Below are 57,671 nucleotides of genomic sequence, written 5' to 3'. Positions count from 1 at the left end.
AATTATGATAATTCTAATTATTTGAGTTCTGTTAATATTAAGCATTATAATATCTTTATAATTATTAATATTTTTATACTAAAATGGGATGATGATAATTAAGACGAAACAAAAAAGCCCCCGTAAACTTTCCTTTATGTCAATTTACTTTCTAGGAATTAACGGTGTTGTTGGTTCAGGAGCCTTCTTACTCCCGCAAGAGATTTATAGAGATATGAACTTAGCGGGAGTTGGGGTAATGCTATTTGCAGCAATAACAGTAAGTTTGATTGCACTTTGCTATGCTGACTTGGCTAGTCGATTTAGTGATTCTGGAGCTGCATGGATCTATTCCTATAATGCCTTTGGTCGCTTTTGGGGGTACGAAGTAGGGATCTTTGTGTGGTTTTTAGGATGCTGCACAATGGCAGCCGAAATTGTTGCTTTTTTGACTACTTTGAAAAGTTTTATTCCAGCGTTTAATAATGATTGGCTATATTATTCGAGTGTATTCGGGATGATTATTTTCTTCTCAATTATCAACTTCTTTGGTCGAACGATTGTTAAAGCGCTCAACAATATTTCCTCAGCAGCCAAAATGTTAACAATTATTATCTTTATTGTTGTCGGGATATTCTTTATTCACTTTGCCCATTTTTCTCCAGTAATTCCCAAAGCGGCAACTACGGGAGCAATGCCATTAATTGAACACTTTGGAGCAGCTTTTAGTGTTACTTTTTACATGTTTTGTGGCTTTTCATTTATTCCAATTGCGGCTGAACAAATGAATAATCCAGAAAGAAATATTCCACGAGTTTTAGTTGCCGTAATGTTAAGTGTAACGATTCTTTATTCTGCAATGATGGTTGTTGCAATTGGGATATTAGGTTCTACAACATCCAAGTACACCACACCAATTGCTCAAGCGTTTAAGAATGGAGTTGGTGAGTGGGGATATGTGGTAATTATTGTAGGGATGCTGATTAGTATGTTTGGAGTCGCTTTTGCGTTTTCTTTTGATACACCAACTTTAATAGCTTCATTAGCGGGCGAGCACCAAATGTTGCCTAAGTGGATAGATAAGAAAAATCGGTATGACGCACCGTGGGTTGCAATTATTTTAACTGCAATTGTTGCTGGATTTCTTGTTACCCAATCATATTTGTTTTTGGTATCTTGTATTGTATTAGCTAGCTTTGTACAGTACGTCCCATCAATCCTTTCAGTAATCAAATTTAAATATACTGGAGAGTTTCCTAACAAGGGGTTTAAGCTTCCCGGAAAATATTTCATTCCGGTTGCTGCTTTAATAATTTCAGCCTATATGATTACTAACTTTACCTTAAAAACAATATTAGTTGCTGTGGTTGTTGCTGTTTTAGCGGCTATTTCGTACTTCTTCATGAACCGTTACAATAAAGAGAAAAAAGTAAATTAATGTCGTCGTTATGAAACGATTAAAAGGCAAGATCTTGTGAATTGCTTTCACAGTTTCTTGCCTTTTAAGTTTGTTTTAGGATTTTCGTATCATTAAAAAGCCTTTGAAAAGATTGTTATAATGGAAGATGTTTAGGGTATTAAAAATAATAAGGAGTGTTGATCAATGTCGATCTATGGCCCTTACGAAGAAACGTTAAATAATATTCTTTTCGATGTGGAGAAACGAATTCGGCAATTAAACCAACAAGAAATTGACAAACATCAGCCAAAATTATATGAACACTTAATTGGCCGGGTAAAGACGCCGACGAGTATGGAAGAAAAATGCCAAAGAAAGAATTACCCTTTAACGGTTGAATCTGCCTTGCGTAAGTGTCGGGATGCTGTCGGGATCCGGATAGTTTGTAATTTTATTAGTGATATTGATCGTTGCCTAGCAATTTTACGGAACGTTGATTGGTGTTCGGTCATTAAAGAAAAGGATTATATTTCAAATGCGAAGCCAAATGGTTACAGGAGCTACCATTTAATTCTGGATGTGATTGAGGATTATCGGGATGTGGATGGTCACCTGCCAGGTCATTTTTATGTAGAAATCCAGTTACGAACAATTGCGATGGACTCTTGGGCTAGTTTAGAGCATGAAATAAAGTATAAGCATCATGTCAAAAATCCAGAACGGATCGAGAAGGAATTAAAGCGCTGCGCAGATCAACTTGCTTCCTGCGACGTTCAAATGGAAACCATTCGGCAGTTAGTTAGAGAGAACGAGGATTAATTAGGTGGGAGTTAGAAATGAGAATTTTACTTGCTGAAGATGAAGGACAGTTAGCCAAAGTTATAAAAATGGCGATGAATCAAGCAGGTTATCAAGTTGATACCACTAATAATGGACAGCAGGCAGTTAATCTTTCAGCAGAGAACGCCTATGATGTCATCATTTTAGATATTATGATGCCGGGAAAAAACGGGATTGAAGCACTGAAGGAAATTCGTTCACGAGGTGATAAGACCTACATTATGATGCTGACCGCAATGGCGGAAGAGGATGATCGAGTCAATGGCCTTGATTCCGGAGCTGATGATTATCTAACAAAACCATTTTCATTAAAAGAACTGCTTGCCCGGCTTCGTTCGCTAGAACGACGGACAATGGAATATAATGATAATGATTTGAAATTTGTTGATTTGCACTTGGATAGTAATGAACAGGTTCTTGAAAGTAATAATTCAATTAGTCTTTCTCGGGAAGAAACACAGATGTTGGAATATTTTATCCTTAATTCAGGAAAAAAGTTAGAAAGTGAAGATATCATTGGCCATGTTTGGAGTGCCGGAACTGATGAGGCCGATCCAGAAGAAGTCTGGATAAACATTTGTTATTTGCGGCAGAAATTACAGTCGATTCAATCAAAAGTAAAGATTATCGGTGAAAAAGGCGGCCCATACGCCTTGGAAGGGTAAGAAAAATGATTCGGCATTTTCGAAAACAATTCATTATCTTTTCAACGTGCGCATTACTCTTGGTTATCATTACAATCGTTGGGAGTATCAGCTCGGTTACCTACTTCCGTGCTCATCAGGAAGTAAATGCCGTTTTAACGATTCTTAGTAATAATGATGGTGAAATGCCTGCGCGAATGTCTCCTGACCCACTTCAAGCTTTTACTCAGCCTAACATTACTCGGGAAAGTTTGTCTCAGTACCGTTATTTTAGTGGGACGCTCAATAAGCAAAATAATCAGATAAAGGTTGAAGATGACCATATCTTATCCGTTTCACCAGCAGAAATTCAAAAACTAACGCAACGGGTACTTAGGGGCCACCGACTTCAGGGACGTGTATTTTATAAGCAAACAGTTTATGCTTACCGGGTAAAGGATAGTAGTAAACAGACCAATGTTGTCTTTCTGGATGAAACTTTAATGCTATCGAAAGCGTTAGAGGTAACATACCTAGGAATTCTTCTCGGGATAGTTAGTCTTTTACTATATGCGACTGTCCTTGTCCTTTTTTCGAAGTCTGCTATTCGGCCAATCGTTCAGGCAGAACAACGACAAAAGGAGTTTATTACAAATGCCGGACATGAACTTAAGACACCATTAAGTGTTATTTCAGCAAATACCGAAATGCAGGAATTAATGAACGGTGAAAATGACTTGACTCGGAGTACGAAAGAACAGGTCGACCGACTCACAAAATTGATTAACCAGTTTGTTTCTTTAGCTCGACTTCAAGAACAACCGAGAATGACATTATCCGTGATTAATGCGAGTCGAGTTACTAATCAGGTTGCCGATAGTTTTAAGAGTGTCGTTGTTCAAGACGGTAAGAAATTTAAGGCGTTCGTGACACCGAAATTAATGATTAAGGCGGATGAGCATTACTTTTATGAATTAATTAGTATTCTTCTGGATAACGCAAATAAGTACTGTGATCCAGAAGGGGACGTTTATCTGAAACTAAGACTGGGAAAAAGAAGAAAAAACGTCATTTTATCCGTAACTAATTCATTTGCAGCAGGAAAGGAGATTGACTATCAGCGGTTCTTTGAACGTTTCTACCGTGAGGATAAAGCTCGAACAATTAACGAAAAAAAGTCGGGCTACGGGATTGGCTTATCAATGGCCCAAAACATCGTCAAAAACTTTGGCGGTCAGATTAAGATTAGTTACTCAAACGGCAAAATTTCGATGATTATAACTATCAAGAAAGCCAATCATAAGTTAAATGGTAAACAGGAGGAAAAGTAGTGAAATTAACAGAAGCAATTAATTTTCGTCACTCAACCCGGAGATTTACTGACCGGCCAGTTGAACAAGATGTCATTAAGAAAATTGTTCAGTTAGCCCAGCGTGCACCATCATGGGTTAACTCGCAGCCATGGCAGGTGTACTGTGCGATGGGTGATTCTTTAGCACAGATAAAAACTGCCTATCATAAGGAAGAACTTGCTGGAAATCATGGCCATCCAGACTTGGCAGTAATGTCACGAGATGACTGGAGTCCAGAAACACAGGAAAATATGAAGAAGTGGCGTCACGGAATAGTGCATCACTTTGAGACATTTGATGAAGCTCATGATCAAATGACGACCGCCAGTAATACCCTTTATAATTCGCCCGTAATCCTTTATATTACGATTCCGCTGGCATCTCCGGACTGGTCAATTTTTGATGCCGGTGCCTTTGCAGAAAATATAATGTTAGTGGCAACGGATCAAGGCTTAAATTCGATTCCAACTTACAATAGTGTTCGTTTTCCTGAGATTCTTCACCGACTTCTGAATGTTCCAGAAGATGAACGTTTTATTGTAGGAATTTCACTCGGTTATGAGGATAAGTCAAAGATTAATAGTTACCGCTCTGAACGCCGTCCGTTAGGTGAGATATTGCATTTTTGCGATTTAAAAATAACCCAAGACTAGTTTAGAGTAGTATGAATTACTCTGAATAAGTCTTGGGTTATTTATGTGTGATATGTAGTAGGAAGTGTTGTCTTACGGGACTTCTATGCCTGTTCGCACTCTATTTTTAGTAATCCCCATTCATGATTGAATTCTTGACGATGACGTAATCAACGTGACGAATGGATTCAAGGTCACGACCACCGGCATATGAAATTGAAGATTGGAGATCTTCTTGCATTTCACGAAGGGTGTCCTTGATTGAACCACGGTAAGGAACAAGCATCTGTTTTCCTTCAACATTTCGGTAAGCACCCTTTTGAACTTCGGAAGCGGAGCCCCAGTATTGCTTATACCGTTTACCGTCGATCGTGATTACGTGGCCTGGTGATTCAAGGTGCCCAGCAAGCATTGAACCGATCATTACCATTGAAGCACCAAAACGAACTGACTTAGCGATATCGCCATTATGACGAATTCCGCCGTCAGCGATGATTGGCTTTTGGGCAGCCTTTGCACAAAGGCGGATTGCAGCAAGTTGCCAGCCACCGGTTCCAAAACCAGTCTTTAGCTTGGTAATGCAAGCTTTTCCTGGACCAACACCAACTTTAGTGGCATCTGCACCTGCATTTTCTAGGTCACGCACAGCTTCTGGGGTCGCAACGTTTCCGGCAATTACAAAGGCGTTTGGTAAGTTCTTCTTGATGTATTGGATCATCTTGATAACAAAATCAGAATGACCATGAGCAACATCGATCGTAACGTATTCTGGATTTAAATGTTCGGCTTTTAGTTGATCGATAAAGCCGTATTCAGAATCCTTAATTCCAACTGAAATGGATGCGAAGAGCTTGCGATCGTGCATTCGTTTGGTGAATCCGATACGTTCTTCCGGCTCAAAACGATGCATCACATAGAAATAGTCATTTTGTGCAAGCCAAACAGCAAGGTCTTCGTTAATAACACTTTCCATGTTAGCTGGTACTACAGGAATCTTGAATGTCTTTGGACCGAACTTAACACTAGTATCGGCCTCTTTTCGACTCTTGATAATACACTTGTTAGGGACTAATTGGATGTCATCGTAATCAAATGTTTGCACGAGAACAGCTCCTTTACTTTCTTGAAAATTCCGTATGCTATTATGCACTGTTTATTAATTGTCGTCAACTAAAAAATCGGACAATTGTAAAAATGCTCAGAAAAAACGTTCGTTATCTTCTTGACGATTAATCGGAAGTTCGGTAGTATGATGAAGTAAAAACGTCTTTTACAAATTAATACTTTGAGGTGAAAAAGATAATGTCATCAGTTGTAATTGTTGGTAGTCAATGGGGAGACGAAGGGAAAGGTAAGATGACTGATTACCTTAGTCAAGAAGCGGATGTTGTTGTCCGCTCCCAAGGGGGAAACAATGCCGGACATACAATTGCGTTCGATGGCAAGAAGTTTGCTTTGCGGCTTGTGCCATCAGGGATCTTTGGTAAGGATAAGTTAGCAGTGATTGGTAATGGTGTTGTTATTAACCCGCCTGCACTATTGAAGGAGCTGCACTACCTTCAAGATAACGGTATTGACATTTCCGGATTACGGATTTCGAGTCGTTCCCACGTTACGTTCCCTTACCACATTCTCTTGGACAAGTGTCAAGAAGCAGCTAAGGGTGATCACAAGGTTGGGACAACCAAGAATGGGATTGGACCTACATACATGGATAAGGTTTCTCGTGTTGGTATCCGGATGTGTGATTTGTTAGAAAAGGATACCTTTGAAACTAAATTACGGCGGAACTTAGCTGAAAAGAACGAATTATTCACCAAGTTGTATCATGTTGACCCAATTAACTTTGATGATATTTTCGAAAGCTACTATGAATATGGTCAAGAATTAAAGAAGTACGTTACTGATACTTCACGGATCGTTAATGACGCATTAGATAGTGGAAAGAAGGTTCTTTTTGAAGGTGCGCAAGGGGTAATGCTTGATGTTGATCAAGGAACTTACCCATACGTTACTGCTTCAAATCCAATTGCTGGTGGGGTATGTACTGGTGTTGGAGTTGGTCCTAACAAGATTAATACCGTAGTTGGAATTTGTAAGGCTTACTCTACTCGGGTAGGTGCTGGTCCATTCCCAACAGAATTAACCGATGAAATTGGTGATCGGATTCGTGAAACTGGTCATGAATACGGAACAGTTACTGGTCGACCACGTCGGGTTGGCTGGTTTGATAGTGTCGCAATGCGCCATGCACGTCGGGTTTCCGGTTTATCTTGTCTAAGTTTGAACCTTTTGGATGTCTTAACAGGTTTGAAGACCATTAAGATTTGTAAAGCTTACAAGCTTGATGGGAAGGAAATCGATTACTATCCAGCTAGCTTGAAGGAACTCGATCGTTGTGAACCGGTTTACGATGAACTTCCGGGATGGGATGAAGACATTACTGGTGTAAAGAAGTTCGAAGACTTACCAGTAAATGCTCAAAACTACCTTAAACGGGTTAGTGAGTTATCGGAAACACCATTAGCAACTATTTCTGTTGGTGCTGACCGGATCCAAACCATCATTGTTAAAGATCCATGGGAACTTTAAATTAAAATTAAATAAGAAAAAGCGAGAGGCCGAGAAAAAATATTTTTCTCGGCCTCAATTCTGTTACTAATAGCCGCCGGACTTATAGATCCTTATCTTGGGAATCCTAGTCGGTTAGCCAACCAGCCTTTTGGGGAGGGTAAATTTACACTTCCTTTTTGATTAACACTGATTATCAATCGAATCATTTTAAAAATATAGTTATATATTTGTACAATAGAAAGGAAGAAAGTTGTTTTTATTGTTTGATTATAAGGAAGTGTTTAATAATGAAATTTGTATCTTGGAATGTTGGTGGCTTTAAGGCAATCTTGAGACATGGTTTTCGTGAAACGGTGACTGATCTAAATGCCGATATCTTTTGTGTTCAACGGACGCGGTTGCAACCAGGTGAAATCGAATTTGAACTACCGGGTTACCATCAATATTGGAACTATGCTGAAAGAAAAGGGAGTGCGGGAACGGCAGTCTTTGCCAAGGAGAAACCACAGAAAGTAACTACAGGAATTAATAATCCAGAGTTTGATCGGGAAAGAAGAACGATCACCCTTGAGTATCCTAACTTTTACTTTGTGACTACTTATGTACCTTTTTCGGGTGAGAAACTACAAAAATTAGCAGAACGGCAAAAGTGGGATCAAGCATTCTTAGACTACGTAAGGGATCTTAACAGTAAAAAGGAAGTCATTATTGGAGGTAGCATGGGAGTTGCCTATCAGCCAATTGACCTTGCTGAACCAGCTGAAAATCACCACCATGCTGGCTTTACAACAGAGGAACGGGACGATTTTGGTAAGTTGCTAGATGTGGGTTTTACTGATACTTTCCGCTACCAGCATCCGAATAAGAAGGGAGCCTATACTTGGTGGAGCTACCGTTATGATGCACGGGCACGAAATATTGGTTGGCGGCTGGATTACTTCTTGGTTTCAAATTCTCTTGATAGTGAGATTAGGGATTCCAGCATCCTGACAAACATTACTGGTTCTGAACACTGTCCGATCGAGTTGGTGGCAAGTGTAAATCCTGATTAGGACTACACAGGAGCTCATATTCCTCATGTGCTATAATGCAGACAAACTAATGAGGATAACATGGAGGATTTTTATGGCAAAACCAGTTTTAAAAATTCAGCGACATAACCTGGATTGGCTTTTAGGAAAACCACTTGATAGTAATGAACTGATTGCTCGTTACGGCATCTCCGCTATAGATAACGGCAAAGATATTACGAATAAGGTGACCTTTAATGCGACTCAAGTTGATCTTGAACACCAGGGGGAATACCCGATTGCGGTTACGGTAATGAATAGTGAGGGGGAAACTGAATCTGCCCGAATAATGATTAATATTAAGAGCCGGGAAGAACTTGATCAGATTCCTGGTGGTAGTCAACAGACAAACCCACCGAGGAAGCGTTATCGTGCATGGATCGTTGCGATCGCTGTGGTGATTGCACTTGTCATTATTTGGTGGGCACTCGCAGCAATCCACGACCATAATGCAGATCAGCAGGTAAACAATGCTGAACAAAGTAGTCAGATTAGTAATAACTCAAGCAGTATTAATAAGTTGAGTTCAGATAATCAAAAACTTGCCGAACAAGTTGCGGCTCTTCGCGGTGCTGCACGACAATACGAACGGGACCATAACCAACAGGAACTTCAGAACCAGCTTAACAATATTGCAAACCAGAATCAGCGAATTGAAGGTCAATTAAGTAGTAATTCTGCCAAGCAAAAGTTGAATGATGTTGATCAAGTTATTAACCAGTTGCAACAGGATCCTTCTAATGCCAGTTCAACGGTTAATGCCTTAAAAAATAAGGATGGTTTTGGTGAAATCTGGAATAGCATTACCTCGCTAATGCAATCCTGGGTAAATGATCATACTGGTAATAATTCCTCCAGTAACGCTAACCAATGATTTTATTGACAGGCTTAGGTGAGACGCTTAAAATACTTGTAATAAGAGAAATATCGCCTTTAACCTGATTCCGTGAAATCAAGAAGGAACAAATAAGTACCTAGACCCTTCCTCACAGATTCAGTGGAGAAGGGTTTTATAGAATAAATTGATTAAGGGGAAGTGACCAGGATGGCCCATGAAATTGTTGATGGATCAAGTATGCAACGAGCATTAACACGAATTACTTACGAAATTATTGAACAGAATAAAGGGGTCGAAAACCTTGTCTTTGTTGGTATTAAGACCCGGGGAGTTTACCTTGCTGAACGTCTTGCTAAGCGATTAAATCAGCTAGAAAATGTTGATATTCCAGTTGGGGCGTTAGATATTACCTTATATCGGGATGATCGTCATATTCCTGATCACCATAAGGAACCAACTGTGAAAACATCTTCATTAGGGATCGATATTAACGATAAGCATGTTATCCTGGTTGATGACGTGCTCTTTACGGGACGAACAGTTCGAGCAGCCTTAGATGCTCTGATGGATATGGGACGTCCACAAGAAATTTCACTAGCTGTCTTGGTTGATCGAGGTCACCGTGAATTGCCAATTCGGCCTGACTTTGTTGGGAAGAATATTCCAACCGCAATGAATGAGACTGTTCATGTGGCGGTTGAAGAATACGATGGTCACGAAGATATTACAATTGAACACCATGAATAATAAATTACAATAGCCATTTAATCTGCTCCAGAGAGGGCAAAACGGTGTTGAAACAGGAAGCACCAGGACTCTCTCTGTAGAGGACTGGTGCTTTTTTAGGGAGGAAAAATTATGGAGCATTTTGAACCAATTGTTGCAATCGATGTCCCAGATAAACGTAGAGCAGTTCAACTCTTTGATAAACTTTCTAACGATACAGAACATATGCCAATTATTAAGATTGGGATGGAACTTTTCTATGCTTTTGGTCCTGGTATTGTGAAGCAAGCAAAGGAGCGAGGCTGCCGAGTATTTCTTGATCTTAAGGCGCATGATATTCCGAACACGGTTGAACGGGCGATGGCTCAACTTGGCCGGTTAGGAGTTTCTTTTGTTACTGTTCATGCTGCTGGTGGAAGTGAAATGATGAAAGCTGGTCTTCGTGGGTTAAAACAGGGAGCTGCCGAAGCCGGAAATTCTGTTCCCAAGATGTTGGCGATTACCCAGTTGACATCTATTGATGAGATAATCCTTCATAATGAGCAGCGAGTGTCTGGTACGGTTATGGACTCAGTGCAAAATTATGCCCGCTTAGCTGATGAAAGTGGCTTGGCAGGGGTGGTTTGTTCTGCTAAGGAAATCGCGGCAATTCGTGAAGTTACTAATCCAGACTTTCTGTGTATCACTCCTGGTATTCGGCCTGATTCAAATAGTCATGATGATCAAAAACGTGTTGTTACTCCTCGCCAAGCTGCTGAAATGGGGAGCAACGGTATTGTGGTTGGCCGGCCAATTACTCAAAGCGCTGATCCAGTAGCCGCATACAAGCAGATCCGTTATGATTTTTTCGGCGATAAATAATTAAAGGGTGGGAAAATAGAATATTTTCCCACCCCTTGCTATATCTATATTATTTGTAAACCTCTAAATTACACAGTCTAATTGCGAAATTCTGATAAGCTAGCTTTGCGTTGTAACCGGATCCTAAGCGTCGGAATAGCCAACCAGGCTCTCCAAAAACTTCCAACTTATTTTTTTAAATAATGGAACCTTTCAAGAAGCTCGCGAGAACGCTGATCGGCAGGACGATAACCAATCTTAAAAGAGTGCTTAAAGTACATCATGTTGTAAAGAAGGGCGAAAGCGATTGAAGTCCACGGGAATTGCATTAACCAGTTCAAACCGAAAAATAATGCTACTAATGCATAGTCGAGATCAAGAACGATCATTAAGAAAAAGTTGTAGTAATCACCACGGAAGAGTGCTGGCAAAGGACCAAACCAGAGTGTTGTCCATGAAATTCCCACTTTGGCAATCCTAATCTGCCCCTGATCATTAACAATCTTGGCATAGTTCGGTGGCAATGGGAGATTATTAAGATCAAATGGATTTTGGTTATGGTTATTGTTGTTACCAAATGGGTTTTGCATTGGTCTTCTCCTTCTTTCTTATTATAAATATAAATTTTAACACAAACTCCCGACAAGTCCTAATTTCACTGCTTTCAGTATGTTACACTTAACTTGTTAACGTAGAAAAGGAGAAAAAGCAATGTTATTCTTTCTGAACGATAATATTCAGCATAACAAGTCAGGAATCGAACATGCGCAAATTAAGCGATTGCACCTGTTTGAAATGTTCAATGAATCCGCTAAGATTGTTACCCGAAAGTACTCAAACGAGCTTCACATGGTAACCGAAGAGGCGGGAATTGCTGATGAAGACTTTGTAAACTTATTTGATTATTTCCAAGATGCCCGGATCTTTCCTCAGAAAGACGTCACCATTAAGGATCTAGATATTGATCCTACTTGGGACCGGAAAGCCGATGGGATTAACTATAATTATTACCGCAACGGCAACCGGATCATGTATATTCGACGGCGAAATGATAAGGAAAAACACATTATCAACCTTCAATATTTTGATCATTATGGCAAGCTCTTGAAGGTTAGTTGGTATGATAATCGTGGCTTTGTTTCGGTTGAACAAGTTTATGATTGGGATGGTAACATTGCAACTGAAAACTACATGAAACCGGACGGGACGATCGCAATTCAATTAGAACACCAGAAGAACAAACAGGATAAAGTGATCGATACTTACCACCTCTTTAATTACAAGGGGCATGATTACCAGTTTGCTAATCTCAATGAATTAACCCGGTTCTTCTATGACGAACTAGTGACAGATTCAGAATTGACGAATAGCGAACCGGTGGGCCTGGTTGTTGACCGATCATATGAAGTTGGTTGGTCGGTGCTTCACATGAAACATCGGGTATTTCGGGCAATGCAATTGCACAACGATCACGTTAATGATAATAACGACATGTTGCATTCAACCTTGAATTATAACTATACCTGGGGCTTGAACCATATTAAAGATTGGGATGGAATTATTACCCTTACTCCCCAACAACAAAAAGATGTTAAGGACCGCTTTGAAAAATATGGTACCAAGATTTACCGCATCCCAGGACCGATCGTTCCGAAAGCAGTCTTGGAAGCTGATCATGTCCCATTTGAAAAGCGGACGAAGAACCAAGTGGTTATGGTTGCTCGTCTGTCGCCGGAAAAGCAACAGGATCACCTACTTAAGGCTTGGCCACAGATCTTGGCGAAGGTTCCGGAAGCAAAGCTCGACTTTTGGGGGTACGCTAACGATAACTTTGATAAAACATTGAAGAAGATCGTGAAAGACGAAAAGCTGGAAAGTTCTGTTACTTTCCATGGCTATACCAATGATCCCAATAAGGTTTATAATGACGCCCAATTATTAATTTTGCCAAGTCGGGCAGAAGGATTGCCACTATCATTAGTTGAGGCTCAATCACATGGCTTGCCGATCGTTGCTAATGATATTAAGTATGGCCCTGCTGATGTTGTAATTGATGGTCAAGATGGCCTATTAACAACAAATGGTGATATTGATGGGCTGGCAAAGGCAATTACTATCCTGCTGACTGATCAGGAAAAACTGGCTAAGTTTAGCGAAAATGCCTACGAGGATAGCGAACGTTACTCAGAAGCAAATGTAATGAAGTTATGGAACGAATTGGTCGATGATATGAAAGCAAAGGAGGCCGCTAACTAATGTTCTTTTTCGTTAACCAATACCTATTAAGTAACGACTCGAGTATTGAACACGCTGAAATGAAGCGGCTGAAGCTCTTTAAGGATCATCATGTTGAAGCTAAGTTGGTTACCCGAACCTACGATCAAATTATTCATGCCACTTTGAAGCGATTTGGCTTAACTGATGACCAACTGGTTAATATGTACGATTTCTTCGCGGGAACTACTACCTACCAAGGCCACGATCTGCACGTCAGCGCTCTGAACCTCCCAATTGAATATCAAGTGGGGACCGGGAACAACTATCAGGAGGTTAAAGATGGTGACCGTCTAATCTGTATTGTCTACTTTACTGGAGGAACAGTGGGTCTTGTTAATCACATTGACTGGTTCGACGTCGCCGGAAACATTACTCTTCGCCAGCAGTATGATCTTCGGGGCTTTAAATCGGTTGACCAGTTTTTTGGTGAAGACGGTCAGATTAGTTTTGAACGTTACTACCGTCCAGATCTATCACTTTACATGGAACGTTACTATGTTAAGTCGGTGCAAAATACACCAATTAATTCCTTGAATGTTTTGAAAAATTATAACGGAAAGGACCGCTTTTTTGACAGTGAGGAAGATCTTTTTGCCTTCTTCCTCGATGAGTTAAATAAAGCAAATGGCGAAAATAACATCTTTATCGCAGATCGGCCAGCAATGGCAATTCAGCCAGTGATGAATATGCAGACGGCGGCTAAGAAATACTTGTGGATGGCGATGAACCATGTTAATGACGGTGATAACCTGAAGAACGGTCCACTAAACGTCATGCTGCAAGCACCGTTAACCACTGAGTTGAATAGGTGGGACGGCATCATTACGATGACAGAATCGCAAGCTGAGATGCTCCGGAAACGTATTGGTAATAAGAAGCCTGTTTATGCAATTAATGGAATCCCAGTGAAGACTGATCTTCAACGAATTGACATGAAGTACCGGATTGCTGGGCAAATGATCTATGTTGGTCGATTAGGTGAGGATAAACAAACTGGTAAGTTAATTGATATTTTTATCCGAGTCCACAAGCAGGTGCCAAATGCTAAGCTCACTTTTTATGGCTACGGTAGTCCGGATGATGTTAACAAGTACAAGAAGCAGGTTAATGACGCTGGCTTAACCGGAGTAGTTGTTTTTGCGGGTTACCAAGTTAATCTGGAATCTGCTTATAATACTGCGCAATTATTCGTTGATACTAGTCGGATTGATGCTCAGCCATTAGCGATGGGGGAAGCTTTGAGCCACGGAGTTCCAGTTGTTAGTTATGACTACCTCTATGGTCCAAATGAACTGATCGAAAGTGGTGTTAACGGGGAATTAATTCCGCTAAATAATGCCAAAAAGTTCGAAAAGGCAGTTATTAAGATCTTGAGTGATCCACAACTTCTTCAAAGCTTAAGCGTGGGCGCATATGATCGCCTTGATGGGATTAGTAATCTTAACACGTGGAGACAATGGGCTAAGTTACAAAGTAAATAAAGTTAATTATTTGAAAAAACGGTGTAGTTTTTCTGTTAGAGAAAAGCTACACCGTTTTTACTTTACTTTCTTAATGATAACTTAACGACCGCTTCGCAACGGGTAGTTTGTGGCATCATATCAATTGGTTGAATGTAGTCGACATGATAAACGCTGGTTAAGCGACGAAGGTTCCGGGCAAGAGATGCCATGTTACAAGAAATGTAGGCAAACTTGGTTGGGCGTTCTTTAATGATCTGTTCGATTAATTGATCATCCAATCCTGTCCGCGGTGGATCAACAACAAGGGCGTCAAAGTGCCGTCCTTCTTTCTGCCAGCGAGGGAGGACCTCTTCGGCTGTCCCTGCTTCATAGTGGGTATTTGTGATCCCGTTTAACGTTGCATTTTGCTTAGCATCCTCTACGGCTTCGGGGATTGTTTCCATCCCCCAAACTCGCTTCACCTGGTTAGCGAAAGAAAGACCAATCGTCCCGATTCCGGCATAGGCGTCAACGAGTTGATCGTCAGAAGTTAATTCCAGAGCCTTAGCAGCTTCTTCGTAAAGAGTTTCTGTTTGTTCAGGGTTTAATTGCAAGAATGAACGCGCGGAAAGCTTGAAATCTAGTCCCATCAAACTTTCCGTAATGTATTCTTCTCCCGCTAAATGAATCATTTGGTCACCCCAAACTAATGGGGTATCACCAGGATTAACGTTTTGCATCACGGAAACAACTTCAGGTAATTGCTCAGCAATGGCATCTAGTAACTGGTGCTTGTGGGGTAATTTTGCGGTGTTTGTAATCAGAGTTAGTTGTAACTCGCCGGTAGCTCGTGATTCTCGAACGACTAATGTCTTGATAATTCCGCTGTTGTGTTTTTCTTCATAGACTGGGATGGCGAGTTCTTCAATTAACTTAACCATAGTTCGGATGACCTTCATCGTTGCAGGCATCTGGACAGCACATTCAGCCATATCAACCAAATCGTGGCTTTGTGCTTTGTATAACCCAGCGGCAACGTGTCCGTCAACCATTCGTATCTGGAAAGTGGCCTTATTCCGATAACCGTACTCGTGTGGTGCAGCGATAGTTGGACGGACGTTATAGGCCCGGTAGCCATATGGTTGGAACTTTTCAAGACTATCCAAGACTACCTGCCGCTTAAACCGGAGCTGAGCAGGGTAAGCCAACTTTTCTAGTTCAAAACCACCAGCGATGTTTGCATAATCATCCCGTGGCACAACCCGATCACGACTTGGTTTACGGAGCCGATGGATTTTAGCCTCTAGGAAGCGGGGATGAACCGCGGTGACTTCCACAACAACTACTTCCTGGGGAAGAGCCCCGGGGACAAAGCAGACCTTGTGTTTAAAGTAACCGATCCCTTGACCATTAACTCCAAGGCGCCGGATAGTAAGGGGGAAGCGATCCCCTACTTTAACGTTAATATCTTGGTGGCGACGATGTGAACGTGATTGTACCATAATTTTATCCGTTCCTTTCCAAAGATTGCTGTTCTATTCTAGCATATTTAACAAATTAGTGGATTCTGTAACTATAACTAAATCTTTTAGCTTTACCATTGTTTTTCTACATCTAGTTATAGTAGAATGATTGTGAAATGATAATCAATGATTAAAATATGAGGAAGTGACAAAATTTGAAAATTGCTGCAATTGCCGGGTCAAACGCTAATCATTCTTATAATCGAATGTTGTTAGAGTTTATGGCTCAACACTTTAAAGATCAAGATGAGATTGATGTGATTGATATTCGTCCCGTACCAATGTTTAGTGAAAACTTCAAAGGGGATGCTCCAGAAGTAATCAAGGATATCGATCGGCGAATTAAGGCTGCGGATGCCGTCATCATTGCTAGTCCAGAGTACAACCACTCAATCACGTCAGCATTAAAGAGTGTCGTTGAATGGTTATCCTACAATGTCCACCCACTTGCTGGTAAACCAGTAATGACAATTGGTGCGTCCAAACTTGACCAGGGTGCTTCACGGTCACAAGTGCAATTGCGTGATATCCTGATCTCGCCAGGAATCAATGCCCTTGTATACCAAGGTGACGAATTCTTCATGAGTAACGTTACTGATTTGATGGACAAAGAAGGGAACATCACGGATCAAGGAACGATTGGCTTTCTTGAAAAGTGCATGGCTGGATTCCGCTACTATGCTAAAGCAATCAACCAAATGGAAAAGGAGATGGCTGAATAATGATGAAGATTCTTGCCTTTGCCGGAACCGACGCCGATTTTTCATATAACCGACTATTGCTCCGCTTCATGAAGAAGCACTTTAAACAAATGGCTGATATCGAGATTTATGAAGTTGGTAAGTTACCACCATTTAGTGTTGATACTCCATTATCAGAACAAACTGAGGTCTGGAAACTAAAACAAAAAGTTAAGGAAGCTGATGGGCTTGTCTTTGCTACTCCAGAATACGATCATGGAATTCCTGCGGTTCTAAAGTCAGCAATGGAATGGCTCTCTTACCGGACAAAGGTCTTATCTGGTAAGCCAGCGATGATTGTTGGGGTTGCTTATGGTCGTCAAGCATCCGCTCGTTCTCAAGTTCAAATGCGACAGATCTTAATTTCGCCTGACTGTAATACTAACCTCTTGCCAGGAAATGAAGTCTTGATTGGGAATGTCCGCAATACCTTTGCCAAGGACGGTCGTTTGATTGATCAAAAGGCAATCGAGCGATTGGAAAAGAGCTTTGAACACTTTATCGAATATATCCAAATCTTTAAGAACGTAGAAAAGGAGGGGCTTAACATGGCCGTTAAACAACCCACGATCAGTGATGCATACATTAATTTCCCTACTGGTCGTTTAACATTAAAGGAAGTTCAACAGATTTTTAGTACGATCCCATTTGAAATTGACCTGATTGATAGTACTGACCACTTCGCATGGTACTCAGATAAGCCAAATCGGGAACATGTTCGGAATACTGCTTCTCTTGGCGAAACTGTTCAAGAATGTCATCCACCGATGGCTGTACCAGCAGTCATGAGCATCATTAATAGCTTCCGTGAAGGGAAGAAGGATGTTGTAACTCGGCCATTATGGATGAATGGTCACCGTTCATTAATCCAATACTATGCATTACGGGACGTTAATGGTCACTACTTAGGGACAATTGAATTTACTGGTAACGTTGAATATATCTTGAACCTCTTTGAAAACGGTGCTTGGAGTAAAGATGCTACTACTGGCGCGTCAAAGCATGATGACAATGAAGAAACCGCAGAAGAAATGACCGTTGATGCCTCAACTGGTGCTTCTGAAAGTGGCAATGAAGAAGCAAGTCAGTCATCAGCAAGTGATACTGAAGAAGCGAATGAAGATGTAGACGCATCAACTGGCGCTTCTGAAACTGGTAGTGTTGATGCCGAGGATGAAACTGCTGATGCCTCAACTGGAGCTTCAGAAGCTAATGACTAATAATTTAAACCAACAACGCCATTCGTTGGTCCATCACGCGTTAGGAACAAAGATCGTCCTAACGCTTTTTGGCGATCGCTTCTACCCGTTGTTATCGCGATCGATGCGCCTGATTGACGAATATGAGGACCGGTTAACTGTTAACCGTCCTCAGTCAGAAGTGATGGATGTTAACTATGCTGCAGGGCGGAAAGTGAAGATGGTATCGCCGTCGACTTACGAATTGATTAAATTAGCCGTAAAGTATAGTCGGGAAAATTTTGGTTTTAACGCCTTGATCGGCCCGCTGGTGAAACTATGGAAGATTGGTTTCCGAGGAGCAAATATACCAAGTGATAAGGAGATTAAAGAACGCTTGGTATTAATCGATCCTTATAAGGCTATCTTAGATGATGACTACCGGACTGTTTTTCTGGAAGAGCCAGGGATGGAACTCGATCTCGGTGGGATTGCTAAGGGTTACATCGCTGATCGGATCCGAGACTTCTGGCTCGAACAGGGCGTTGAAGCCGGGATTATTGACCTCGGGGGGAATCTCTTGTTTGTTGGTGAGTCACCTCGTCGTGCAGATGGACAGTGGGTTATTGGTGTTCAGGATCCCCGGTTGAGTCGGGGTGAAGATCTTGAAATTGTAAGGAAACCAGCGTGTTCGGCAGTGACTTCAGGAATTTATGAACGCTACCTGGAAGTAAATGGTAAAAAGTATCATCACCTATTGGATCCGCGGACTGGGTATCCAGTAAAAACTGACCTCTCCAGTGTAACTGTGTTTACCGAACAATCAGTAATGGGTGAAATCGAAGCTAAACGCTTATTCTTCAATGGTCAACCGATCCCAGACTGGGAACGGAAATCAGGAAACTTGGGAGCAGTGTTTGTTAAACGTGATGAACAGGTCATTAATGTAAATAATGATTAATAAAAAGATAAAGAGGATGAGAAAAAACATTTTTTCCTCGAGTATCCGTCAACTGTGATTGATAGATATCGTTGCCACTCACAGAAATGTGGGTGGTATTTTTAGAGAAATAATATTTGTGATAGTACAAAGATAATTAAAATTTATATTTCGATAAGTGAGTTTTGACAACTAACCTTTACGGTATTACAATAAAACTAATGAATTGAGTTATTAGGATAATTAAACAGTAGTTATTGTTTGATAAATTAATTGTAAAGTGAGGCTAGTTGGCAAATGGTTATTGGGAAACAACAATTAACGGCACAATCGACTCGGACGATTATTCTGGTTCATGTTGATGGTACGCAGCAAGTAATTAAGCAGACCGTTCGTTTTCAGCGAAGTAAAGTTCCTGTTGCAGATGGTCGGATAACCTATAGCCAATGGATCTGTCAGCCAGGATCACCAAAAGAATGGGCAGAGTTTGATGCTCCAGAGATCGAGGGGTGTGCACCTGATCGGGCTTTCTTGCCGAGTGAAGAAGTTCAAGCATGGACGCCTGATTCCAAAGTGGTGATTGTCTACAACCGTTTTGATAATGAACGGTTGGACGATCGCTACACGAAAACTCAATCACGCCCACCGTTGATTCATCGTCCAGTTGAGGAGAAAAAGTCAGGGATTCCTCATGGTCTTGGACTACGGATTGCTGGTTTAACCTCATTATTTGGTTTGCGGCGTGCTAATTAAATCTAAATTAGCAATTGCTAAATAACGCCAGATGTAATATGATAATGGCGAAGATAAAACACGATTGCATTTCAAGTAGATCATTTAGAGAAGCGGTGGCTGGTGAAAGCCGTTGATCGAAACTCCGGTGCAGATAAATGTGGGCGGGTAATGCCGCACGGTTGATGGCCGTTATCCATCGCGAGGGTGATGTTTAATAACGTCAAACTTGGGTGGTACCGCGGAACTGAGAGCCATTTCGTCCCAAAATATTTTGAGGATGGAATGGCTCTTTTTTGTTAGGAGATACTATGTTAGATATTAAGAAGATTCGTAAGGATCCTGAATTCTTTAAGCAAAAGTTAGCTACTCGTGGAATTAAGGCTGAGGAAATTGATGAAGTTCTTGAATTAGACCAAAAGCGACGGGAACTCTTACAAAAGACGGAAACCTTAAAGGCCCAACGGAACGAAGCATCAAAGAAGATTGGTGAGGCCAAGCGGAATGGTGAATCTGCTGACGAAGCCATTAAAGAAACCCGGGAGTTGGGCGACCAAATCAAGGAGCTTGATGAGCAAGTCGAAGCTAATGATGAAGTCTTCAACGATAAGATGTCCCGATTGCCAAACATCCCTCACGACGGTGTTCCAGTAAGTTTAACCGAAGACGGTGCCGTTGAATTACGGAAGGTTGGTCAAGTCCGTGACTTTGGGTTTGAACCTAAGCATCACTGGGATATTGGTGAAAAACTGGGAATTCTTGACTTTGACCGTGCTCGGAAAGTTTCTGGCGCGCGATTTGTCTACTATCTTGGCCTTGGTGCTCAACTTGAACGGGCGGTCTACAACTTCATGCTTGATGAACACATGAAAGATGGCTACACTGAGGTTTTACCCCCATACATCGTTAATGCCGCTTCGATGTATGGTACTGGGCAGTTCCCGAAGTTTAAAAAGGGGGTTTACCAAGTTAATGGTGAAGATATGACTTTGATCCCAACCGCCGAAGTTCCGTTGACAAACTACTACCGTGGCGAAGTTATTCCGGCTGAAGAACTTCCGGTCTACGTTACTGCCCTAACACCAAGTTTCCGTTCTGAAGCTGGTGCTGCTGGTCGTGATACTCGTGGTTTGATCCGGATGCACCAATTTAACAAGGTTGAAATGGTTAAGTATACTAAACCAGAAGATTCATGGGATGAATTGGAAAAGATGACTGCCAACGCAGAAAACATTTTGAAGAAGCTTGGCCTCCCATACCACGTCATCACACTAACCACTAGCGACATGAGTTTTACCGCGTCTGAAACTCATGACCTTGAATTGTGGATGCCAGCCCAAAATAAGTACCGTGAAGTATCATCCTGTTCCAACTGCTTAGACTTCCAAGCACGGCGGATGCACACTCAATACCGTGATGAAAACGGGAAGTTACAATACGTTCACACTTTAAATGGTTCTGGTCTGGCAGTTGGGCGGACTGTTGCTGCAATTCTGGAAAACTACCAAAATGAAGACGGCTCCGTAACAATTCCAGAAGTTCTTGTTCCTTACATGCACGGGGTAACAAAGATTACTAAGGAAAACGCGGTACCTTTCCGAAATAAGGTAAATAAGTAAGATTAATTATATGGTCGACTAGCCTTGTAAGAGTGAGGCTAGTCGGCTTTTTGATAATGATAATTTGATGATAAGAATAATAATCATAGTGGGCACTTAATTTAAATAATTAAATATACTGACTTGCCTTCTTTTTAATCTGTTTAAACCGCTAACATCTTGGATAAACACGGAACTAACTTAATTCCATTCACTTATTAATTTTCTAATGATAAGGTATTAGCAACGTCAAAATTTGATTGAAAAAAGGAGTCGGTATAGATGCGAAGTAAGCATTGGAGAAAAATAATTACTGCCTGCATTACAGTTCTGGGAATTGTAATTGGATGGCAATTTCTAGAACCTAAGCAGGTCTCTGCCAATGAACCTACTTACACCTTTGCGACGAATAACACCTTTGAACCTTTCGAAATCCAAGACAGTAAGGGTGGTTATTCCGGTAAGAATCCTGGAATTGAAATTGAAATCCTAAAGAAGATTGCTAAGCATGAACATTTTAAATACGAACTGAAGCCGATGACCTTTAACGGAGATTTGCAAGCACTTGAATCAGGTCAGGTTGATGCCGTGATTGCCGGAATGAGTGTGAATGACGAGCGGAAAGCCAAGTACGACTTCTCGACGCCGTACTATACTGACGGGGTTGTCATGGCGGTAAAAAAAGATAGCAACATTAAGTCAATGAAGCAGTTGCGCGGAAAGACAGTTTCTGCTAAGTCAGGAACTAGCGCGGCATTGTACCTGAAAAAGAATCAAAAGAAGTATGGCTACAAGATTCGTTACTTTGATTCCTCTAACACTATGTGGAACGATGTAAAGAATGGCGGAACGGCTGCCACCTTTGATGATGGTCCAGTTTTGGAATACGGGATTAAAACTGGGGTGCCACTTAAAATAGTTACTAAGAAGCCGATTGATGCTCAACCAATTGCTGTTGGTTTCCAAAAGGGCAAAAATCTTGCTTTACAGAAGAAAATTAATGACGGGATTAAGTGGTTGAAAGACACTGGTCAATTGGATGAGATTATTGCAAAGTATACTAAGGGCAATGGTGCCACAAAGACTACTGCAGCTGATCACACGATTTTAGGGTTGTTAAAGACAAACCGGGACGCGTTACTCCGTGGTTTGTGGATGACGATTGAATTAACGGTTGTTGGGATTATTTTTGCAATGATCTTTGGGGTATTTCTTGGAGTTTTAGGAATTGTTGAAAATAAGTTTGTAAACGCGATTTCCAGCACCCTGATTTACATTTTCCGAGGGATCCCAATGATTGTTTTGGCCTTCTTTATTTACATGGGAGTTCCAAATGTTATTGGACATAAGGTTCCGCTCTTTTTTGCGGGTATTCTGACATTGACCCTTGATGAAGGGGCCTATATTGGTGCCATCGTTAAGGGTGGCTTTGAATCAGTAAGCCAAGGTCAATGGGAGGCGGCTCGTAGCTTGGGCCTTCCTTATGGTAAGGCCTTGATTAAAGTGATTGCCCCACAAGGATTTAAATTGATGGTTCCATCACTTGTTAACCAATTCATCATTACCTTGAAGGATACTTCCATCCTTTCTGCAATTGGGGTAATGGAGTTGACTCAGACTGGGACAGTAATCATTTCGCAAAATATGGAAGGGTTTAGGATGTGGACAATCATTGCGGCAATTTACATTATCATCATTACCCTGTTGACATGGTTATCGAACTACGTACAGAAGAGGATGGCTTAAGATGGATAAAAGTTATAAAGTTCAAGTTAAGGACCTACACAAGAGTTATGGAAATAACGAAGTGTTAAAGGGAATTGACCTCAATGTTAAACCAAGTGAAGTGGTCTGTATGATTGGGCCGTCTGGTTCGGGAAAGAGTACCTTTTTACGGTGCATTAATAAACTGGAAGAACCGAATAGCGGTCACGTCTACGTTGATGGTTATGATATTGCCGATCCCCGGGTAGACATTAATAAGGTTCGCCAAAATATTGGAATGGTGTTCCAGCACTTTAACCTTTTTCCGAATATGAATGTTTTACAAAATATTATGTTGGCCCCAGTAGAACTAGGGAAGATGAGTAGGGACGAAGCAAAAAAAGCAGCGATACATTATCTTAAACTTGTCGGTCTTGAGGATAAGGCTGGTGCTAACCCGATGAAGCTCTCTGGGGGACAACAGCAACGGGTGGCAATTGCCCGAGCATTAGCAATGAAACCAGACGTGATGTTGTTTGATGAGCCAACAAGCGCCTTGGATCCAGAAATGGTAGGGGACGTGTTGGAAGTTATGAAACAGTTAGCTCAGGAAGGGATGACGATGATTGTTGTTACCCACGAAATGGGTTTTGCTAAGCAAGTGGCTGATCGGGTCGTTTTCTTCCACGATGGCGATATTCGTGAGCAAGGAACGCCGGACCAGATTTTCGAACACCCGCAACACCCAGATACCCAAAACTTTTTAAGAAAAGTGTTGAATGTTTAATGTTACTTTAAAATAGTAAGATGATTATTGGCACAAAGGGAATGGCGGGGCTTTCAAAAGCCGAAAGATTGAATAAAAATTAAGAAAAACGTTTGACATTAGCACTAAAATCATTATAATTATGAGTAATCTTTAATGTTAGCAGACAGAGATCCCGATAATCGCTGAAATTTGGGGCTAGCATCATGGCATGTACGTTTGAAATGGGTGGTTCCTTTATCAACTGAGAGGTAGTTCATTAAGTTGAACTATAAAGATGGGTGGAACCGCGTTAAAAGGACGTCCCTGGTGTAATGACCAGGGACGTCCTTTTTTTGAAAGCGATATATGCAAAAGATCTTTAATTTAAGGAGGCAGATTATGGACGAACAGCAACAAAAGCTCAAACGCTCGTTAAAGAGCCGACATGTAACGATGATTGCCATCGGGGGTGCGATCGGGACCGGACTTTTTCTTGGTTCGGGGAAAGCGATCCAACAAGCCGGCCCAGCGATCATTCTTTCGTACCTAATCGTCGGTGTCTTTTGCTTCTTTATGATGCGTGCGTTAGGGGAATTAATTCTCGCCGATACTTCGAAACACTCATTTATTGATTCTGTTAAGGAATACCTGGGTGATCGGATGGAATTCGTAGCCGGATGGATGTATTGGGCTTGCTGGCTAACGTTAGCAATGGCCGACTTGACCGCTACCGGGATCTACTTAAAGTACTGGTTCCCGAGTCTACCACAATGGGTCGGACCACTGGCAATTGTGGTGCTGCTAATGCTGGTCAACATGGTTAACGTTGGATTATTCGGTGAACTGGAAAGTTGGTTCTCGATGATTAAAGTAATTGCGATTCTGGTATTAATCGTCGTTGGTGCGGTAATGCTCTTGATGCATAGTCATATCGAAAACCGAACTGTTGAGTTAAGTAACTTAGTAAATCATGGGGGCTTTTTCCCAACCGGCCCCATGGGATTCTTAATGTCCTTCCAAATGGTTGTCTTTGCCTTTGTGGGGATTGAAATGGTTGGTTTGACTGCGGGTGAAACAAAGAACCCCCAAAAGGATATTCCAAAGGCAATCAATACCTTGCCAGTCCGGATTGGTTTGTTCTATATCGGTTCGATGATTGCGATGATGGTAATTTACCCATGGACACAGATTAAGACAACTTCTAGTCCATTTGTTCAAGTATTCGCCGCAATTGGGCTTCCTGGTGCTGCCGGGATCATCAACTTTGTGGTATTGACCGCAGCAATGTCTGCAACGAACAGTGCAATTTTCAGTACAAGCCGTTCACTTTATTCACTTTCGCGGAGTGGTAATGCACCAAAGCGATTTGGTGAATTAAGTGCTAAGGCCGTTCCTAATCGGGCCTTGACGTTCTCATCGGTTATCCTTTTTATTACCGTTATCTTGAACTACATAATGCCAGCTGGAATCTTCGATGTAATTGCCGGAATTTCCACGATTACCTTTATTTTTACTTGGATTATTATCTTATTTGCTCATATTAAGTACCGGCAAAAAAATCCAGAAGGGGTTAGTTACTTCATGATGCCAGGATACCCAATTACTAGTTGGTTGACGATTATCTTCTTCCTGGCTGTTCTTGTTATCCTACTCTTTATCGATTCTACCCGGATTCCACTCATCCTTTCCGTTATTATCTTCGTTGCTCTTGCATGGGGATACAGCTTGAAGAAGAATAAAGAATAGAAGAAGCCAAGAATTAACTTTTTCGTAATTAGACCTTGAAAATTTGAAAACTATTAGTTGTGGTTAAGAAAAACTCAGGAAATTTTTCCTGAGTTTTTATGATCCTGAAAGGTAAAAAATGGATTTTTATTTAAGATTATTAAGACGAATAATGTATAAATGTCCGGTTAGTGAAACCGCTTAGAATGCTGGTGTGACGCTGCTGACTTGATTTTACACTTTCTGAGATTATACTAAAGAAGTGAAGGGATATTAGGTAATTTCAACAAACATCTTCTCATAATAAACTACTTTGAAGTATGTAGATATTAATCTGCGAAAAGTTAACAAAGACACACCCCACTCCACATGAAAGCAATTTAGTTTCCCTGAAAAGCATGTTTTAAGCTAAGTATTTAATTAGGCCATACCTACAGAGCCCTTACGATAATAATCTCAGTTTAGTTCTTCCATTGAAGAACTGCAGAATACAATCTAATGGATCTTGATACAAAATACATTACCCAATTATCCCTTCAACGGAAGTACGGAGACTTGAAATAAGTCTCCGCCTTTTATTTTAAAAGTTTGGTAGCGCTTTTTAAATGGCTTATAAATATTTCAACATAATAATTAAAATTAAATTAGAAAATAATTAGAAAAAGATTGACCTTTAGTGATCCCTTTCGTAAAATAACAATCAATCATTATAAATAAAAAATTATTTAAGGAGGCGTTAATGATGGAAAGTCGAGTAAATACGACTAGTGAAGCACAAGCGACTTATGCTAACTCATCACGAGTTAAAGAGGTGGCTTACCGAATTTTTGCGGCGGTGGCTAATGCTATTTTAGTTGTTCTTGGAGGCGGATTATTAGTACAAACCGTGGGTAACTTGACAGGGATTCACGTTCTGACATTAGTCGGGGCAGAAGCTCAGGTCCTCTTGGCGCCTGCGATCGGGGTTGCAGTTGCGTCCCAAATGAACACTAATACCTTGGTTACCTTTGCTGCAATGATTTCTTCAACCGTGGGTGCTAATGCGGTCCATTTCACATCGGGTGCAGTTAATGGAGCAACTGCCACTGGGCAAGCAGCGGTATCTGCTGTTGGCTCACCGCTCTTTACAACCGGCCAACCAGTTTCTGCAGTTTTAGCGGCAGTAGTCGCGGTATTGGTTGGTAAGTATTTAACAGGAAAAACACCATTAGATATGGTGCTGGTACCATTTGGTGCATTAGCAGTCGGAATTGGATTTGGTTTGATGGTAGCGGCAGTCGTTACTCCGGCTTTATTGGCAGTTTCAGCCTACATCGCTAAAACAATGCAAGTTTCCCCGGTTCTGGGTTCAGTCGTAATTTCAGTGGTTTGGGCCCTATTTCTGATGACACCAGCATCCTCAGCAGCGTTGGCAGTGGCGTTAACGCTTGATCCAATTTCATCTGCAGCTGCTCTAATTGGAACAACAGCACAATTTGTGGCCTTTACTGCAATGTCTTGGCGACAAAATGATCTTGGCGCAAATATTGCTCAAGGCCTGGTCACGCCTAAAGTACAATTCCCTAACTTGTTGATCAATCCTTACCTACTTGTGCCGTCAGTTGTTTCTGCAGCGGTCTGCGCGCCACTTGCTACCGTGGTCTTCGGATTTCGCTCAACGTATACTCTCGGTGGCCTTGGCTTGAACTCACTGATTGCGCCAATTGCATACCTTTCACGAGGCTGGGCCCAGTTTGGTACTTATATGGCGTTTGGAGTTGTGGCCCCAGCTGTACTTTCAGTAATGGTTTACCTCTTCATGAAGCGTGCTGGCTTGATCGGTGATCGTCAATTGCACCTTGAACTTGTTTAAGTTAAAATTCTGCTTTAATGAAATACTCTATAAAAATGATCTCTTTTTAATAATAAGTCCAAAATAAGCTAGAAGAATCTTCAAGAATCTCTTGGAGACTCTTTTTGTTTCTGGAATAATGGTAGAATATACTAGAGGGTAGAAATCACCAGGAGGTCAATCGCTGTGAATAATAACGGTTCAGATAGTGACAACAAGAGCGTTAAGAAAAAGATTTCATTTGAGATTAATAGTACTAAGGTAGTGGGGAATACAAGTGCCGAAAGTTCTCCAGCAACAATGCCAGTCTTTTCTATAAAAAAGAAGCAAGCTGTTTCTGCAGTAACAGATGAGAAGTTAGTTGATGGCAGTCATGAACCAACTGGTGTTCAACCGGTTTTTGAAATTCATGGTAATACAAAGTTGCAAGAACCGGTTAAAACTGAAGTGCCAGCATCAGGTTCTACAAGGCCAAAAATTACAGTACAAAGTATAATTCCGCCTGTTGCTGATAGTGGTGTATCAGAATCACAAGAAAGTAATGTGAGCTCAAAGACTAGTAATATTCAAAGTTTCTCACTTGCAACCTCGACTTCTGTGGTAACGGAAACATCTGAAAGTTCAGGAATACAAGCAAATGTCGCGAGCCTAGCTGATTCTGTAGACGACATGACATCACTTAATATGGAAATTGAAAAGTTGCAACAAGAGTTGGATGCTAATTCGATTTCCTTGGCACCAGGGAGTGAATCAGAAACGCTAATCAGCGAGAAACAGTCACTTACCCATAGCAGTTCATTGGATGAAAAACTTAACGAGCAGTTTAAAACGAATGTTGCAGGGTCAGTAGAACGATCTCAAACGACTGTAGCGCAGCCACCGCATCCGCAAGAAGATGCGGCGGAAAAGGTTGAACCAATTTTTACAGAACCAGAAAATGACGAAACCGAAAGAAAACTACCGAAGGTTGAATGGAATGGTCCCAAGGTTCAACATGGAGAGCGAACTAAGCTGAAGGCTGAACAACACCGGTCCACGCAGGCCTATACAAAGAGTCGTCATTCTTCAAGGGTTAGTCGTGTTCACCGTAAACCGAAGAAACAATCAGGGGTTCTTGGAAAAAGTTTCTTAGCAATGCTTGGCTTGGGAAGTAAGAATGAATAAAAAAGCGGCAACGAATGGGTTCGTTGCCGTCTTTTTGCTAGCTAGTGATTTAAAATCCGGAAAATGTAGTAACTGATAACCGCATTGGTTCTTAGTCTAAGTTACCAATTTTAACAGATTCTACCATGACATGAGCCCTTTTAATACATTTACTGTGATTATTAGTTAGAAAAGTGATTAAGTAGCAGATTGATTGCATCAATTTAATAAAAATTATAGAATGATGATCCTTGGCAGGGGCGAGGGACTAGCGGTTGTCAGCTGGTCTCTTTCTTTGGTTTAAAGAGGATAACATAGTTGAAAAAAGTTCACTGTGACCGCGATCTCCGCCTAACTATCCCGTCCCTTAATTGTGAAACAATTATCGTCCGGACTTTCTTAGTGCTCGACTGTTAGTTCATCACGGCATACACTCTCTTTTAAAACCCCTTGAAAAACGTTGAGGATTAAGTTACAGTAGTAAAAGACGTGAAACAAAATTGTTTCACGAAAGGAGAAGCTAAAATGAATCCAGAACAATTTCGGCAGGCGCTTGTGGATCACGGAATAAACCTTAGTGAGTCACAAATGAAACAGTTTGCTGATTACTACGACTTGTTAGTCGCAACCAACGAGCATGTTAACTTAACGCGAATTACTGAAAAAAATGAAGTTTATCTTAAGCACTTCTTTGATTCCATTAGCGGGGCCTTTGCGGAACCAAAGTTGATGACTGACGAACTAACAGTTTGTGATATCGGTGCTGGGGCAGGTTTTCCTTCGATTCCCTTGAAGATTGCCTTTCCTCAATTAAAGATCACAATCGTTGATTCCCTAAATAAACGGATTACCTTCCTTCAAGAGTTAGTTGCTAACTTAGGATTGACAGATGTTATCCTTGTCCATGACCGGGCAGAAACGTTTAGTGATAAGAAGAGTGACTATCGTGAGCAATATGATATTGTGACAGCGCGCGCAGTTGCGCGGTTAGCGGTTCTCAGTGAATTATGTTTGCCAGTAGCGAAGATAGGCGGTGAATTTATTGCTTACAAGGCTAGTGCTGCTACTGAAGAAATACAACAGGGTGGTACCGCGATAAAAAAACTTGGCGGAAAAATCCGGAAAACCGTAAAACTTGAATTACCAGGAACTGATGAGGAACGAAATATTATTGTGATCGATAAAGTTGCACCGACGCCAAAAAAGTTCCCGCGGCGTCCAGGATTACCAAATAAGAAACCAATTCAATAAAAGTGAGGGAGAGAAAATGGCTTTTTCATTATTCGGTATCGGTAAAGATCATTCTGGCGATACGAAGAATAAGGTTGTTGAAATAAAGGTTGAACAAATTATTCCCAACCGTTATCAGCCACGGAAGGTGTTTGATCAAGATGGAATTCGTGAATTAGCACAAACGATTGATGAACATGGCTTGTTGCAACCAATCGTTGTCCGTGAATATGAATCAGCAAAGTATGAAATTATTGCAGGAGAGCGTCGTTACCGAGCTGTGAAATTATTGAACTGGGAAACGGTTCCGGCGATTGTTGAGAAGATGAGTGATAAGGAAACTGCTTCCTTAGCTTTGATTGAAAATCTTCAACGTTCCCAATTGAGTTCGATTGAAGAAGCTCAAGCTTATCGTCAATTAATGGACTTAAACCACTTGACCCAATCTGCCTTGGCAAAGGGAATGGGGAAGAGCCAGTCATTTGTTGCGAATAAGTTACGATTACTGAAATTAATTAAACCAGTTCAAACCGCAATCCTTGATCACCGTATTTCAGAACGGCATGGTCGGGCAATGTTGGACTTAGATGAAAAGCAACAACGCGAAATGTTAATGCGGGTTGTTAATGAACGATTAACTGTTCGTCAAACTGAAGATGAGGTTGCTAAGACTCTGGGACGACCGTTACCGTCTGAATTAGCTAAGCAACGGGCTGAAAAGAAGCGTCAAGAACTTGCTGATCTTGAGGGAACACCGACAGAAGAAATTGAAGTAGAGGAATCATTAAAGATCCCGAGCCAAGAAAAACCAAAGAAAAAGGTAAAGGCTAATAAACAGCATAAAAAAGCAAGTACAAGCAAACGATCAAGTAAGGCTAGTGATGGTCGCTTAGCTTTAAACACCATTAAGAAGTCAATTAAACTGGCTACTGATAACGGATTTACCATTACAACTCATGAAAAGGATAATGACGATACCTACCAATTAGTCATTGAAATTCCGAAGAAGCAGTAGGAGGGAGAAAAATGGGTTATGTTATTGCGTTAGCTAACCAAAAAGGTGGCGTTGGGAAGACTACGACGAGTGTGAACTTAGGGGCTTGTCTAGCGGATGCCGGCAAGAAAGTTCTCCTGATTGACTTAGACCCTCAAGGAAATGCAACGAGTGGTTTAGGAGTCGATAAAAAGGATATTGATGAAAGTGTTTATGATGTCTTAATCAATGATGTTGAATTAAAAGACGTGATTATGAAGTCAAGTCATGAGGGCTTAGATATTGTCCCAACAACAATTGCCCTTTCTGGTGCGGAAGTTGAATTAACAAACTTAATGGCCCGAGAAACCCGGTTAAAGGATGCTTTTGGGGATGTTCGGGATGAATATGACTATATTATAATTGACTGTCCGCCTTCACTTGGACTATTGACGATCAATGCCTTTACTGCCTGCGACTCAATTTTGATTCCGGTTCAGAGTGAATACTATGCCCTTGAAGGACTGAGTCAGCTGTTGAATACGATTAAGTTGGTTCGGAAGCACTTCAATTCTGATTTAAAGGTTGAGGGAGTCTTATTGACGATGTATGATAAGCGGACAAACCTGGGGCAACAAGTTAATGCAGAAGTGAAGAAGTACTTTGGTGACCAGGTTTACGAAACGATCATTCCACGTAACGTTCGTTTATCTGAAGCACCAAGTCATGGACAAGCAATTGTTGATTACGATAAGCGATCAACGGGGGCGAAAGTTTACCAACAATTAGCAAAGGAAGTGTTAGCACGCCATGGCGAAAAATAAGCAAAGCGGATTAGGACGGGGAATTGAGGCGCTCTTTGAAGAGAATGATTTAAACGAGATTAATGATAACGAAACCGTTCAGGATGTTAAGTTGTCCTTGATACGGCCCAATCCATATCAACCACGGCGGACCTTTGATCAAAAGGCACTCCGAGAATTAGCATCATCAATTCAGGAATCAGGTGTCTTCCAACCAATTATCATTCGTCAGCCGGATCCAAAGCTAAAACGCTATGAACTAATTGCTGGTGAACGGCGGTTCCGGGCCTCAAAATTAGCTCATCAAGAAACAATTCCGGCAATTATCCGACAAATGAGCGACGAAAAGATGATGGAAGTTGCCGTTCTAGAAAACCTTCAGCGAGAGGATTTAACTCCTTTAGAAGAGGCCCAAGCTTACCAAACACTAATGGATAGGCTTTCATTAACTCAAGCACAGGTTGCTGAGCGACTTGGGAAGAGCCGGCCATACATTGCTAATTATTTACGGTTATTAGGTTTACCAAATGAAATTAAGGAATTAGTTTCTGCTGGCAAGCTTTCAATGGGACAGGCACGGACATTATTAGGTTTGAAAGATCGTAAGCAATTAGTTAAACTTGCTAAGCAGGCGGTAGAAGAGAACTTGACTGTCCGTCAGCTTGAAGAATTAGTTGCACAGATGAATGGAACTGCTGAAAAGAAGCGGACTAAGCGTCGCCAACGTAAGCCAGCCTATGTTCGTGAAGCTGAGTCACAATTACAGAGTAAGTTTGGGACAAAGGTTGCGGTTGCGCCAAGTAGAAAGAAAAACGCGGGTAAAATTGAAATTCCGTATAGTTCTGCCGATGACTTTAACCGAATTTTAGAAGTTTTGAATATTTCATTAGATTAGGGAGGATAATCACTGATGGCTGCATATGATAAGGGCGATATTGTAATGATGAAGAAGCAACATCCGTGTGGTACCAATCGGTGGTTAATCACACGTGTCGGTGCTGATATTAAGATTCAATGCACTGGTTGTGGTCACATCGTAATGATGACGCGGCAAAAGTTCGATAAGGGTTTTAAAAAGGTCCTCGAAAAAGCCGCAAATTCGGAAGATTAATTACTAAAAATATTAAATAAAAAGGAAAGTGAACAACTTATGTCATTAACTGCAGGGATTGTTGGGTTACCAAACGTTGGTAAGTCAACCTTATTTAACGCAATTACTAAAGCTGGGGCTGAAATGGCCAACTACCCATTTGCAACAATTGATCCGAATGTGGGGATGGTTGAAGTTCCTGATAGTCGTCTTCAACGAATTGATGAAATCATTCCAGCAAAGAAGATTGTGCCAACAACATTTGAATTTACTGATATTGCCGGGATTGTAAAGGGTGCTAGTAAAGGTGAAGGACTTGGAAATAAGTTCTTGGAAAATATTCGTCAAACTGATGCGATTGTTCATGTTGTGCGCGCCTTTGATGATAATGACATCACAAGTGTTACTGGGAAAGTTGACCCAATCGAAGATATTGATACCATTAATTTGGAATTAGTAATGGCCGACTTAGATGCTGTTAACAAGCGTTTAGCTAAGGTTCAACGTGCAGCCAAGGGACGTGATAAAGAAGCATTGGCTGAATTAGACGTTTTAAACAAGATCAAGCCAGTTCTGGAAGATGGGAAGAGTGTTCGTTCAATTGATTTTAACGATGATGAAAAGAAAATCGTTAAAGGACTCTTTTTACTTACCAGTAAGCCAGTTCTTTATGTTGCCAACATCTCTGAAGATGACATGGCTGATCCTGACGCTAACAAGTACATGGACCAAATTAAGGAACACGTTAAAGATGATGGTGAAGTCATTGGTGTTGCCGCAGCTGCCGAAGAACAAATTGCTGAAATGGACGAAGCAGATAAGGCTGATTTCCTTGAAATGGAAGGAGTTAAGGAACCTGGTTTGAACCGGTTGATTCGGGCTGCTTATAAGCTCTTAGGTCTTGAAACCTTCTTTACTGCGGGTGGCCCTGAAACCCGGGCGTGGACATTCAAGAAGGGTACCAAGGCACCACAGGCAGCCGGAATCATTCACTCTGACTTTGAGCGTGGTTTTATTCGGGCCGAAGTAATGAGCTTTGATGATCTTGATAAGTTAGGATCTGAAGCTGCAGTTAAGGAAGCAGGTAAGCTTCGTCTTGAAGGTAAGGATTACGTCATGCAAGATGGCGACATTGTGGAATTTAGGTTTAACGTTTAATTAGAGTGCGAGTACGTTTCGACTGTATTGTGTAAAACTATCAGGCGAAGTGTAGCACTATTGCCCAATACCACATCACCACAATAAGAGAGGAGTTTCATCGTGAGCGAAAACCAACCACGAAATGCTCAAGCTGGTCAACGACAAAAAGAACACTTAAAAGAAGACCGGCGTGAAGCAGGAAATGAAATTAGTAAGCATAATTTAACAAGAAAAAACGAGGAGTTCGTTTTTCAATTAAATAAGCAACTTGAACGTCAAGGAGTTGCTAAAGAAAAACGTCCCGAAATTATTCAGGATACAATTACCCAACTTAAAGAAGGTCAAAAGGCTGGTAAAACTGCCAAGGCATTATTTGGAACACCAACCGAATATGTTAAGAATTTAAAGGATCCAAAGAAGAACAAGCAAGTCAATCATATGACCAAACAATCAATTAAGTTACTTTCAATTGACAATATGCTGATCTTCTTTAGTATCTTTACCTTTATGTTTGGTATTATGTTCTGGATTTCCCCAGCTGCGATGAAGATGGCACATTATGGGAGTAGTGGTCTCTTGGCAATTATCCTGGTTGCTGTTTCTGGTGGGTTATTGTTTGGCTATGTTGCTTCACAATTACAGCCGGTCAAGAAAAATGGTAAGTGGGTACAAGCTAAGCCCCTCTGGTTCCGGATCTTAACCGTTGCTTTTGGGTTAGTGGTTTGGTTGGCTGTTTATATGGCATCAAGCTTACTCCCTAACGCTATCAACCCTCGTTTAAATGCTTGGGCATATATTATTCTTGGGGTAATTACCTTTATCGGTGACCTTGTTTTTCGGCGGAAATACCACGTTACGGGTTCCTTTTATGGTAATCGACGTAAGTAATTTAAAAAAGTTCGTGATTTATTCGCGAGCTTTTTTGTTTAAAGAGAAGTCGGATATTTTCATTTAAATGGATAATAAGATTAAATAATCGCCGAACTTTTTGCGAAAAACCCGTTTATTTATTGGGTAACGTTCGATAATGTTCTTAGATTTCGGAAAATAATCGTTAAATTTACGGATATTTTAAATACTTTGTTGATTTTTCGAATGATAGCTAGTAAAGTATAGCTAATCTAAATTCGAAAAAGGAGTGTCTAGTCACATGTCAAATTGGGATACTAAGTTTGTCAAGAAGGGTTTAACGTTCGATGATGTCCTTCTGATTCCTGCAGAAAGTCACGTTTTACCCAATGAGGTTGACCTTAGTACAAAATTAGCCGATAACATTAAGTTAAATATTCCGATTATTAGTGCCGGAATGGATACTGTTACTGAAGGAGCAATGGCAATCGCGATGGCATTACAAGGTGGACTTGGAGTGGTTCATAAGAATATGTCCATCCAAGCCCAAGCAGGGGAAGTTGCTAACGTTAAGAGTGTAGTTGTTCCCGCAAGTGCAACTAAGGCTGCGGTTGATGATCAACACCATTTACTTTGTGCTGCTGCTGTAGGTGTGACTAGTGACACGTTTGAACGGGCTCAAGCATTATTGGACGCTGGGGCAGATGCAATCGTAATTGACACTGCTCACGGTCATTCTGCTGGTGTTTTACGGAAAATTAAAGAAATTCGTGATCACTTCCCAGATGTAACTTTAATTGCCGGAAACGTTGCTACAGCATCAGCTACGAAAGCTCTTTATGATGCTGGAGTTGATGTTGTTAAAGTTGGAATTGGACCTGGTTCTATTTGTACTACTCGAGTTGTCGCTGGGGTTGGTGTTCCTCAAATCACTGCCATTTATGATGCCGCTCAAGTAGCTCGCGAATATGGTAAGCCAATCATTGCTGATGGAGGAATTAAGTACTCTGGTGATGTTGTTAAGGCTCTCGCAGCTGGTGGAAATGCTGTTATGCTTGGTGGAATGTTATCTGGTACTACTGAAGCACCTGGGGATATTTACGAAGATAACGGAAAGAAATACAAGGCTTACCGTGGAATGGGATCTGTTGGTGCAATGGCACAATCTCATGGCTCTTCAGATCGGTATTTCCAAGGTGGTGTTAACGAAGCTAATAAGTTGGTTCCAGAAGGAATTGAAGCTCGTGTTCCATACAAGGGTGACGTTGCGGATGTTCTCTTCCAAATCGATGGTGGTCTCCGTTCAGGGATGGGATATGTTGGTGCCCCTGATATCCCAACCATGATTGAGAATGCCCAATTTGTTCAAATTACCAACGCTGGTCTTCGTGAATCACACCCACATGATGTTCAAATTACTAAGGCAGCTCCAAACTATAAGTAAAAAAGATGAAAAAGGATTCCAGAGTTTAGCTTGCTGATTTTCGGAATCCTTTTTGTGTGGAAATAAATTATTAGTAAAAAGTGTTTTCATTCGGTGATCGTGTTAGAATCAATTTATAATTTTGAAATAGTTAATTTGGGGAGAAAAGTATGGATAGTCAATCAGATAATAAATTTCCGTTAACTCGTGCTGAGTATCAGCGACAAATCCATAATGGTAATAGTGATGGACCGCAACGTCACTGGGGTAAAAAAACTTTTTGGATTCTTATCCTAATTCTTTTGGTTATTGCCATAATTTTTGGTGGGCTTGCCTGGTTTAACGCAAAACAAACGAGTGATCAGATGTTTACTTCATCAGGGGCAAATAAGGAGCGGAATGCCCAAAAAGTTCTTTCTCAAAAACGGCCGGTATCAATCCTCTTATTAGGAACGGATACCGGTGATCTTGGACGAACTTATAAGGGACGGACAGATACGATCATGGTAATGACGATTAATCCGCAGACCAAGAAAACAATTTTAATGAGTATTCCGCGAGACATGAAGGTTAATTTGCCAGGTTATGCCGATGAATCACCAGCAAAGATTAATGCAGCCTATACATATGGTGGGACGAAGGAAACGATCAACACCGTTCAGAAATATTTCAATATCCCGATTGATTTTTATGCTTTAGTAAATATGGCGGGCATGAAGCAGGCAATTAACCAAGTAGGTGGAGTAACGGTTACTTCACCGTTAACCTTTACTTATGAAGGGTATTCATTTACCAAGGGTGTTCCTGAACATATGAACGGGACGAAAGCATTGAAATTTTGCCGGATGCGGTACGATGATCCACAAGGGGATTATGGGCGTCAACAACGGCAGAAGATGGTCATTATGGCATTGTTAAAGAAGTCCGCATCTTATAAGACGGTTCTTAATCAAAAATTTTTGAAGACGATTTCGAAAAATGCTAAAACCGATCTAACCTTTAATGATATGATGACTCTTGCAAAGTCTTACCGAAAAGCAACGAAAAATATTCAACAGGGCCACGTTCAAGGGACTGATGATGATTCTGATGGTCAAGCCTATCAGGATGTTTCATATAATGAACGACAACAGGTTTCGAATACATTACGAAAGAATCTTGGCCTTGATCCAGTTAGTCTTGATTCTGGAGAATAGATTTTAATAATGAATAGTTAAACATGGAGAGGCTGGAAAAACGGTTTGTTTTTCAGCCTTTATTTATTATTAATGTTTTCCGACTTATAGAGGGGATTAACCAGAGTCGGTTAGCCAACCAGGCTCTCGAGAAGGTTAATTCCCAGCTTCTCATTATAAATTTCTTTAAACTATTCTGGAAAATAGCACCGTTGAAATCGGGAAACGCTTATAATAGTAAATTAGTAAGAAAAATTTAAGGGGTGGATAAAATGAAGATATTAGTAGTTGATGATGATAAAGAAATCGTTCAGTTACTAGAAATTTACATTCGCAATGAAGGCTACGAGCCAGTTACTGCATATAATGGTAAAGAAGCCTTGACAAAGTTAAATACTAATCCTGATATTGGGTTAATAATTCTTGATTTAATGATGCCTGAAATGGATGGGATGCAAGTAATCAAGCAGGTGCGGAAGGATTCAGATATTCCTATTCTGGTTCTTTCTGCGAAGACTGCAGATATGGATAAGATTCAGGGGTTAATTAGCGGAGCCGATGACTATGTTACAAAACCATTTAACCCCCTTGAAGTAATGGCGCGAGTGAAGTCACTTTTGCGGCGAAGTCGGGGTGAAGTAACGAATGATACTCCTGATATTTTGAATGTTGGGCCATTGACAATTAACAAGGATTCTCATGAAGTGAAGACGATTAAGGGTGATACTATTCAACTGACTGCACTAGAATTTGGAATCCTTTACCTTCTAGCTAGTCACCCCAACCGTGTCTTTTCTGCTGATGACATCTTTGAACGGGTATGGCAACAAGAAAGTGTTGTTTCCGCAAAGACGGTAATGGTTCATGTTAGTCACCTTCGGGATAAGATTGAAGAAGCAACTAATGGTGAAAAAGTTATCCAAACTGTTTGGGGTGTTGGATACAAAGTTGAAAATCACTAGAATCTTTAAGGTTACGGAGGAGAGACGTTGAAATTAACGGGACGGGAGAAAAGTTCGCTAATCCTGGAGGGAGTTATTACGGTAATCCTGCTGATTTTACTAAATATGGCGATAGTTATGATTGCGCAGGACGTCATCCAGAGTAACCCGGGAATCAATAGTGGGATCTTTATGATTAAGCAGTCAATGCGGATTGGCCCAATGCAAGCCCAAATCTGGAGCTATCAGCGGATTTTGATTGCAATTTTGATTGTGATTGATGTTTGGGTTGTTTGGTGGCGATTGCGCCGACGGTACCACTTATACCAAATGAACCATATTATTCAGGAATTGCACTATATTGCTCAAGGACATCTTGATCACCGAATTCCTTTTCGGTTAAAGGGAAGCGAACAACACGTTATTGCTAGCGTTAACGCTTTGGTTGATAGCGCAGTTCAGTCAATGGATGATGAACGGAAGATTGAAAAGTCTAAGGACGAGCTCATTACGAATGTTAGTCACGATCTCCGTACGCCACTAACAAGTATTATTGGTTATTTGGGTTTAATTGAGGACAAACAATACCGAAGCGAAGAAGATATTCTGAAGTATACTCATATTGCCTATGAAAAGGCCAAGCAAATGAAGAATTTAGTTGAGGATCTCTTTGAATACACTAAAGTTCAGCAACATGGGAGTCCAGTTAATATCATGAAGATTGATCTTAATCAGCTCTTGGAGCAGCTGACGGCGAGTTTTGAGCTAGAAGCTCAGCATAAGGGGATTGAGATTACATCGTCTGTTGAACCTAATCCGTTAATGATTGAGGCTGATCCTGAGAAAATTGGTCGGGTATTTAGTAACCTAGTTGCTAATGCTTTGAAGTATGGTAACGGCGCTAGTTATATTAAGATTACTGCCCGTCAAGAACGAGATCGGGTGGTGGTGAAGGTTAGTAACGATGGGACACCAATCCCGGCTGAGTCTATTGATCACCTGTTTGAACGATTTTATCGTGCTGAGGGTTCACGTTCTCGGGCAACTGGTGGTACAGGATTAGGATTGGCAATTGTTAAAAGTATTGTTGATCTGCACCATGGAGATGTGCGGGCAACGTCAAATACCGATGAAACCAGCTTTATTGTTAATTTACCACTAAAACAGGAACAACCTAAAAAAAAGAATTAATAGCAAAAACATCAGGATTTATGAATTAAATCCTGATGTTTTTATATTCAGGTGATTTTGAATGTGTTAAACTGAAAATTGGTTATATTGGCTCACTATGGAGTTAATTAGCATATTTTATTGGAGGAAATTCTGTGGCTAAAGCGCAACAAATTAATCCCGAAAAAGCACGTTGGCTAGAAGTTTTAGGCATTGCAATGCCACTTTGCTTAAGTTATATCCCGATTGGACTAGCTTGTGGTATTTTATTGCATGCTGCGGGTTTCAACTTTATTATGACGTTAATTGTCTCGATCGTGGTTTTTTCTGGTGGTGCCCAGTTTATTCTGGCATCCCTGTTAACAATTCACGCGCCGTTAACTTCGATCTTCGTAACCCTTTTCTTTCTAGAATTGCGGTATGCTTTACTTGGCTCAAGTCTTTCGAAATATATCAAATCTGAATCGCAGCATTTCATTTGGTTGTTTGCTGTATCAATGAACGACGAAAACTATGCCGTTAACTATTTGAAATTTGCAACTGATAAAAAATGGAAACCAAAGGATGCTTTATTGGTTGAGCACTACTCGTTGATTTCTTGGTCAGTTTCTAACATGGTTGGTGGACTAATTGGAAGTGCAATTTCAATTAATCTCGAAGTCGTTGATTTTGCTTTGACTGCGCTCTTTATTTACATGATTGTTATGCAGATGCGTAGTCACCTCACACTTATTATTTGCTTACTTTCAGCGGTTCTAGCTGTCTTCTTCATGGTAATTACGCACAGTATTATTGGGGTTGTGATTGCTACGTTAATCGCTTCGTTTGTTGGGTTCTTGATTGAAAATACGGTACGGAAGTATTCAAAGAAGCCAAACGAGAATTGGTTTCTTTCCAAGCTTTTCCGTCCACGGGCAACCCGAATTACGGTTGAGGATCAGGAAGCAGAAGAACAACACCTTCTTGAAGAAAAAGCAGAAGAAGCAAAGAAACGGTCGACTGATTCACAGTCACCTGAATCAAGTCAACATGATTAATGGGAGACTAGTAGTATGGAGTTTATAGTATCTCAAATCGGTAGTAACCAAATTCTTTACCATATCGTTGTGATTATTTTTGCGGCAATTGCAGCGTTTATTCCACGGTACTTTCCAATTCACTTCTTCTCTTCGCGGAAGATTCCTGAATGGTTCAATGAGTGGATGAAATATGTGCCAATTAGCCTATTTACAGCCTTAGTCATTAAGAACATTTTTATCACTACTAAAGGTTATCATTTTGTTCCGTATGATCATCCAGATCAGATGATTGCTGCGGTAATTGTTATGATAATTGCTTACTTTACTCGTTCAATGTCAATTTCAGTTATTGCGGGACTAATTGGAGTTTGGCTTCTGAATATGGTGTTTTAAAATAGTAAAAGGGACTGACAATATTGTCAGTCCCTTTTACTATTTTTACAGTGCTAACAGCCCGTGTTGGTTGCTCCATTTCATCGGATCTTTTCGCCACTCTTGAAGGGACTTCAGGTGATCGGTATTAATTAAGCCATTTTCCTTCGCAAGGTTTACCAAGGTACTGTAATTGGTTACTGAGTAGTATTGCAGACCGTTGACCATGAAATTTTGTTCTGCAGCCTGGAGTTGGTAAGTAAAGATAGAAACTACCCCGATTACTTCTGCTCCTTCGCTTTCAATTGCGTGGACAGCATTCAGAACGCTTCCACCGGTTGAAATTAGATCATCAATAACAACGACTTTTTCTCCTGGTCGAAGGATTCCTTCTACTTGTTTTCCTTCGCCATGATCTTTTGGTTTAGTTCGGACATAAACCATGGGAAGACCCATTTGTTGGGCAACTCCTGTGGCATGTGGGATTCCAGCCGTTGCTGTTCCGGCAATTGCCTCAGCCTCATTAAAATGCAGCTTAATTTGTTCTGCCATCCCGTTAACGATTGCCTGACGAACATCGGGGAAAGAGATTGTAAGGCGGTTATCGGTATAAATTGGTGACTTCATCCCACTAGCCCAGGTAAAAGGCTTCTCTGGATTAAGAGTAACTGCATTGATGTTTAATAAGACTTGAGCAACACGTTGTGAATATGTCATTAGTATTTCCTCCTAGGTGAATCAAAAGTTATTCAAAAATACCTAGTTGAAATAATTGGCGCCAGATCCCTTATTTGTCCATTACATAAAAAACCTTTCTAGTAATGGACTAGAAAGGTAGATCAATACTTACTGCGTTCAATTAAATCCTTCCTAGACTCTCTGGACTAAGTTAAAGGTATTTCGTTGCTCATAATAATAGATGGCTGACTAGAGAATGTCAAGGCCAAAATTAATTTTTAGCTTCTCTTTGGTGATGTTTGAGAGAGATTGACTTTTTCTTGATCTGTTTAACCCCGAGAATATCCAGGAGAAAGGTGAAAATAGGGACCCCAACAATTAATCCCCACGTGCCGAAGAAATGTTCCGCAACTAATAACACAATAAAAGTATAGAAGATTGGTAACTCAGTTTTGCTGGACATGAACTTGGGGTTTAAGACATATGCCTCTAAGGCGTGAATTACACAAATCATAATGACGATGTAGATAACATCCCGAAATCCGCCAACGGAATAAGCAACCATTGAAAGGGGAATTAATGAAATGATTACTCCGGCGACTGGTACTAAACTAAAGATGAAGACCATTAAAGCTAAGGCAAAGATTTGGGGCATATGCATGAACAAAAGGCAAATTGTTGTAATCACTGTGTTACAAATGGCGATAAAGAATTGGGCTTCTAAGACTACCCCAAAAGTATTTATGAATTTCTTGCCGAAGTAATTAATATCACTGAAAAACCAGCCGAAATCGCTATCAAGAAATGTTCGGGTAAATTCATTCATTTGATTTAGTTCAAGACTATAGAAGAAACTAAGGATAAATGACATTAGGAAAGTAACCGTCATCGAGCCAATACTAGTTAAAGTACTTACAGCGATAGTAACACCATGCTTTGCTTGTGCCATAATTGTACTCCAACTGACATAGTGGTTAACGTAGTGCATAATTTCGGTTCCTTGACGTGAACTATAAAATTTGACCACGGAATTAACCATTTTAATAACTTGGTTAACTAAAACCGGAAGGTAGCGGGTAACGCCAATATAAATTGCCGCAATTAAAACAATATATGTAATGATTACGGTGAAAGATGTTGATAACCTAGGGAGATGATGTTGGAGCCACCGAACCCAGCTAACAACAATAAATGTTAGAATAAACGTAAAAAGAATTAAGTTCATCAGCGATCGAAGGAGCCATAGCACGAAAATAATTAGGGCTAAAACCACGAAGCGACGTAACTTAACGTTGGCAATAAAACGGTGCCAAGCATCAGTCATTATATTTCCTCCTCTACTTTATGCTGTAGTTACCCCCATCTTAGCAAATAATCAATGGCCTGAACATTATTATCACTGTATTTTGCCTGGGAGTGTTATAATGATCTCATACTTTTTTTGAAAGAGGGATTCGTAGAAATGTTAGAAAAGACGTTCTATAAGTCACTGTTAAGCCACTCATTCAATATTCCAGTTAAGGTGGTTTACTGGGATGGCAAGAGTGCAGTTTATGGTGAAGGTGAGCCAGAAGTAACAATTACTTTCAAGGAAAAGATTCCTATTCGTGATGTTACAAAGAACGCCTCCATTGCCCTTGGGGAAGCATATATGGACGGCAAAATTGAAATTGACGGTAGTATTCAAAAGCTAATTACTGCAGCCTATGAAAGTGCTGGCAGTTTCATGCGAAGTTCCAAGTTCCGGAAGTTTTTACCAAAGCAAGGGCATTCTGAAAAGGAAAGTGAAAGTGATGTTCAAAGCCACTATGATGTTGGTAACGACTTTTACAAGTTGTGGCTTGATGACACTTTGACATATTCCTGTGCTTACTTTGAGCACGGCAACCGTGATGATTTGACTAGGGCTCAGATTGACAAAGTTCACCATATTTTAAAGAAGCTTGATCCCAAACCAGGCAAGAGCTTACTTGATATTGGTTGTGGATGGGGAACATTAATGCTCACTGCAGCTAAGGAATATGGTTTGCGGGTTACAGGAGTAACTTTGAGTGAAGAACAATTTAACCTTGTTCAAAAGCGGATTAAGGATGAAGGGTTAGAAAATGTTGCGGAAGTTCTCCTTGTGGACTATCGTGAACTTGGTGACCGAAAGTGGGATTACATTACCTCGGTAGGAATGTTTGAACACGTTGGTAAGGAAAACCTTGGTCTTTACTTTAAAGATATTTATAAGTACCTTACCAGTGATGGGGTTGCTTTGATTCATGGAATTACCCGTCAACAAGGGGGGGCCTTTAACGGTTGGATCAATAAGTACATTTTCCCAGGTGGTTATATTCCTGGGCTTGATGAAATGGTTGAGCATATCGTTGAAAACAATATGCAAATTTCAGATATGGAAATGCTTCGTCGTCATTACCAACGGACTTTGGAAATTTGGGATATGAATTTCAATGCTCACCGTTCCCAAATTGAAGATATGATGGGCGATCGTTTTACTCGGATGTGGGATCTTTATCTTCAAGCATGTGCTGCTTCATTTGAATCTGGTAATATTGATGTTATCCAATATCTCATCACCAAAGGCCCATCCGGCACCAATCTTCCTATGACAAGAGATTACGTATATGAAAAATAGAGTGCGAGCAGGTAAAGAAGGCCCGTAAGACAACAATTTCTCCCAACTGGATGCTAAAAGCATCTGGGAGGGAGTTTGTTGTCTATAGGGACTTCCCTGCGAACACGTTTTGACTATGTTACTTAGAACACTAACTCTAGGAAACTCGAGCGAACACAATAGCTGAGCAAACAAAAAAATCAGGGAATTGCAGATTTCCTGATTTTTTTATTCTCCCACGATAAGCGAACATTATTAAAAATGATAATTAATTAAGTTCGTTAAAATATTGTAATTCTGAAGTTGTTTTGTTATGCTTAAAGCAGCTTTTGTAGCTGACCGATGAGTGTGATGGTAGTGAATATAATTGGTTAACGGTTGAAACTGGCTGTGAGATTCTTAAATAATTTAGTATCGATTTATCGTTTCTGATCACCGGATATCAAATGAATTGTTCGCGTTTGCGTGAAACACGGTCAAAATGGAACCAAGGTGATCACTACTAGCGCAGGCGAACCAACCCATTTGCCAGTGGTCAACATGTTGATGAGCATGGAAGCTAATAGCCAAAAAAGCATTATCATTTTCATGTCTACGGGTAAAGTCAAGGTGCGTTATAAACGTAAAATGGGACACATCATAATTTTGACTAATGATATTAAAAAGGTGTTAACCGAAATAGAAATAAATGATCTCCATATTTGGGATAAATAATTTTCAGAACATGGTATATTGTTATCTAGAGAAATAATTAGAGAGGAACTTTAACTAATGATTGACCGTTATACTAGTCCAGAAATGGCGAAGATTTGGAGTTTAGAGACTCAATACCAATGCTGGTTAGAAGTTGAAATTGCAGCTGATGAGGCTTGGAGTAAGCTTGGTCATATTCCAGTTGAAGACGTGGAGAAAATTCGAAAGAATGCTAAATTCTCTGTTGAAGGGATCGCTGAAATTGAGGCAGTGACCCACCACGATGTCATTGCCTTTACTCGTGACGTTTCTAAGTCACTCGGACCTGAACGAAAATGGGTTCATTATGGTATGACCAGTACTGATGTTGTTGATACTGCTCAAGGGCTTCGCCTAAAGAAGGCTAATGATATCATTCGTCAAGATATTGATAATTTTATGGCTGTCTTAAAAAAGTTAGCCGAGAAGTATAAGTACACTGTTTGCATGGGACGGACACACGGGGTTCATGCTGAACCAACTACCTTTGGGTTAAAGGTAGCCCGCTGGTATTCCGAAATGAAACGGAACAAGGAACGATTTGAACATGCTGCTCGGGGCGTTGAAGCCGGAAAAATTTCAGGAGCCGTGGGAACATTTGCCGAAATCGATCCCTTTGTTGAAAAATATGTTTGCGAACGACTGGGATTACGGGCTCAAGAGATTTCAACCCAAGTCCTCCCGCGCGATCTTCATGCGGAATATATCTCTGCTATTGCCTTGATGGGAACGAGCTTAGAGAATATGGCTACCGAAATTCGTTCATTACAACGAACTGAAATTCATGAAGTTGAAGAACACTTTGCCAAGGGCCAAAAAGGTTCATCCGCAATGCCCCACAAGCGTAACCCAATTGGTTCTGAAAACATTACTGGTTGTGCACGGGTTCTGCGGGGAAATGTTGTTACAGCGATGGAAGATGTTACTTTATGGCATGAACGAGATATTTCACATTCTAGTGCGGAACGGATGATCTTACCTGACTCTACATCACTGATTGACTATATGCTTCGTCGGTTTGGCCGCCTTCTGGTTAATTTGGATGTTTTTCCAGAAACGATGAAGAATAATATGGATAAGACTCTTGGTTTAATCTATAGTGGTCGAGTTCTCCTAAAGTTAGTTAATAGTGGAATGACTCGTGAAGCGGCATATGACTTGATCCAACCATACACTGCTAAGTGTTGGGCAGAACAAGTTCCATTCCGGCCATTGCTTGAAGCTGATCCAACGATTCAAAAGCAGCTTTCTAAAGAAGACCTTGACGATGCCTTTGATTACCACTGGCACCTCCGTCACGTTGACGATATCTTTAAGCGTATTGGTCTGGATTAACGTGAGAGTGAAGTAATTGAAAAAGGTTCCAAGCATTCAATTATTGAATGCTTGGAACCTTTTTTGTTATTACTCTAATGCCAGTCCCTGATTATGTAAAGCTTGTAGAAGCATGTCACGACTCGTTTTATGATTGTTTAGTTTGGGACCGTTAATTTGATTAGTAAACGAATCAATTCGTTTATTAGCATCTCGTAAATCATAGTATGTGGTTACTAGTTGGTCATAATCTTTAAGGTCGTTAATTGAGAAATCACGTGGATAATCATTATCGAAAGTGATTTGATTGAGTGGTAATCGTGGCTTTAATTGTGGCTCTTGATCTGGGATCCCGACTTGTAAACCAAGGATGGGGAAGGTCATTTTTGGTAGACCGAGTACTTGAATTAGTTTGTCTGGATCATTCTTAACCGAACCCAGAACCACACCACCAAGTCCCATACTTTCGGCAGCGGTTAATGCACTTTGCAAAGCTAAAATTGTGTCTTCCACGGCCTGCATAAAGATGTCGGTTGTGTGCAAGCGACCATCATCATTGCCGAGTTGGTGACGGATCTGCTGGTTCCGATATAAGTCGGCAATAAAGATAAAGAGATCCCCTTCGGCCCCAACATAGGGCTGTTCAGCAATTTTTCGAACTGCAGCCTGCTTTTTTGGTTCAGTTAAGTGTAAAATACTAAACTGCTGAAGGAACATGCTCGTTGAAGTATGCCGAGCCGCTTGATAAATGGTCGTTAGTTGTTCAGCACTTAGTGACTGATCCTTGAATTGGCGAATTGAGCGGTGGTTAACTTGTTGGTCTGTAGTGAAATTATGAATCATTTCGAGACACCTCCTATTTCTAATTATAGTAAAATAACAGGGTAGAAAACAAAATTAAAGGGAGCCAGTAGAAATGGATGTAACTGTGAAACGTGGTGGTCTCACTCTTCGTGGTGTCTTAGAGGGAACGGAAAATCTCCAGAATAAACAGGTGGCAATTCTGATGCATGGTTTTCAAGGTAATCGTGGCTATGAAGCAGGAAGCTTACTTTATGACTTATCTCATAAATTAAACGAAGCAGGAATCCCAACGCTTCGGTTTGATTTTGGTGGTTGTGGAAAGAGTGATGGCAGCTTTACCGATATGACCGTATATAGTGAAATCAATGATGGAATGAAGATTATTGATTTTGCGCGCTTTCAGATCAAGGCGCAACAGATTTACTTAATTGGTCATTCTCAAGGTGGAGTAGTAGCTTCAATGCTGTCTGCATATTACCGTGACGTTATTACTAAAGAAGTCTTAATGGCCCCTGCGGCGACTCTCAAAGATGATGCATTAAAAGGAGTCTGTCAAGGGACAAAGTACGATCCTAACCACATTCCATTAACGATCGATGTTCATGGAGTTGCTGTAAGTGGAGAATATTTTCGGACAGCCCAGTTACTGCCAATTTATGAAACTGCTCAACATTTTATGGGCCCAGCACTGATAGTTCATGGCCTAGAAGATACGGTTGTTTCGCCAGAAGCGGCTAAGAAATATAACATTGTTTTGCCAAACAGTGAGTTACACCTGATTGAGGGAGAGGGACACCGGCTTAATGGTAAACGTGAATCGGAAATTTTAGAATTGGTGACAAATTATTTGCAAAGATGATAAAGGGGAAGGTAACATATGTCCCCTACATAGTAAAAATGTTACAGTACAGTATACAAAAGGAGTTCCTAGAGGCTAACTTCGCCTCAAAAAAGCGAATTAGTAAGCTAGTTCTGCTTTACTTCTTTTATCGCTTGCAATTTCACCGTTCCATAAACCGGTAAGTAGCTAACCGCAAAATCGTTACCAATTGTTTCAAGGAGTAAGTTAAGCTTTTTGTGGGAAATTACTGGAGTGAGGCCACTCCAGTAGTTGTGGTTACTAGTTTCATTTTGCCAATCAATTGAATCAACTGGCCGAGTTGACCGGCCATAGATGGTGATTAGGTATGATTGTGGAGCATTATTTAGTGTAGAGGGGGTAAGCTCGCTGTGGTAGTTATTAAATGCGTTCCCGCAGTCATAGTTCAGAATATCATTTGCAGCAGCCGCAAGGTCACTCAGAATACTATTAGCAGTTGGTTTGGCACCTGCACCAGGTCCGGTATAAACACTTGAACCAAGAGCATTACTCTCGATTGCGATAGCATTTTGAACACCATTAACTTGAGCAAGTTGGTCATTGTTATCAACCAGTGTGGGACCAACGGAAGTGTAAAGGCGGTTGGAGAGTCGTTTAGCAATTGCAAGGAGCTTAATTGTGTAGCCGAATTGTTTGGCGCTTGCTAACTGGGCACTAGTTAATTGGTCGATCCCACGAACGTTGAGATTTGTTGGGTCGAGTGCTTTTCCAAAGGCAAACTGACTGAGAATGCTCAGCTTATTGGCGGCATCAATTCCCTTAACATCGTTTACGGGATTAGCCTCCGCATACCCCTTTTGTTGGGCATTCATTAAGGCCTTGTCATAACTCAGATTATCACTGACCATTGCTGAAAGAATATAGTTAGCAGTTCCGTTAATGATTCCAGAGACCCGGGTAATTTGGTCGGTGACGAGACTACTGCTGAGGACGCGAAGGATCGGAATTCCCCCGGCAACACTTGCTTCGTAGAGAAAGTCAACGTGACGACTTTTGGCAAGTTGTGCTAGCTTTGGACCGTCGATTGCGAGGAGATCCTTATTAGCGGTGATAACAGACTTATGGTTATAGATTGCTTGGACGATTGCTTGGCGAGCACGATTAATGGTTCCCATAGTTTCGACGATTATTTGGATTTCCGGATCATTCAAAACTTCATCAATCTGGTCAGTCAAGATTGTTTCCTCGGGAAGGGAAAACTTCCGTGGTTTATTTAAGTGGGCAACAGCGACTCGCTTTAAGATAAAGTGGACGTTTGTGGTTTGCTCAATTTTTGCCGCATGTTCCTGGAGTAATTTAACAACGCCCCCACCAACGGTCCCGAGACCAAGAAGGCCAATTTTAATCGTTCGCATATGAGAACTCTCCTTTGCTTAAATTTTTGCTAGAGCTTGATCAAGATCCGCAATCAAATCATCAGCGTTTTCAATTCCAACAGAAACTCGAATTAGATCGGGCGTAACACCAGCCGCTTTTAATTCTTCAGGGCTTAATTGAGCATGGGTAGTTGATGCCGGGTGAATAATGAGTGACTTGGCATCAGCAACGTTGGCTAAGAGGGAGAAGAGCTTTAAGTTACTGATGAGTTCCTTTCCGGCTTCTTCACCGCCTTTCAACCCTAGCGTAAAGATTGAACCGACACCGTTCGGGAAATACTTATCGGCTAGTGGCTTATATGGACTATCTGCTAATTCTGGATAATTAATCCAAGCAACTTTCGGATGATTATTAAGAAAGTTAACGACCTTTCGGGTATTGGCAACGTGACGTTCAACCCGGAATGATAATGACTCTAGGCCTTGAAGGAGTAAAAATGAGTTAAACGGACTAATAGTTGCTCCAAGATCCCGAGCGGATTCAGCGCGAACCTTTGTTGTAAATGCAGCTGGTGCAAGGTCGGTAAATACTAAACCATCGTATTGATCATTTGGTGTAGTAAAATCAGGGTAACGACCACTAGCTTTGTAATTGAACTTACCATTTTCAACAATTACACCACCCATTGTTGTTCCGTGTCCCCCAATGAACTTGGTAGCGGAATGAACTACAATATCAGCACCTAGATCTAGCGGTTTAACAAGGTATGGAGTACCAAAGGTGTTATCCACAATAAAGAGGATCCCGTGATCATGAGCAATTTTGGCGATCTTCTTAAAATCGACCAGGTTAATACCAGGGTTACCGATACTTTCAACGTAAAGGGCTTTAGTGTGTTCGTTGATTGCCTTAGCGAAGTTTTCTGGATCGTCTGGATCAACGAAATTGGTTTTGATCCCTAATTTAGGAAGAGTAACGGAGAATAAGTCATAAGTACCACCGTAAATAGTGCTTGCGGAGACGATTTCGTCCCCCCTGTTGGGCAATATTTAAAATCGCAGCGGTGATTGCGGCTGAACCAGTAGCGAGGGTGATTGCGGCAGTGCCGTGTTCCAAAGCCGCTACTCGCTTGTCCACGACATCGGTAGTTGGGTTGGTTAACCGGGTGTAGATGTTACCGGGTTCCTTTAATGAGAAGCGGTCGGCTGCCTGCTTGGCGTCCTTAAAAACATAAGAAGTGGTTTGATAAATTGGGACAGCTCGAGCACCAGTTTCATCAACGGTTTGGCCAGCGTGAACTTGGAGGGTTTCAAAATGATATTTTGGGTTTTGTTCTTGTTTACTCATACTAATGTACCTACTTTCTGTTGTGTAAATGTGTTTAACCAATTTTGATAAATTTGAATACTTGATTGTTGCCATGAATAGTTAACTTTACCGATCTCAACGTTAGCAAAGTAGTTATGCGGTTCCTGAATAGGGAGCCGCTTTTTTAGATCACGGTAGTATTCCTTAGCTAACGTATCCGATTCGTACTCTGGATGGCCGGTGATGTACGTCCGGTGGTTAGAAGGAGAGTAATAAATTAGCGGTCCAATCTGTTTATTAGTTGCAATAACTTCCAAGTCATCGGGAAGGTTATTGGGATCAATAACTGGTGTAGAGTGACGTGATTGAGGAATCTTAATGGCGTGAAAATTATGTGAAAGCCGATTGTGTTCATTGATACTTGTTGCTTGGTAGATGCCGAAGAGCTTTTGCGATAATTGTTGTTTATTAAGTTGGTAGTCGTTATAGAGACCGCCAAGTGCTGCCCAACATTCAAGCAACGATTGCTTGGTATGCCGCTTAGCCCAGTCACAGATTGTTCGGAATTCTTCCCAATAATCAACTTGGTGGAAGTTAAGCTGTTCAACTGGAGCACCAGTAATGATTAAGCCATCAAATGATGAACTTTCGACATCATCTAAGCTTGCGTATGCTTTAGCGATTGCAGAGTAAGAAATATTTTTGAAATGGTGAGTTGCGAGATATAAGAAGGTAAATTCAATATCTTGATTCAAATTATTAAAGCTTTCTAAGAATTGTCGTTCGGTTACTTCCTTGGTTGGCATAAGGTTAACTACCAAAACAGATATTGGATCTTTAAGGTAATGATTTTGCCAGCGACCGTTACTGAGCAAAAAGCCGTTTTTTGCGTTTGCTGTCATGGTGGAGTCTCCTTTCTAGAAGAGTGAATGATGAAACATGCTTGCCCTACAAGCTCTTTGGGACGATAGCGATCTAAACAAAAAAGCTCCCACCCCATAGTTCGTATAGAACTATGGGACGAAAGCTTTCGTGGTACCACCCTGAGTTTGTTGCTATTTCGCAATAACAACCTCGTTAAGTACTCATTTAGACATGAATACTCCGCAATATAACGGTTGCTATCCGTCTAACTTAGCCGGGAGGACCAAAGTTAGATGACTCAGAGCTCATCTTCATACTGTTCCCGAATATCCTTTTTCACCAACTAAGGACTCTCTACAAAACGGTAAGGTACTACTCTTCTCTTCAAAGTCTAATTAAAATTTAATTGATTATTAGTTTAATCTTAATTTAATGGAAGTCAATAACAATCTAAAAAGTTTATAAAGATTAGTGAGAAATTCCCGAGATAACAGATGAAAAAACTTTTATTTAATTTTATTAATATGACTGAATCTATTTACTAATTCCTACAATAAAAGACTAACTTTATTTGGGATAACTTAAATAAAATTGATAAATTACGTTATTAATTGTTTAATAAAGAGAAATATATTAATGACAAACTAAGTAAATAAAATTTAAATATCCCAAATAGAATAATAGTATTCATACTCAAGTGAAGAAGCTGTAGCTAGAGATAGAAAAGTTGCTTTATACCCAGAAAAATAGATGTGGCAAACAATAGAATTTAATGGTTTGTGGGGTGGCTACCTAGATTAGGTGACAGTATTATGAATTTCGTTACTGAAAAAACGAGATATTAAAACATTAAACTTACTAGTTTCGATCTGTTTCTTGAGTGAATTGGAGTTCTTTTAATTTTGTTCGCACTTAAGTTCATCAGAACGGGATTTCCCCTATTGGAATTTTGTGGTGTTTGGATTAAAATAATTAAGTAATGCTGTACAGTATAGCGATTTTAAGAAGAAAGAGGTCATTAGAACATGGCAAAACTAGTTTTAATTCGTCACGGCCAAAGTGAATGGAACTTATCTAACCAATTCACTGGTTGGGTTGATGTTGACTTAAGTGAAAAGGGTGTTGAACAAGCTAAAAATGCAGGTAAGGCCCTTAAGGAACATGGAATTGAATTTGACTATGCATACACTTCAGTATTGAAGCGGGCGATCAAGACTTTGCACTACGCTCTTGAAGAATGTGACCAACTTTGGATTCCAGAAACCAAGACTTGGCGTTTGAACGAACGTCACTATGGTGCACTCCAAGGTCACAACAAGAAGAAGGCTGCTGAAAAGTATGGTGACGAACAAGTTCACATTTGGCGTCGTTCATACGATGTTTTACCTCCATTACTGAGTGCTGAGGATGAAGGGTCTGCTGCTAAGGACCGTCGTTACGCTAACTTAGACCCACGGGCTATTCCTGGTGGTGAAAACTTGAAGGTTACTTTGGAACGGGTTATTCCTTTATGGCAAGATGAGATTGCTCCAAAGCTTCTTGATAATAAGAACGTTATCATTGCTGCTCATGGTAACTCTCTCCGTGCTTTGAGTAAGTACATCGAAAATATTTCTGACGAAGATATCATGAACCTCGAAATGGCTACTGGTCAACCAGTTGTTTATGACTTCGATGAAAAGCTTAATGTTTTGAGCAAGGAAAAATACTAAAATAACGTAAGGCTGGATTAAATTCCAGCCTTTTTTATATACTATGCTAAATAAATAATTGACGAAAGTTAGCATAATATGTAGAAAATGTGATTATTATAATCATATATAAAAATATTAATCATTATTTCTGAAGATTTAAATCAGTAAGGCTTATTACTTGTATAAATTAAACATTAAAAATATAATAATAATTGTAAAGAATATATCTCAGGAGGTTATTATTATGGCTGATTATGCAAAACGTCAATTAAAAGCATTGGATCGGATTGCTAAGAAGATTGCAGATGCTGAGGGGCACTTAACACGGATTGAAGATAGTGTTGATAACGAAAAACATCACACTGCTCAACACGAAACAATCAAGGATATTAAGTCAATTCTTAAGCACGCTCAAAAGGTTGATAAGTATGACGACAAACTTGAACGTGTTGCTGGTGAGGGTCGTAAGGATCCTGCTGAAAACCACTACATCTACATTGAAGATGAAGAACCTGTTATCAAAGACTTGAAGAAGGGCTTTGAAGAACTTGAAAAGCAACTTGACGAGTTAGACGAAAGCAAGGGTGGCAAGATTAAGGCTTTCCGTGCTGAACACGGCTACCTCGAAAAAGCACAAAAGATCCTAAAGAGTGCAGGTAAGTTAGATTAAATTTATTTGGCATAATTGAATATTTATCCTGTCGAGGTTAGCTTGAGATGAGCTGGTCTCGACCTTTTTATTTGTTACTAGAGAAAAGCGAATTATCTAAGTTTACATACTTGATCACCAATTATTTATCCATATCTTTAGTTTGATGTTATTGAATAATATCCGTAAGCAGGGTATATTATGGCTGTTGGGGTAGGGATTACCGAGTTATTGTCCAACGGAACGGAATGTGAACGTTGGAAGGAAGCCTTTGCTGCTTGATAATTCCGCATTCACCACAAAGACATTTGTCAATGTGTTCCCTAACAAAATAAATTTATGTAGGGAGTGGATTGAAATGTCCTCAATTTTATCTTTTGCTGGACCACGTTTTACGACTAAGCGGCTTACGCTTGCTGGGATGCTAATTGCCCTTGAGGTGATTTTGGATAAGATTTCCATTGGTAACCCGACAATTTTAAAATTTGGCTTTGGCTTTATTGCTACCGCATTAATTGGTTATTATCTTGGACCGTGGATTGGTGGCTGGTCAATGGTAGTTAACGATATTATCAGTAATACCATTCTTAATTCAGGAACAGCCTTTTTCCCGGGCTTTACATTTTCGGCTTTCGTTTCGGGAGTACTTGCTGGAATGTTCCTGTATAACCAGAAAGTTACGTGGCAACGGGCGTTAGTATATGAATTCTTCCAAACCTTAATTACGAACGTTATTTTTACGACCTTTTGGATTTATATTATGAGTCTAAATTCTGGAAGCAACGGAAGAACATTTTGGGCCCTTTTACTTATTCGCTTACCCAAAGAGGTTATTACTTGGCCGTTAGAGGGGATCATTGTTTTCTTCATTCTTAGACGACTGAGTCAAATTTATAGTAGTACAAATATAAGTTAACAAAAGATGGCCTTTAGTGTTTGAGAATTCGAACACTAAAGGCCTTTATGAATTTTTTATGAAAAAAGCGATTTGAAAATTGAGGTTTGTTCTTTTTATGTTATTATGAAAAATATATTCTGAAATAATTGGAGAGAGTATTAAATGAAGAAACGTTATCATTTGTCCTTAAAACAGTTCGTTCATGACTTGAAGGGACTAGTTAAACCGCATTACCAAGCGTCAATGTGGCCACTCGGTGGAGTGATGATTATTTTTCTTGCATTATCGTTTATTGTTGGTTACTTTGCCCAGGGAATTCTAAGTTCAATGGGAATGGCCATGATGATGATTATGTATGGGATGGCATCACCTGCAGCAATTGGTTTGGCATTACTTGAATTGCTGATTGCAATCATCGTTCTAATTGCATTGTCATTCTTCTATTCATTCTTTACTACTGCTGCACAATTTACTTATCAAGATAAGGTTCGTCATCCTGAACAAATCGTGAGTGCTGGTTCAGTATGGATGCATTACAAGCATTTGCGGAAGAATCAATTATGGCGAATCATTCTGTACACAGGATTGTTTGTATTCCTGTGGAGCTTACCATTAGATATTATTGGTGGACTAGTTGCTAAGAACCAGGTTCTAGTAATTATTTGCCGGATCTTAAACGACATTGTGATGGCATGGAAAGGGATTGAATATTCACAGGCAAACTTCCTTTACCGTGATCGCCAACCACAATTTCTCGGCCAATCAATGCGTTATGCTTTAACTGCTAGTCGTCGGTTTATGGGTGGTCGGAAGTGGAACTACTTGTTAATTATGCTTGTAGTCGTCTTCATTCCGATGGTTGTCTGGGAAGTAATCTTTGGTGCTTTAGCCTACTGGGGCATCTACACTGCAATATACCCGTTAGTATATATTGGGTTATTATTAATGATCCTTGGTTTTGCAGCTTACTTGCCAGTGATTTTCGCCAGTGGTGCTCTTTACTATGAAGAAGCAAAGAAGACTGCTAATCTTGATGAAGACTTTGCTGGAACATTTAAGCCAGTTGCTGAATTAACTGGAGAAGCTTACGTTCATGAAGTCTACACACCCAAAAAAACGAAAAAAGGTAAGACTAAGCAAGATAAGAAGAAATAAGAAAAGTAAATAATTATTAAAATAGAGGCTGATGGAAAAATGCTTTTCCACTGGCCTTTTTTAGCTTGACAAAAGGTTACTTCTCCCGGTACAATGACGGCAATAAATAAAGGCATTGAAGTAATTTAGTAGTCGACTAACTAGTCGTCTAGAGATCAGGTGGTTGCTGCAAACCTGACAAGGTTAGCTGACGAATTACACTTACTGAGCTTTTCAATTATGAACGGATCGTCTCGTTATCGACTAGAGAGGTAATTACTTAAAGTAGTTACAATTCAAGGTGGTAACGCGGTAAATCGTCCCTGACTTCATTATGAGGTTGGGGATTTTTTGATCCATACAGTAGGAGGCAAATATTAATGAACATTATTGATGAACTCGAATGGCGTGGTGCAATTAATCAAACTACTGATAAGGAAGCATTAAAGGAGTTAACTGAAAGTAAAAATATTGGACTATACTGTGGGACTGATCCAACAGGAGACAGTCTTCATATTGGTCACTTGATTCCATTTATGATTCTAAAACGGTTTCAACTTGCTGGACATCACCCGGTAATTATTATCGGTGGTGGGACTGGTGCAATTGGTGATCCATCTGGGAGGAAGACTGAACGGACCCTTCAAACTGAATCTCAATTGGAACACAATAAGAAGGCGTTAACCGAACAAATGAAGAAACTCTTCGGCACTGACAACTTTACTATTGTTGATAACTATACTTGGCTGAAGAACTTTACCATGATTGACTTCTTACGTGACTTTGGGAAACTTTTTAATGTGAATACGATGTTAAATAAGGAGGTAGTTGCTAGTCGACTTGCTTCAGGGATTTCCTTTACTGAATTTACCTACCAAATTCTTCAAGCAGTTGATTTCCTTCACCTTTATCAAAGCAATGATGTTCAACTTGAAATTGGTGGTTCCGATCAATGGGGGAATATTACTGCCGGGATTGATTTGATTCATAAGGTAGAAGGACCAGATGCGAAGGTATATGGCTTGACCATTCCATTGATGCTTAAGGCTGATGGAACAAAGTTTGGTAAGACTGCCGGTGGTGCTATTTGGCTTGATCCAAAGAAAACTTCACCATACGAATTCTACCAATTTTGGATTAACCAAGATGACCGAGACGTTGTTAAATACCTTAAGTACTTCACCTTTTTATCTAAAGATGAAATTGATGAGTTGGCAGAAAAAGTTAAGAAGGAACCGTGGAAGCGTGAAGCTCAACGTCGCTTAGCTGAAGAAGTTACTAAGTTTGTTCATGGCGAAGAAGGTTTGGCTGAAGCACAAAGAATTACAAAAGCATTGTTCTCTGGGGATGTTGCTGACTTAACCACTGAGGAGATTGAACAAGCATTTAGTAATGTTCCTTCTGTTGAAGTAAGCAACGAAAAGAAAAATATCATTTTATGGTTAGTTGATGATACTAAGATTGAACCATCACGTCGCCAGGCACGGCAGGATGTCGAGAATGGCGCAGTTCATATTAATGGGGAAAAAGTAACGGATATAGATGCTGAGATTGATCCTAGTAGTCATTTTGATGGGAAATTCGTAATTGTTCGACGTGGTAAGAAACGTTACTTCTTAGTTCGGGTGAAATAATTTAAAAATTAGATTGTTCTGTTTATAGGTGCTCATGTCATAGATGCGACGAGCACTTTTTATTTTATACTATTATCTATTAACAATTCAGTAGGAATAATTATTATTGTTCGGCATGATCAGCAACATATGAATAATGCTTCATATTAGTTATTGACGAAAGGAAAAAAAGAATGTATAGTATAGTTCCTGTTGAGAAAAGTAAATTGATTTACGGATAGAAAATCAATTATTTTTATTCCAAAAAATATATTGACTATTTCTCGACGGAATGATATATTGTATAGGCTGCTTATTAAAACGACTTAATTGCTTAAAATTAATTAGAATTAGTTGTTGACATCAAATTAAGTAAGTGATATAATAATTGATGTTGCTTAGTTACTCGGCTAAGCAAGTAGACCTTTGAAAACTGAACAAAGTTTCGACGAATCAAATGTGTAGGGTCTTCAATCATTACGATTTGAAGCAAAAACATTTGCGAAGTCAATTCGCTTAATTAATTT

At 40.4% G+C, this 57,671-nt stretch carries 52 protein-coding genes, 1 pseudogene, 1 riboswitch and 2 other annotated features; of the genes and pseudogenes, 44 read left to right on the top strand and 9 right to left on the bottom strand.

Annotated features, from left to right (window positions below; genetic code table 11):
* Positions 1–88: 88 nt before the first annotated feature.
* The 5 genes from H5R64_RS01360 to H5R64_RS01340 all read left to right on the top strand — a co-directional run bounded on the left by H5R64_RS01360 (position 89) and on the right by H5R64_RS01340 (position 4,846).
* Entirely contained in the window at positions 89–1,417 is a 1,329-nt protein-coding gene (locus H5R64_RS01360) for an APC family permease (RefSeq protein ID WP_182580505.1), read from the top strand.
* A 165-nt stretch (positions 1,418–1,582) separates the two neighbouring features.
* Positions 1,583–2,197: a GTP pyrophosphokinase gene (locus H5R64_RS01355; RefSeq protein WP_182580506.1), complete on the top strand. Its 615-nt coding sequence runs from the start codon at positions 1,583–1,585 to the stop codon at positions 2,195–2,197.
* Positions 2,198–2,214: 17 nt separating this feature from the next.
* On the top strand, positions 2,215–2,883 hold the full coding sequence (locus tag H5R64_RS01350) for a response regulator transcription factor (protein WP_182580507.1): 669 nt from the start codon (positions 2,215–2,217) through the stop codon (positions 2,881–2,883).
* A 5-nt stretch (positions 2,884–2,888) separates the two neighbouring features.
* Positions 2,889–4,172: a sensor histidine kinase gene (locus H5R64_RS01345; RefSeq protein WP_182580508.1), complete on the top strand. Its 1,284-nt coding sequence runs from the start codon at positions 2,889–2,891 to the stop codon at positions 4,170–4,172.
* Positions 4,172–4,846 (top strand): nitroreductase, encoded by a 675-nt coding sequence (locus H5R64_RS01340; protein WP_182580509.1) that lies wholly within the window; start codon positions 4,172–4,174, stop codon positions 4,844–4,846. The genes H5R64_RS01345 and H5R64_RS01340 overlap by 1 nt, the downstream gene beginning before the upstream one ends.
* A 106-nt stretch (positions 4,847–4,952) precedes the next feature.
* Here the strand turns inward: H5R64_RS01340 and H5R64_RS01335 are convergent, their stop codons facing one another.
* Positions 4,953–5,927: a GMP reductase gene (locus H5R64_RS01335; protein ID WP_182580510.1), complete on the bottom strand. Its 975-nt coding sequence runs from the start codon at positions 5,925–5,927 to the stop codon at positions 4,953–4,955.
* A gap of 200 nt (positions 5,928–6,127) precedes the next feature.
* Between H5R64_RS01335 and H5R64_RS01330 the strand changes: the two genes are divergently transcribed.
* The 5 genes from H5R64_RS01330 to pyrF all read left to right on the top strand — a co-directional run bounded on the left by H5R64_RS01330 (position 6,128) and on the right by pyrF (position 10,894).
* On the top strand, positions 6,128–7,417 hold the full coding sequence (locus H5R64_RS01330; RefSeq protein ID WP_182582597.1) for an adenylosuccinate synthase: 1,290 nt from the start codon (positions 6,128–6,130) through the stop codon (positions 7,415–7,417).
* 269 nt (positions 7,418–7,686) lie between these two features.
* The gene (locus H5R64_RS01325) at positions 7,687–8,451 is read left to right on the top strand and encodes an exodeoxyribonuclease III (protein WP_182582595.1); all 765 of its coding nucleotides are present in this window, start codon (positions 7,687–7,689) and stop codon (positions 8,449–8,451) included.
* A gap of 73 nt (positions 8,452–8,524) precedes the next feature.
* The gene (locus tag H5R64_RS01320; RefSeq protein ID WP_182582593.1) at positions 8,525–9,343 is read left to right on the top strand and encodes a hypothetical protein; all 819 of its coding nucleotides are present in this window, start codon (positions 8,525–8,527) and stop codon (positions 9,341–9,343) included.
* Between the two features lie 171 nt (positions 9,344–9,514).
* Positions 9,515–10,054 (top strand): bifunctional pyr operon transcriptional regulator/uracil phosphoribosyltransferase PyrR, encoded by a 540-nt coding sequence (gene pyrR, locus H5R64_RS01315; RefSeq protein WP_182580514.1) that lies wholly within the window; start codon positions 9,515–9,517, stop codon positions 10,052–10,054.
* 111 nt (positions 10,055–10,165) lie between these two features.
* On the top strand, positions 10,166–10,894 hold the full coding sequence (gene pyrF, locus H5R64_RS01310) for an orotidine-5'-phosphate decarboxylase (protein ID WP_182580515.1): 729 nt from the start codon (positions 10,166–10,168) through the stop codon (positions 10,892–10,894).
* A gap of 167 nt (positions 10,895–11,061) precedes the next feature.
* Here the strand turns inward: pyrF and H5R64_RS01305 are convergent, their stop codons facing one another.
* Positions 11,062–11,463 (bottom strand): hypothetical protein, encoded by a 402-nt coding sequence (locus tag H5R64_RS01305; protein ID WP_182580516.1) that lies wholly within the window; start codon positions 11,461–11,463, stop codon positions 11,062–11,064.
* A 121-nt stretch (positions 11,464–11,584) separates the two neighbouring features.
* On the opposite strand from H5R64_RS01305, the gene H5R64_RS01300 reads away from it, so the two are divergent.
* Positions 11,585–13,129, top strand: coding sequence for a glycosyltransferase (locus H5R64_RS01300; RefSeq protein ID WP_182582591.1), 1,545 nt, complete (start codon positions 11,585–11,587; stop codon positions 13,127–13,129).
* Positions 13,129–14,631 carry a glycosyltransferase gene (locus H5R64_RS01295; RefSeq protein ID WP_182582589.1) on the top strand — a complete coding sequence of 501 codons (1,503 nt, stop codon included), beginning with the start codon at positions 13,129–13,131 and terminating at the stop codon, positions 14,629–14,631. The genes H5R64_RS01300 and H5R64_RS01295 overlap by 1 nt, the downstream gene beginning before the upstream one ends.
* 62 nt (positions 14,632–14,693) lie before the next feature.
* On the opposite strand, the gene rlmD is transcribed toward H5R64_RS01295, so the two are convergent.
* On the bottom strand, positions 14,694–16,094 hold the full coding sequence (gene rlmD, locus H5R64_RS01290) for a 23S rRNA (uracil(1939)-C(5))-methyltransferase RlmD (protein WP_182582587.1): 1,401 nt from the start codon (positions 16,092–16,094) through the stop codon (positions 14,694–14,696).
* 176 nt (positions 16,095–16,270) lie between these two features.
* Between rlmD and H5R64_RS01285 the strand changes: the two genes are divergently transcribed.
* The 23 genes from H5R64_RS01285 to H5R64_RS01175 all read left to right on the top strand — a co-directional run bounded on the left by H5R64_RS01285 (position 16,271) and on the right by H5R64_RS01175 (position 40,660).
* Positions 16,271–16,837, top strand: a complete 567-nt coding sequence (locus H5R64_RS01285) for an NADPH-dependent FMN reductase (RefSeq protein WP_182580520.1) — start codon at positions 16,271–16,273, stop codon at positions 16,835–16,837.
* Positions 16,838–16,839: 2 nt separating this feature from the next.
* Positions 16,840–18,075, top strand: a complete 1,236-nt coding sequence (locus H5R64_RS01280; RefSeq protein ID WP_182582641.1) for an NAD(P)H-dependent oxidoreductase — start codon at positions 16,840–16,842, stop codon at positions 18,073–18,075.
* Positions 18,068–18,994 (top strand): FAD:protein FMN transferase, encoded by a 927-nt coding sequence (locus H5R64_RS01275; protein WP_182582585.1) that lies wholly within the window; start codon positions 18,068–18,070, stop codon positions 18,992–18,994. The genes H5R64_RS01280 and H5R64_RS01275 overlap by 8 nt, the downstream gene beginning before the upstream one ends.
* A 276-nt stretch (positions 18,995–19,270) precedes the next feature.
* Positions 19,271–19,726 (top strand): mucin-binding protein, encoded by a 456-nt coding sequence (locus tag H5R64_RS01270; protein ID WP_182580522.1) that lies wholly within the window; start codon positions 19,271–19,273, stop codon positions 19,724–19,726.
* A gap of 290 nt (positions 19,727–20,016) precedes the next feature.
* Complete coding sequence (gene serS, locus H5R64_RS01265; RefSeq protein WP_182580523.1) at positions 20,017–21,324, top strand: serine--tRNA ligase; 1,308 nt, start codon at positions 20,017–20,019, stop codon at positions 21,322–21,324.
* Positions 21,325–21,585: 261 nt separating this feature from the next.
* Positions 21,586–23,049 carry an ABC transporter substrate-binding protein/permease gene (locus H5R64_RS01260; RefSeq protein WP_182580524.1) on the top strand — a complete coding sequence of 488 codons (1,464 nt, stop codon included), beginning with the start codon at positions 21,586–21,588 and terminating at the stop codon, positions 23,047–23,049.
* Between the two features lies 1 nt (position 23,050).
* On the top strand, positions 23,051–23,794 hold the full coding sequence (locus H5R64_RS01255; RefSeq protein ID WP_182582583.1) for an amino acid ABC transporter ATP-binding protein: 744 nt from the start codon (positions 23,051–23,053) through the stop codon (positions 23,792–23,794).
* A 360-nt stretch (positions 23,795–24,154) separates the two neighbouring features.
* On the top strand, positions 24,155–25,501 hold the full coding sequence (locus tag H5R64_RS01250; RefSeq protein WP_182582581.1) for an amino acid permease: 1,347 nt from the start codon (positions 24,155–24,157) through the stop codon (positions 25,499–25,501).
* Between the two features lie 718 nt (positions 25,502–26,219).
* A complete protein-coding gene (locus tag H5R64_RS01245; RefSeq protein WP_182582579.1) occupies positions 26,220–27,332 on the top strand; it encodes a PTS transporter subunit IIC in 1,113 nt (370 codons plus the stop codon).
* Positions 27,333–27,497: 165 nt separating this feature from the next.
* Positions 27,498–28,475 carry a hypothetical protein gene (locus H5R64_RS01240; protein ID WP_182582577.1) on the top strand — a complete coding sequence of 326 codons (978 nt, stop codon included), beginning with the start codon at positions 27,498–27,500 and terminating at the stop codon, positions 28,473–28,475.
* Positions 28,476–28,979: 504 nt separating this feature from the next.
* A complete protein-coding gene (gene rsmG, locus H5R64_RS01235; RefSeq protein WP_182580529.1) occupies positions 28,980–29,705 on the top strand; it encodes a 16S rRNA (guanine(527)-N(7))-methyltransferase RsmG in 726 nt (241 codons plus the stop codon).
* A 16-nt stretch (positions 29,706–29,721) separates the two neighbouring features.
* Positions 29,722–30,699, top strand: a complete 978-nt coding sequence (locus tag H5R64_RS01230; protein ID WP_182582575.1) for a nucleoid occlusion protein — start codon at positions 29,722–29,724, stop codon at positions 30,697–30,699.
* Positions 30,700–30,710: 11 nt separating this feature from the next.
* Positions 30,711–31,481, top strand: coding sequence for a ParA family protein (locus tag H5R64_RS01225; protein WP_182582573.1), 771 nt, complete (start codon positions 30,711–30,713; stop codon positions 31,479–31,481).
* A complete protein-coding gene (locus H5R64_RS01220; protein WP_182580532.1) occupies positions 31,468–32,355 on the top strand; it encodes a ParB/RepB/Spo0J family partition protein in 888 nt (295 codons plus the stop codon). The genes H5R64_RS01225 and H5R64_RS01220 overlap by 14 nt, the downstream gene beginning before the upstream one ends.
* A gap of 15 nt (positions 32,356–32,370) precedes the next feature.
* Positions 32,371–32,571, top strand: coding sequence for a DUF951 domain-containing protein (locus H5R64_RS01215; RefSeq protein WP_182580533.1), 201 nt, complete (start codon positions 32,371–32,373; stop codon positions 32,569–32,571).
* Between the two features lie 39 nt (positions 32,572–32,610).
* Positions 32,611–33,708 carry a redox-regulated ATPase YchF gene (gene ychF, locus H5R64_RS01210; RefSeq protein WP_182580534.1) on the top strand — a complete coding sequence of 366 codons (1,098 nt, stop codon included), beginning with the start codon at positions 32,611–32,613 and terminating at the stop codon, positions 33,706–33,708.
* A 102-nt stretch (positions 33,709–33,810) separates the two neighbouring features.
* Positions 33,811–34,578 carry a DUF1129 domain-containing protein gene (locus tag H5R64_RS01205; protein WP_182580535.1) on the top strand — a complete coding sequence of 256 codons (768 nt, stop codon included), beginning with the start codon at positions 33,811–33,813 and terminating at the stop codon, positions 34,576–34,578.
* A 262-nt stretch (positions 34,579–34,840) separates the two neighbouring features.
* On the top strand, positions 34,841–35,983 hold the full coding sequence (gene guaB / locus H5R64_RS01200) for an IMP dehydrogenase (protein WP_182580536.1): 1,143 nt from the start codon (positions 34,841–34,843) through the stop codon (positions 35,981–35,983).
* 149 nt (positions 35,984–36,132) lie between these two features.
* Positions 36,133–37,158 (top strand): LCP family protein, encoded by a 1,026-nt coding sequence (locus tag H5R64_RS01195; protein WP_182582571.1) that lies wholly within the window; start codon positions 36,133–36,135, stop codon positions 37,156–37,158.
* A 251-nt stretch (positions 37,159–37,409) separates the two neighbouring features.
* The gene (locus H5R64_RS01190; RefSeq protein WP_182580538.1) at positions 37,410–38,099 is read left to right on the top strand and encodes a response regulator transcription factor; all 690 of its coding nucleotides are present in this window, start codon (positions 37,410–37,412) and stop codon (positions 38,097–38,099) included.
* A gap of 27 nt (positions 38,100–38,126) precedes the next feature.
* Positions 38,127–39,269, top strand: coding sequence for a sensor histidine kinase (locus H5R64_RS01185; protein WP_182580539.1), 1,143 nt, complete (start codon positions 38,127–38,129; stop codon positions 39,267–39,269).
* 134 nt (positions 39,270–39,403) lie between these two features.
* Complete coding sequence (locus H5R64_RS01180) at positions 39,404–40,285, top strand: AzlC family ABC transporter permease (protein WP_182580540.1); 882 nt, start codon at positions 39,404–39,406, stop codon at positions 40,283–40,285.
* Between the two features lie 15 nt (positions 40,286–40,300).
* Positions 40,301–40,660: an AzlD domain-containing protein gene (locus tag H5R64_RS01175; RefSeq protein WP_182580541.1), complete on the top strand. Its 360-nt coding sequence runs from the start codon at positions 40,301–40,303 to the stop codon at positions 40,658–40,660.
* A gap of 45 nt (positions 40,661–40,705) precedes the next feature.
* Here H5R64_RS01175 and pyrE read toward each other — a convergent pair whose 3' ends face one another.
* On the bottom strand, positions 40,706–41,356 hold the full coding sequence (pyrE, locus tag H5R64_RS01170; protein WP_182580542.1) for an orotate phosphoribosyltransferase: 651 nt from the start codon (positions 41,354–41,356) through the stop codon (positions 40,706–40,708).
* 232 nt (positions 41,357–41,588) lie between these two features.
* Positions 41,589–42,641 (bottom strand): AI-2E family transporter, encoded by a 1,053-nt coding sequence (locus H5R64_RS01165; RefSeq protein WP_182580543.1) that lies wholly within the window; start codon positions 42,639–42,641, stop codon positions 41,589–41,591.
* Positions 42,642–42,779: 138 nt separating this feature from the next.
* On the opposite strand from H5R64_RS01165, the gene H5R64_RS01160 reads away from it, so the two are divergent.
* From H5R64_RS01160 to purB, 3 genes are all read left to right on the top strand, one after another.
* Complete coding sequence (locus tag H5R64_RS01160; protein ID WP_182580544.1) at positions 42,780–43,958, top strand: SAM-dependent methyltransferase; 1,179 nt, start codon at positions 42,780–42,782, stop codon at positions 43,956–43,958.
* 519 nt (positions 43,959–44,477) lie between these two features.
* Positions 44,478–44,651 carry a hypothetical protein gene (locus H5R64_RS08690; protein ID WP_407657563.1) on the top strand — a complete coding sequence of 58 codons (174 nt, stop codon included), beginning with the start codon at positions 44,478–44,480 and terminating at the stop codon, positions 44,649–44,651.
* 57 nt (positions 44,652–44,708) lie between these two features.
* On the top strand, positions 44,709–46,004 hold the full coding sequence (gene purB, locus H5R64_RS01155; protein ID WP_182582569.1) for an adenylosuccinate lyase: 1,296 nt from the start codon (positions 44,709–44,711) through the stop codon (positions 46,002–46,004).
* A gap of 69 nt (positions 46,005–46,073) precedes the next feature.
* Here the strand turns inward: purB and H5R64_RS01150 are convergent, their stop codons facing one another.
* Positions 46,074–46,826 (bottom strand): NADPH-dependent oxidoreductase, encoded by a 753-nt coding sequence (locus H5R64_RS01150; protein ID WP_182580546.1) that lies wholly within the window; start codon positions 46,824–46,826, stop codon positions 46,074–46,076.
* 73 nt (positions 46,827–46,899) lie between these two features.
* Between H5R64_RS01150 and H5R64_RS01145 the strand changes: the two genes are divergently transcribed.
* Positions 46,900–47,646 carry an alpha/beta hydrolase gene (locus H5R64_RS01145; RefSeq protein WP_182582567.1) on the top strand — a complete coding sequence of 249 codons (747 nt, stop codon included), beginning with the start codon at positions 46,900–46,902 and terminating at the stop codon, positions 47,644–47,646.
* 107 nt (positions 47,647–47,753) lie between these two features.
* On the opposite strand, the gene H5R64_RS01140 is transcribed toward H5R64_RS01145, so the two are convergent.
* The 3 genes and pseudogenes from H5R64_RS01140 to H5R64_RS01130 form a co-directional block, all read right to left on the bottom strand.
* A complete protein-coding gene (locus tag H5R64_RS01140) occupies positions 47,754–49,022 on the bottom strand; it encodes a homoserine dehydrogenase (RefSeq protein WP_182582565.1) in 1,269 nt (422 codons plus the stop codon).
* Between the two features lie 18 nt (positions 49,023–49,040).
* Positions 49,041–50,331, bottom strand: a pseudogene (locus H5R64_RS01135) (O-acetylhomoserine aminocarboxypropyltransferase/cysteine synthase family protein).
* Positions 50,328–51,194 carry a homoserine O-acetyltransferase/O-succinyltransferase family protein gene (locus H5R64_RS01130; protein WP_182582563.1) on the bottom strand — a complete coding sequence of 289 codons (867 nt, stop codon included), beginning with the start codon at positions 51,192–51,194 and terminating at the stop codon, positions 50,328–50,330. Before H5R64_RS01130 ends, H5R64_RS01135 begins: the two are co-directional and overlap by 4 nt.
* 111 nt (positions 51,195–51,305) lie before the next feature.
* Positions 51,306–51,553 (bottom strand) — a binding site (T-box leader).
* Between the two features lie 628 nt (positions 51,554–52,181).
* Between H5R64_RS01130 and H5R64_RS01125 the strand changes: the two genes are divergently transcribed.
* The 5 genes from H5R64_RS01125 (at position 52,182) to tyrS (ending at position 57,165) form a co-directional block, all read left to right on the top strand.
* On the top strand, positions 52,182–52,868 hold the full coding sequence (locus H5R64_RS01125; protein WP_182580551.1) for a 2,3-diphosphoglycerate-dependent phosphoglycerate mutase: 687 nt from the start codon (positions 52,182–52,184) through the stop codon (positions 52,866–52,868).
* A 226-nt stretch (positions 52,869–53,094) separates the two neighbouring features.
* On the top strand, positions 53,095–53,520 hold the full coding sequence (locus tag H5R64_RS01120) for a hypothetical protein (protein ID WP_182580552.1): 426 nt from the start codon (positions 53,095–53,097) through the stop codon (positions 53,518–53,520).
* Positions 53,521–53,706: 186 nt separating this feature from the next.
* A riboswitch (THF riboswitch) is annotated at positions 53,707–53,800 on the top strand.
* Positions 53,801–53,857: 57 nt separating this feature from the next.
* The gene (locus H5R64_RS01115) at positions 53,858–54,415 is read left to right on the top strand and encodes a folate family ECF transporter S component (protein ID WP_182580553.1); all 558 of its coding nucleotides are present in this window, start codon (positions 53,858–53,860) and stop codon (positions 54,413–54,415) included.
* A 144-nt stretch (positions 54,416–54,559) separates the two neighbouring features.
* Positions 54,560–55,552 (top strand): hypothetical protein, encoded by a 993-nt coding sequence (locus tag H5R64_RS01110; protein ID WP_182582561.1) that lies wholly within the window; start codon positions 54,560–54,562, stop codon positions 55,550–55,552.
* Positions 55,553–55,658: 106 nt separating this feature from the next.
* Positions 55,659–55,859 (top strand) — a binding site (T-box leader).
* Between the two features lie 52 nt (positions 55,860–55,911).
* Positions 55,912–57,165 (top strand): tyrosine--tRNA ligase, encoded by a 1,254-nt coding sequence (tyrS, locus tag H5R64_RS01105; RefSeq protein ID WP_182582559.1) that lies wholly within the window; start codon positions 55,912–55,914, stop codon positions 57,163–57,165.
* Positions 57,166–57,671: the final 506 nt, after the last annotated feature.

The sequence above is a fragment of the Limosilactobacillus fastidiosus genome, from assembly GCF_014145505.1.
Classification (GTDB): domain Bacteria; phylum Bacillota; class Bacilli; order Lactobacillales; family Lactobacillaceae; genus Limosilactobacillus; species Limosilactobacillus fastidiosus.
This window is presented reverse-complemented; position numbering and strand designations above follow the sequence as displayed.

Coding starts and splice junctions, on each gene's coding strand:
- H5R64_RS01270 (WP_182580522.1), top strand. CDS start 19,271: ATGGTTATTGGGAAACAACAATTAACGGCACAATCGACTCGGACGATT.
- pyrF (WP_182580515.1), top strand. CDS start 10,166: ATGGAGCATTTTGAACCAATTGTTGCAATCGATGTCCCAGATAAACGT.
- H5R64_RS01165 (WP_182580543.1), bottom strand. CDS start 42,641: ATGACTGATGCTTGGCACCGTTTTATTGCCAACGTTAAGTTACGTCGC.
- pyrE (WP_182580542.1), bottom strand. CDS start 41,356: ATGACATATTCACAACGTGTTGCTCAAGTCTTATTAAACATCAATGCA.
- tyrS (WP_182582559.1), top strand. CDS start 55,912: ATGAACATTATTGATGAACTCGAATGGCGTGGTGCAATTAATCAAACT.
- H5R64_RS01255 (WP_182582583.1), top strand. CDS start 23,051: ATGGATAAAAGTTATAAAGTTCAAGTTAAGGACCTACACAAGAGTTAT.
- H5R64_RS01145 (WP_182582567.1), top strand. CDS start 46,900: ATGGATGTAACTGTGAAACGTGGTGGTCTCACTCTTCGTGGTGTCTTA.
- H5R64_RS01225 (WP_182582573.1), top strand. CDS start 30,711: ATGGGTTATGTTATTGCGTTAGCTAACCAAAAAGGTGGCGTTGGGAAG.
- ychF (WP_182580534.1), top strand. CDS start 32,611: ATGTCATTAACTGCAGGGATTGTTGGGTTACCAAACGTTGGTAAGTCA.
- guaB (WP_182580536.1), top strand. CDS start 34,841: ATGTCAAATTGGGATACTAAGTTTGTCAAGAAGGGTTTAACGTTCGAT.
- H5R64_RS01230 (WP_182582575.1), top strand. CDS start 29,722: ATGGCTTTTTCATTATTCGGTATCGGTAAAGATCATTCTGGCGATACG.
- H5R64_RS01125 (WP_182580551.1), top strand. CDS start 52,182: ATGGCAAAACTAGTTTTAATTCGTCACGGCCAAAGTGAATGGAACTTA.
- serS (WP_182580523.1), top strand. CDS start 20,017: ATGTTAGATATTAAGAAGATTCGTAAGGATCCTGAATTCTTTAAGCAA.
- H5R64_RS01280 (WP_182582641.1), top strand. CDS start 16,840: ATGAAGATTCTTGCCTTTGCCGGAACCGACGCCGATTTTTCATATAAC.
- H5R64_RS01260 (WP_182580524.1), top strand. CDS start 21,586: ATGCGAAGTAAGCATTGGAGAAAAATAATTACTGCCTGCATTACAGTT.
- H5R64_RS01120 (WP_182580552.1), top strand. CDS start 53,095: ATGGCTGATTATGCAAAACGTCAATTAAAAGCATTGGATCGGATTGCT.
- H5R64_RS01150 (WP_182580546.1), bottom strand. CDS start 46,826: ATGATTCATAATTTCACTACAGACCAACAAGTTAACCACCGCTCAATT.
- H5R64_RS01195 (WP_182582571.1), top strand. CDS start 36,133: ATGGATAGTCAATCAGATAATAAATTTCCGTTAACTCGTGCTGAGTAT.
- H5R64_RS01215 (WP_182580533.1), top strand. CDS start 32,371: ATGGCTGCATATGATAAGGGCGATATTGTAATGATGAAGAAGCAACAT.
- rsmG (WP_182580529.1), top strand. CDS start 28,980: ATGAATCCAGAACAATTTCGGCAGGCGCTTGTGGATCACGGAATAAAC.
- H5R64_RS01300 (WP_182582591.1), top strand. CDS start 11,585: ATGTTATTCTTTCTGAACGATAATATTCAGCATAACAAGTCAGGAATC.
- H5R64_RS01320 (WP_182582593.1), top strand. CDS start 8,525: ATGGCAAAACCAGTTTTAAAAATTCAGCGACATAACCTGGATTGGCTT.
- H5R64_RS01325 (WP_182582595.1), top strand. CDS start 7,687: ATGAAATTTGTATCTTGGAATGTTGGTGGCTTTAAGGCAATCTTGAGA.
- H5R64_RS01160 (WP_182580544.1), top strand. CDS start 42,780: ATGTTAGAAAAGACGTTCTATAAGTCACTGTTAAGCCACTCATTCAAT.
- H5R64_RS01275 (WP_182582585.1), top strand. CDS start 18,068: ATGACTAATAATTTAAACCAACAACGCCATTCGTTGGTCCATCACGCG.
- H5R64_RS01175 (WP_182580541.1), top strand. CDS start 40,301: ATGGAGTTTATAGTATCTCAAATCGGTAGTAACCAAATTCTTTACCAT.
- H5R64_RS01350 (WP_182580507.1), top strand. CDS start 2,215: ATGAGAATTTTACTTGCTGAAGATGAAGGACAGTTAGCCAAAGTTATA.
- purB (WP_182582569.1), top strand. CDS start 44,709: ATGATTGACCGTTATACTAGTCCAGAAATGGCGAAGATTTGGAGTTTA.
- H5R64_RS01245 (WP_182582579.1), top strand. CDS start 26,220: ATGATGGAAAGTCGAGTAAATACGACTAGTGAAGCACAAGCGACTTAT.
- H5R64_RS01190 (WP_182580538.1), top strand. CDS start 37,410: ATGAAGATATTAGTAGTTGATGATGATAAAGAAATCGTTCAGTTACTA.
- H5R64_RS01140 (WP_182582565.1), bottom strand. CDS start 49,022: ATGCGAACGATTAAAATTGGCCTTCTTGGTCTCGGGACCGTTGGTGGG.
- H5R64_RS01220 (WP_182580532.1), top strand. CDS start 31,468: ATGGCGAAAAATAAGCAAAGCGGATTAGGACGGGGAATTGAGGCGCTC.
- H5R64_RS01305 (WP_182580516.1), bottom strand. CDS start 11,463: ATGCAAAACCCATTTGGTAACAACAATAACCATAACCAAAATCCATTT.
- H5R64_RS01345 (WP_182580508.1), top strand. CDS start 2,889: ATGATTCGGCATTTTCGAAAACAATTCATTATCTTTTCAACGTGCGCA.
- H5R64_RS08690 (WP_407657563.1), top strand. CDS start 44,478: ATGTTGATGAGCATGGAAGCTAATAGCCAAAAAAGCATTATCATTTTC.
- H5R64_RS01360 (WP_182580505.1), top strand. CDS start 89: ATGATGATAATTAAGACGAAACAAAAAAGCCCCCGTAAACTTTCCTTT.
- H5R64_RS01110 (WP_182582561.1), top strand. CDS start 54,560: ATGAAGAAACGTTATCATTTGTCCTTAAAACAGTTCGTTCATGACTTG.
- H5R64_RS01295 (WP_182582589.1), top strand. CDS start 13,129: ATGTTCTTTTTCGTTAACCAATACCTATTAAGTAACGACTCGAGTATT.
- H5R64_RS01250 (WP_182582581.1), top strand. CDS start 24,155: ATGGACGAACAGCAACAAAAGCTCAAACGCTCGTTAAAGAGCCGACAT.
- pyrR (WP_182580514.1), top strand. CDS start 9,515: ATGGCCCATGAAATTGTTGATGGATCAAGTATGCAACGAGCATTAACA.
- H5R64_RS01355 (WP_182580506.1), top strand. CDS start 1,583: ATGTCGATCTATGGCCCTTACGAAGAAACGTTAAATAATATTCTTTTC.
- H5R64_RS01130 (WP_182582563.1), bottom strand. CDS start 51,194: ATGACAGCAAACGCAAAAAACGGCTTTTTGCTCAGTAACGGTCGCTGG.
- H5R64_RS01115 (WP_182580553.1), top strand. CDS start 53,858: ATGTCCTCAATTTTATCTTTTGCTGGACCACGTTTTACGACTAAGCGG.
- H5R64_RS01330 (WP_182582597.1), top strand. CDS start 6,128: ATGTCATCAGTTGTAATTGTTGGTAGTCAATGGGGAGACGAAGGGAAA.
- rlmD (WP_182582587.1), bottom strand. CDS start 16,094: ATGGTACAATCACGTTCACATCGTCGCCACCAAGATATTAACGTTAAA.